The sequence below is a fragment of the Pseudomonas sp. UW4 genome, from assembly GCF_000316175.1.
In the GTDB taxonomy this organism is placed as follows: Bacteria; Pseudomonadota; Gammaproteobacteria; order Pseudomonadales; family Pseudomonadaceae; genus Aquipseudomonas; species Aquipseudomonas laurylsulfatiphila.
Genome location: NC_019670.1, coordinates 5,458,483 through 5,514,509, shown reverse-complemented (window position 1 = coordinate 5,514,509; position 56,027 = coordinate 5,458,483). Strand labels below are relative to the sequence as shown.

Annotated in this window: 51 protein-coding genes (2 of these 51 only partly in view); 28 read left to right on the top strand and 23 right to left on the bottom strand. The window is 60.9% G+C overall.

What is annotated here, in order from left to right; translation table 11 throughout:
• The 4 genes from dxs to PPUTUW4_RS24435 all read right to left on the bottom strand — a co-directional run.
• A protein-coding gene (gene dxs, locus PPUTUW4_RS24450) for a 1-deoxy-D-xylulose-5-phosphate synthase (protein ID WP_015097006.1) crosses the window boundary here: on the bottom strand, nucleotides 1-1,346 show its 5' portion. It extends 553 nt beyond the left edge of the window; 1,346 of the gene's 1,899 nt are visible here — the first part of the coding sequence; it begins with the start codon at nucleotides 1,344-1,346; the stop codon falls past the left edge of the window.
• A 91-nt stretch (nucleotides 1,347-1,437) separates the two neighbouring features.
• Nucleotides 1,438-2,325: a (2E,6E)-farnesyl diphosphate synthase gene (ispA, locus tag PPUTUW4_RS24445; protein WP_015097005.1), complete on the bottom strand. Its 888-nt coding sequence runs from the start codon at nucleotides 2,323-2,325 to the stop codon at nucleotides 1,438-1,440.
• Nucleotides 2,322-2,564 (bottom strand): exodeoxyribonuclease VII small subunit, encoded by a 243-nt coding sequence (locus tag PPUTUW4_RS24440; protein WP_007970180.1) that lies wholly within the window; start codon nucleotides 2,562-2,564, stop codon nucleotides 2,322-2,324. Before PPUTUW4_RS24440 ends, ispA begins: the two co-directional genes overlap by 4 nt.
• Before the next feature lie 90 nt (nucleotides 2,565-2,654).
• The gene (locus PPUTUW4_RS24435; RefSeq protein WP_015097004.1) at nucleotides 2,655-3,806 is read right to left on the bottom strand and encodes a Fic family protein; all 1,152 of its coding nucleotides are present in this window, start codon (nucleotides 3,804-3,806) and stop codon (nucleotides 2,655-2,657) included.
• A 279-nt stretch (nucleotides 3,807-4,085) separates the two neighbouring features.
• On the opposite strand from PPUTUW4_RS24435, the gene PPUTUW4_RS24430 reads away from it, so the two are divergent.
• The 6 genes from PPUTUW4_RS24430 to PPUTUW4_RS24405 are packed head-to-tail and all read left to right on the top strand — an operon-like array spanning nucleotide 4,086 to nucleotide 14,256.
• Entirely contained in the window at nucleotides 4,086-4,877 is a 792-nt protein-coding gene (locus PPUTUW4_RS24430) for a DUF2135 domain-containing protein (RefSeq protein ID WP_015097003.1), read from the top strand.
• A 38-nt stretch (nucleotides 4,878-4,915) separates the two neighbouring features.
• Entirely contained in the window at nucleotides 4,916-6,628 is a 1,713-nt protein-coding gene (locus PPUTUW4_RS24425) for a DUF2138 domain-containing protein (RefSeq protein WP_041474960.1), read from the top strand.
• Nucleotides 6,625-7,263 (top strand): DUF1175 family protein, encoded by a 639-nt coding sequence (locus PPUTUW4_RS24420; RefSeq protein WP_015097001.1) that lies wholly within the window; start codon nucleotides 6,625-6,627, stop codon nucleotides 7,261-7,263. Before PPUTUW4_RS24425 ends, PPUTUW4_RS24420 begins: the two co-directional genes overlap by 4 nt.
• Nucleotides 7,260-11,819 carry an alpha-2-macroglobulin gene (locus PPUTUW4_RS24415; protein ID WP_015097000.1) on the top strand — a complete coding sequence of 1,520 codons (4,560 nt, stop codon included), beginning with the start codon at nucleotides 7,260-7,262 and terminating at the stop codon, nucleotides 11,817-11,819. Before PPUTUW4_RS24420 ends, PPUTUW4_RS24415 begins: the two co-directional genes overlap by 4 nt.
• 1 nt (nucleotide 11,820) lies before the next feature.
• A complete protein-coding gene (locus PPUTUW4_RS24410; protein WP_015096999.1) occupies nucleotides 11,821-13,440 on the top strand; it encodes a DUF2300 domain-containing protein in 1,620 nt (539 codons plus the stop codon).
• A gap of 3 nt (nucleotides 13,441-13,443) precedes the next feature.
• Complete coding sequence (locus tag PPUTUW4_RS24405; protein ID WP_015096998.1) at nucleotides 13,444-14,256, top strand: DUF2135 domain-containing protein; 813 nt, start codon at nucleotides 13,444-13,446, stop codon at nucleotides 14,254-14,256.
• A 340-nt stretch (nucleotides 14,257-14,596) separates the two neighbouring features.
• Here PPUTUW4_RS24405 and PPUTUW4_RS24400 read toward each other — a convergent pair whose 3' ends face one another.
• The 9 genes from PPUTUW4_RS24400 to PPUTUW4_RS24360 form a co-directional block, all read right to left on the bottom strand.
• Nucleotides 14,597-15,343 (bottom strand): S24 family peptidase, encoded by a 747-nt coding sequence (locus PPUTUW4_RS24400; RefSeq protein WP_015096997.1) that lies wholly within the window; start codon nucleotides 15,341-15,343, stop codon nucleotides 14,597-14,599.
• 229 nt (nucleotides 15,344-15,572) lie between these two features.
• A complete protein-coding gene (ppa, locus tag PPUTUW4_RS24395) occupies nucleotides 15,573-16,100 on the bottom strand; it encodes an inorganic diphosphatase (protein WP_007894323.1) in 528 nt (175 codons plus the stop codon).
• Between the two features lie 113 nt (nucleotides 16,101-16,213).
• Nucleotides 16,214-17,026 carry a M90 family metallopeptidase gene (locus PPUTUW4_RS24390; protein WP_015096996.1) on the bottom strand — a complete coding sequence of 271 codons (813 nt, stop codon included), beginning with the start codon at nucleotides 17,024-17,026 and terminating at the stop codon, nucleotides 16,214-16,216.
• 4 nt (nucleotides 17,027-17,030) lie between these two features.
• Nucleotides 17,031-17,687 carry a DedA family protein gene (locus PPUTUW4_RS24385; protein WP_007970195.1) on the bottom strand — a complete coding sequence of 219 codons (657 nt, stop codon included), beginning with the start codon at nucleotides 17,685-17,687 and terminating at the stop codon, nucleotides 17,031-17,033.
• A 233-nt stretch (nucleotides 17,688-17,920) separates the two neighbouring features.
• Entirely contained in the window at nucleotides 17,921-18,382 is a 462-nt protein-coding gene (locus PPUTUW4_RS24380; protein ID WP_015096995.1) for a GNAT family N-acetyltransferase, read from the bottom strand.
• Nucleotides 18,383-18,496: 114 nt separating this feature from the next.
• Entirely contained in the window at nucleotides 18,497-19,321 is an 825-nt protein-coding gene (eutC, locus tag PPUTUW4_RS24375) for an ethanolamine ammonia-lyase subunit EutC (protein ID WP_015096994.1), read from the bottom strand.
• Nucleotides 19,322-19,329: 8 nt separating this feature from the next.
• Nucleotides 19,330-20,724, bottom strand: coding sequence for an ethanolamine ammonia-lyase subunit EutB (locus PPUTUW4_RS24370; protein ID WP_015096993.1), 1,395 nt, complete (start codon nucleotides 20,722-20,724; stop codon nucleotides 19,330-19,332).
• A 102-nt stretch (nucleotides 20,725-20,826) separates the two neighbouring features.
• Entirely contained in the window at nucleotides 20,827-22,200 is a 1,374-nt protein-coding gene (gene eat, locus PPUTUW4_RS24365; RefSeq protein ID WP_015096992.1) for an ethanolamine permease, read from the bottom strand.
• Nucleotides 22,201-22,471: 271 nt separating this feature from the next.
• Nucleotides 22,472-23,992 (bottom strand): aldehyde dehydrogenase family protein, encoded by a 1,521-nt coding sequence (locus tag PPUTUW4_RS24360; protein ID WP_015096991.1) that lies wholly within the window; start codon nucleotides 23,990-23,992, stop codon nucleotides 22,472-22,474.
• A gap of 324 nt (nucleotides 23,993-24,316) precedes the next feature.
• Between PPUTUW4_RS24360 and PPUTUW4_RS24355 the strand changes: the two genes are divergently transcribed.
• The 4 genes from PPUTUW4_RS24355 (at nucleotide 24,317) to PPUTUW4_RS24340 (ending at nucleotide 28,647) form a co-directional block, all read left to right on the top strand.
• The gene (locus PPUTUW4_RS24355; protein WP_015096990.1) at nucleotides 24,317-26,233 is read left to right on the top strand and encodes a sigma-54-dependent Fis family transcriptional regulator; all 1,917 of its coding nucleotides are present in this window, start codon (nucleotides 24,317-24,319) and stop codon (nucleotides 26,231-26,233) included.
• A gap of 158 nt (nucleotides 26,234-26,391) precedes the next feature.
• Complete coding sequence (gene mpl, locus PPUTUW4_RS24350) at nucleotides 26,392-27,741, top strand: UDP-N-acetylmuramate:L-alanyl-gamma-D-glutamyl-meso-diaminopimelate ligase (protein ID WP_015096989.1); 1,350 nt, start codon at nucleotides 26,392-26,394, stop codon at nucleotides 27,739-27,741.
• Nucleotides 27,738-28,370, top strand: a complete 633-nt coding sequence (gene ubiX / locus PPUTUW4_RS24345; RefSeq protein ID WP_015096988.1) for a flavin prenyltransferase UbiX — start codon at nucleotides 27,738-27,740, stop codon at nucleotides 28,368-28,370. Before mpl ends, ubiX begins: the two co-directional genes overlap by 4 nt.
• Nucleotides 28,363-28,647 carry a YceK/YidQ family lipoprotein gene (locus PPUTUW4_RS24340; protein ID WP_015096987.1) on the top strand — a complete coding sequence of 95 codons (285 nt, stop codon included), beginning with the start codon at nucleotides 28,363-28,365 and terminating at the stop codon, nucleotides 28,645-28,647. Before ubiX ends, PPUTUW4_RS24340 begins: the two co-directional genes overlap by 8 nt.
• A gap of 151 nt (nucleotides 28,648-28,798) precedes the next feature.
• On the opposite strand, the gene PPUTUW4_RS24335 is transcribed toward PPUTUW4_RS24340, so the two are convergent.
• From PPUTUW4_RS24335 to PPUTUW4_RS24325, 3 genes are all read right to left on the bottom strand, one after another.
• Nucleotides 28,799-29,440 (bottom strand): oxidoreductase, encoded by a 642-nt coding sequence (locus PPUTUW4_RS24335; RefSeq protein WP_015096986.1) that lies wholly within the window; start codon nucleotides 29,438-29,440, stop codon nucleotides 28,799-28,801.
• A 27-nt stretch (nucleotides 29,441-29,467) separates the two neighbouring features.
• The gene (locus tag PPUTUW4_RS24330; protein ID WP_015096985.1) at nucleotides 29,468-31,186 is read right to left on the bottom strand and encodes a C13 family peptidase; all 1,719 of its coding nucleotides are present in this window, start codon (nucleotides 31,184-31,186) and stop codon (nucleotides 29,468-29,470) included.
• Between the two features lie 114 nt (nucleotides 31,187-31,300).
• Entirely contained in the window at nucleotides 31,301-31,756 is a 456-nt protein-coding gene (locus PPUTUW4_RS24325) for a MaoC family dehydratase (RefSeq protein ID WP_007979717.1), read from the bottom strand.
• A 193-nt stretch (nucleotides 31,757-31,949) separates the two neighbouring features.
• On the opposite strand from PPUTUW4_RS24325, the gene PPUTUW4_RS24320 reads away from it, so the two are divergent.
• From PPUTUW4_RS24320 to PPUTUW4_RS24310, 3 genes are read left to right on the top strand one after another with little or no spacing between them, the layout of a single operon-like run.
• Complete coding sequence (locus PPUTUW4_RS24320; protein WP_015096984.1) at nucleotides 31,950-32,312, top strand: CidA/LrgA family protein; 363 nt, start codon at nucleotides 31,950-31,952, stop codon at nucleotides 32,310-32,312.
• A complete protein-coding gene (locus PPUTUW4_RS24315; RefSeq protein WP_015096983.1) occupies nucleotides 32,309-33,025 on the top strand; it encodes an LrgB family protein in 717 nt (238 codons plus the stop codon). The genes PPUTUW4_RS24320 and PPUTUW4_RS24315 overlap by 4 nt, the downstream gene beginning before the upstream one ends.
• A gap of 10 nt (nucleotides 33,026-33,035) precedes the next feature.
• Nucleotides 33,036-33,626 (top strand): LON peptidase substrate-binding domain-containing protein, encoded by a 591-nt coding sequence (locus PPUTUW4_RS24310; protein WP_007998442.1) that lies wholly within the window; start codon nucleotides 33,036-33,038, stop codon nucleotides 33,624-33,626.
• Nucleotides 33,627-33,754: 128 nt separating this feature from the next.
• Here the strand turns inward: PPUTUW4_RS24310 and PPUTUW4_RS24305 are convergent, their stop codons facing one another.
• Both PPUTUW4_RS24305 and PPUTUW4_RS24300 read right to left on the bottom strand, forming a co-directional pair.
• On the bottom strand, nucleotides 33,755-35,071 hold the full coding sequence (locus PPUTUW4_RS24305) for a bifunctional DedA family/phosphatase PAP2 family protein (protein ID WP_015096982.1): 1,317 nt from the start codon (nucleotides 35,069-35,071) through the stop codon (nucleotides 33,755-33,757).
• 193 nt (nucleotides 35,072-35,264) lie between these two features.
• Nucleotides 35,265-35,975 (bottom strand): DNA-3-methyladenine glycosylase, encoded by a 711-nt coding sequence (locus tag PPUTUW4_RS24300; RefSeq protein WP_177325106.1) that lies wholly within the window; start codon nucleotides 35,973-35,975, stop codon nucleotides 35,265-35,267.
• A gap of 177 nt (nucleotides 35,976-36,152) precedes the next feature.
• Here PPUTUW4_RS24300 and PPUTUW4_RS24295 point away from each other — a divergent pair, with 177 nt between their 5' ends.
• The 13 genes from PPUTUW4_RS24295 (at nucleotide 36,153) to PPUTUW4_RS24235 (ending at nucleotide 48,741) form a co-directional block, all read left to right on the top strand.
• Nucleotides 36,153-37,424 (top strand): glutamate-5-semialdehyde dehydrogenase, encoded by a 1,272-nt coding sequence (locus PPUTUW4_RS24295; RefSeq protein ID WP_015096980.1) that lies wholly within the window; start codon nucleotides 36,153-36,155, stop codon nucleotides 37,422-37,424.
• A 1-nt stretch (nucleotide 37,425) separates the two neighbouring features.
• Nucleotides 37,426-38,115 (top strand): nicotinate-nucleotide adenylyltransferase, encoded by a 690-nt coding sequence (gene nadD / locus PPUTUW4_RS24290; RefSeq protein WP_015096979.1) that lies wholly within the window; start codon nucleotides 37,426-37,428, stop codon nucleotides 38,113-38,115.
• Between the two features lie 73 nt (nucleotides 38,116-38,188).
• Entirely contained in the window at nucleotides 38,189-38,683 is a 495-nt protein-coding gene (rsfS, locus tag PPUTUW4_RS24285) for a ribosome silencing factor (RefSeq protein ID WP_007975896.1), read from the top strand.
• Nucleotides 38,684-38,692: 9 nt separating this feature from the next.
• On the top strand, nucleotides 38,693-39,160 hold the full coding sequence (rlmH, locus tag PPUTUW4_RS24280; RefSeq protein ID WP_007937439.1) for a 23S rRNA (pseudouridine(1915)-N(3))-methyltransferase RlmH: 468 nt from the start codon (nucleotides 38,693-38,695) through the stop codon (nucleotides 39,158-39,160).
• A gap of 12 nt (nucleotides 39,161-39,172) precedes the next feature.
• The gene (gene mrdA / locus PPUTUW4_RS24275) at nucleotides 39,173-41,068 is read left to right on the top strand and encodes a penicillin-binding protein 2 (protein ID WP_015096978.1); all 1,896 of its coding nucleotides are present in this window, start codon (nucleotides 39,173-39,175) and stop codon (nucleotides 41,066-41,068) included.
• A 31-nt stretch (nucleotides 41,069-41,099) separates the two neighbouring features.
• Nucleotides 41,100-42,203: a rod shape-determining protein RodA gene (gene rodA, locus PPUTUW4_RS24270; RefSeq protein ID WP_049810841.1), complete on the top strand. Its 1,104-nt coding sequence runs from the start codon at nucleotides 41,100-41,102 to the stop codon at nucleotides 42,201-42,203.
• 17 nt (nucleotides 42,204-42,220) lie between these two features.
• On the top strand, nucleotides 42,221-43,231 hold the full coding sequence (gene mltB / locus PPUTUW4_RS24265; RefSeq protein ID WP_015096976.1) for a lytic murein transglycosylase B: 1,011 nt from the start codon (nucleotides 42,221-42,223) through the stop codon (nucleotides 43,229-43,231).
• The gene (locus PPUTUW4_RS24260) at nucleotides 43,231-44,241 is read left to right on the top strand and encodes a septal ring lytic transglycosylase RlpA family protein (protein ID WP_015096975.1); all 1,011 of its coding nucleotides are present in this window, start codon (nucleotides 43,231-43,233) and stop codon (nucleotides 44,239-44,241) included. Before mltB ends, PPUTUW4_RS24260 begins: the two co-directional genes overlap by 1 nt.
• A 185-nt stretch (nucleotides 44,242-44,426) precedes the next feature.
• A complete protein-coding gene (locus PPUTUW4_RS24255; RefSeq protein ID WP_015096974.1) occupies nucleotides 44,427-45,584 on the top strand; it encodes a D-alanyl-D-alanine carboxypeptidase family protein in 1,158 nt (385 codons plus the stop codon).
• Nucleotides 45,585-45,667: 83 nt separating this feature from the next.
• A complete protein-coding gene (locus tag PPUTUW4_RS24250) occupies nucleotides 45,668-45,943 on the top strand; it encodes a DUF493 domain-containing protein (protein ID WP_007975882.1) in 276 nt (91 codons plus the stop codon).
• Nucleotides 45,943-46,590 (top strand): lipoyl(octanoyl) transferase LipB, encoded by a 648-nt coding sequence (gene lipB / locus PPUTUW4_RS24245; protein WP_007975880.1) that lies wholly within the window; start codon nucleotides 45,943-45,945, stop codon nucleotides 46,588-46,590. Before PPUTUW4_RS24250 ends, lipB begins: the two co-directional genes overlap by 1 nt.
• Before the next feature lie 25 nt (nucleotides 46,591-46,615).
• Nucleotides 46,616-47,614, top strand: a complete 999-nt coding sequence (gene lipA, locus PPUTUW4_RS24240; RefSeq protein ID WP_162130289.1) for a lipoyl synthase — start codon at nucleotides 46,616-46,618, stop codon at nucleotides 47,612-47,614.
• 176 nt (nucleotides 47,615-47,790) lie between these two features.
• Nucleotides 47,791-48,741 (top strand): LD-carboxypeptidase, encoded by a 951-nt coding sequence (locus PPUTUW4_RS24235; protein ID WP_015096973.1) that lies wholly within the window; start codon nucleotides 47,791-47,793, stop codon nucleotides 48,739-48,741.
• A 122-nt stretch (nucleotides 48,742-48,863) separates the two neighbouring features.
• Here PPUTUW4_RS24235 and PPUTUW4_RS24230 read toward each other — a convergent pair whose 3' ends face one another.
• From PPUTUW4_RS24230 to leuS, 5 genes are all read right to left on the bottom strand, one after another.
• On the bottom strand, nucleotides 48,864-50,186 hold the full coding sequence (locus PPUTUW4_RS24230) for a lytic murein transglycosylase (protein ID WP_015096972.1): 1,323 nt from the start codon (nucleotides 50,184-50,186) through the stop codon (nucleotides 48,864-48,866).
• Nucleotides 50,187-50,247: 61 nt separating this feature from the next.
• The gene (gene arfA / locus PPUTUW4_RS24225; RefSeq protein WP_015096971.1) at nucleotides 50,248-50,412 is read right to left on the bottom strand and encodes an alternative ribosome rescue factor ArfA; all 165 of its coding nucleotides are present in this window, start codon (nucleotides 50,410-50,412) and stop codon (nucleotides 50,248-50,250) included.
• 208 nt (nucleotides 50,413-50,620) lie between these two features.
• Nucleotides 50,621-51,658, bottom strand: coding sequence for a DNA polymerase III subunit delta (gene holA / locus PPUTUW4_RS24220; RefSeq protein WP_015096970.1), 1,038 nt, complete (start codon nucleotides 51,656-51,658; stop codon nucleotides 50,621-50,623).
• Between the two features lie 39 nt (nucleotides 51,659-51,697).
• A complete protein-coding gene (lptE, locus tag PPUTUW4_RS24215) occupies nucleotides 51,698-52,303 on the bottom strand; it encodes an LPS assembly lipoprotein LptE (protein WP_015096969.1) in 606 nt (201 codons plus the stop codon).
• Between the two features lie 87 nt (nucleotides 52,304-52,390).
• The gene (leuS, locus tag PPUTUW4_RS24210) at nucleotides 52,391-54,997 is read right to left on the bottom strand and encodes a leucine--tRNA ligase (protein ID WP_015096968.1); all 2,607 of its coding nucleotides are present in this window, start codon (nucleotides 54,995-54,997) and stop codon (nucleotides 52,391-52,393) included.
• Nucleotides 54,998-55,278: 281 nt separating this feature from the next.
• Between leuS and PPUTUW4_RS24205 the strand changes: the two genes are divergently transcribed.
• On the top strand, nucleotides 55,279-55,599 hold the full coding sequence (locus tag PPUTUW4_RS24205; RefSeq protein ID WP_015096967.1) for a hypothetical protein: 321 nt from the start codon (nucleotides 55,279-55,281) through the stop codon (nucleotides 55,597-55,599).
• A 104-nt stretch (nucleotides 55,600-55,703) separates the two neighbouring features.
• Nucleotides 55,704-56,027: the 5' portion of a YdcF family protein gene (locus PPUTUW4_RS24200; protein WP_015096966.1), read on the top strand. Its footprint extends 456 nt past the window's final position; the window shows 324 of its 780 coding nt (coding positions 1-324); the start codon lies at nucleotides 55,704-55,706; its stop codon lies off the right edge, out of view.

Genomic DNA, 56,027 nt, shown 5'->3' with positions numbered 1-56,027 from the left:
CGCAGGAACGACAAATCGAAGCTGCCAGCGTGGGTTGGACCGTCTTCGCCCACCAGGCCCGCGCGGTCGATGGCGAACAGCACGTCGAGATTCTGCACGGCGACGTCATGCACCAGCTGGTCGTAGCCGCGCTGCAGGAAGGTCGAATAGATGGCCACTACGGGTTTGGCGCCTTCGCAGGCCATGCCGGCCGCGAGGGTCACGGCGTGTTGCTCGGCAATCGCCACGTCGAAATAGCGCAGCGGGAAACGCTCGCTGAACGCGACCAGGTCCGAGCCTTCCTTCATCGCCGGGGTAATCCCGACCAGGCGCGGATCGGCAGCCGCCATGTCGCACAGCCATTCGCCGAACACACCTGAATATTTCGGCCCGCTGGCCTTTTTCGGCGCGGTGGCCGGGGCGTCCAGCGGTTCTAGTTTGGTGATGGCGTGGTAACCGATCGGGTCGACTTCCGCCGGGGCGAAACCTTTACCCTTCTTGGTGACGACGTGCAGGAACTGCGGACCTTTCAGGTCGCGCATGTTGCGCAGGGTGGCGATCAGGGTCGGCAGGTCGTGGCCATCGATCGGGCCGATGTAGTTCCAGCCCAGCTCTTCGAACAGCGTGCCGGGAACCAGCATGCCTTTGGCGTATTCTTCGGTGCGGCGAGCGATTTCCCAGGCACCGGGCAGGCGCGACAGCACTTTTTTGCTGCCTTCGCGCATGCTCGCATAGGTGCGGCTGGAAAGGATCTTCGCCAGATAGTTCGACAAGCCGCCGACGTTGCGCGAGATCGACATGTCGTTGTCGTTGAGGATCACCAGCATGTTGGCGTCAACTTCCGGCGCATGGTTCAGCGCTTCGAACGCCATGCCCGCGGTCAACGCGCCGTCGCCGATCACCGCGATAGCCTTGCGCTCGCTGTTCTGCAGACGGGCGGCAATCGCCATGCCCAGCGCGGCACTGATCGAGGTGCTGGAGTGGCCGACGCCAAAGGTGTCGTACTCGCTCTCGGAGCGGCGCGGGAAGGCAGCGACGCCGTCCTTCTGGCGCAGGGTGCCCATGCGCTCGCGACGACCGGTGAGGATCTTGTGTGGATAAGCCTGATGACCCACGTCCCACACCAGCCGGTCGTCCGGGGTGTCGAAGACGTAATGCAGCGCGATGGTCAGCTCGATCACGCCCAGGCCTGCACCGAAATGCCCACCGGTCTGGCCGACCGTGTAGAGCAATTCCAGGCGCAACTCATCGGCCAGGGTTTCCAGCTCGGCTTCGCCTAACCGGCGCAGGCCGTCCGGCGTGTTCGCGCGGTCGAGCAGGGGCGTGGTCGGGCGCTTGCGGGGAATCTCATGAAACGTCGTGGGCATCAGGCGAATCGTTATAGGTATAAAAGATGCGGCAGTTTACCTGATGCTTCGTCCCATGCCCACGCGTTGGTCTTTTTTGGCGAATTCGCCTTCAACTGCGGCGATCGACGATATACCGGGCCAGATCCCGCAACGGCTCGGCCGCCGCGTCAAACGGTCGCAGGGCGTGCAGGGCCTGGTCGCGCAACTCCAGGGCATAGGCCTTGGCGGCGTCGAGGCCGAGCAGGGCCGGGTAGGTCGGCTTGTCCCGGGCAATGTCCGCGCCCTGGCGTTTGCCGAGGGTGGCGGTATCGCTTTCGACGTCGAGAATGTCGTCCTGGACCTGGAATGCCAGGCCGATGGCCTGTGCATAAGTCTGCAGGGACTTGAGTTCGTCTTTCTCGGCACGACCGCTGGCCAGGGCGCCGAGTTTGACGCTGGCTTCGATCAGCGCACCGGTCTTGTGCCGGTGCATGTATTCCAGGGCTTTCTGGTCAAGCTTCAGGCCGACCGAACCGAGGTCGATGGCCTGACCGCCGACCATGCCTGCCGGGCCCGCCGCCAGTGCCAGGGCGCTGACCATTTGCAGGCGGATTTCGGCATCCGACGTGCTCAGACGCGGGTCTAGCAGGGCGCTGAAGGCCAGGCTCTGCAAGCCGTCGCCGGCGAGGATCGCACAGGCTTCATCGAATTTCTTGTGGGTGGTGGGCTGGCCGCGACGCAGGTCGTCATCGTCCATCGCCGGCAAATCGTCATGCACCAGTGAATAGGCGTGGATCAGCTCCACGGCACAGGCCGCGCCGTTGGCTTGCTCGGCCTTGCCGCCCAACGCTTCGCACGCGGCGTAGGCCAACAGTGGACGCACGCGTTTGCCGCCATTCATCACGCTGTAGCGCATGGCTTCGTACAGCCGCGCCAACTCGGGGCCTGGTGCCGTGAACAGGGTTTCCAGAGCCGCATTGACGCGGGCCTGGCTGGTGGCCGAGTACGCTGCAATCATTCTGGCTGATCCGCGTCGAAGGGTTCCTCGGCCAACTCGCCATCACGCTCGAGCAGTACCTGAACCTTTTGCTCGGCCTGGGCCAGCGCCGCCTGGCAATCGCGGGTCAGACCGATGCCTTGCTCGAAAGCGGCCAACGAGTCCTCCAGCGACAATTCGCCATTCTCCAGACGCTCCACCAGCGTTTGCAGGTCGGCGAGGGACTGTTCGAAATCCAGTGCAGCTTTTTTGCGGGCCATGGCGGCGATTTCCGGTTGACGTTAAACCGGCGCGACACTAGCAGATAGGGGGTTCAGGGGCAAATGAGCGGGGTGTTTGGTGCAAGGGTTTCAGCGCTCAGGATGCGCTTGGTCGGGATATTTGATCTGGTAGCGAGTACTGCGCCCGCCACCCGGCAGGCGTTGCAGGCAATCCTTATCCAGCAGTTCGGCCAGATGCCGGGTCGCGGTCGCTTTGGAGACTTTCGCAACGGCTTGATACTGCGCCGCACTGATCCCGCCTTCGAATCCGCGCTCCCCGCCGTCCAGCAAACGATTCAGTACTTTGGTCTGCTCGGTCGACAGCTCGGACTCCCGGTGCGCCTGCCAGAAGCGCGCTTTGCCCAGCACGGATTCGATCCGTGCCATGGCCTGTTGCAGGCTGCGCAATAGAGTTTGCAGGAACCATTCGAGCCAAACCGTAATGTCCATGTTGGATTTCTGGCAGGTTTCCAGCACCCGATAATAGCCGGATCGATCCTCGAGAATACTCGCCGACATGGCATAAAAACGGATCGCCTGAGCTTCGCCTTGAGCCAATGCAAGGTCGGTGATCGTCCTGGTCAGGCGACCGTTGCCGTTGTCAAACGGGTGGAGTGTGACAAACCAGATGTGTGCGATGCCAGCTCGAAGCAAAGGGTCGGGCCCGAACTGATTTCGGCTGGTTTCAAACCATTCGAGGAAGGCATTGAGTTGGCGCTCAAGGCCCAGGCGAGGCGGTGCTTCGAAGTGCACGGTCGGTCTGTCGAGACGACCGGAAACCACTTGCATTGGATCATCGCCGCGCAAAGCACCTACACGAATGCTTTGCGCGGCCAAGCCGATTTCCTGTTCCGGAAACAGCCACTCATGCCAATCCAGCAATCGTTCAAGTGTCAGCGGCTCGGCGAAATGCCGGGTAGCATCGAGTATTAATTGCGCGAGCCCTTCACTGCGCTTGCTGATGTTGTCGCCATCATTGAGCTCCAACCCCAATCGCCGCGCCAATGAAGAGCGAACTGAACCGACATTCAGCTGTTCTCCTTCAATAGCCGATGAGGTGACGATGTTTTGCAACAACGTATCCAGCTCACTTTGCGCGCTCAGCGAACTGCCCACGGAACTGGCCATGCCCATTAGCCGACCTTGTGCTTGAACGCACTCGCGTAACAAGGGCGCCAGTCGTTCGGCACTCCAGGTGAACCCCGGCCAATCAGGCTGCTGCCATATCCATTGAGGTGTCATGAACTTGATGCTCTATGTAGGGTTGAGCCGATTAGATGGGCTATTCGGCTCATATAGTGAGCCGAATATGGCGCGTATTCGGCTCACCGTCCACCCGTTATCGTGATTCCCACCGCAATTTCGGGGCCATCCGATTGTTAAAAAACACCCGAATGGCTAACCTTCGAGCCCTATACGACCTGGCAGTCACGGGGTCTTTCAGACGAAACGCAGTATTCCCATCTGTAACGCGCCCAGGATCAGGCGCAAGGTTTCGTCATGCATGGCAGGAGGCGTCGCATGCGCTTATTTCTTTTGCTGCTGATCGGGCTGTCTATCGCGCCCTCGATTCTGGCCGCGCCGAATGCCGGGTTGTCGGAACCGGTGGGCGGCTGGCGCTACAACGGTTTGCTGGATCGCACGGAAAACCCGCAAGTCGCCTATCCCACGCCGCCCATCGACCGGGGCGTGCAGCGCAATCGCACGATGATCGAAGGCCAACTCAAGGCCCTCGGCACTCAGCGTGGGCCGCACACGCTGGCGGTCAACGGCAATCCCCTGAATCTGTACACAGACGACCAGGGCCGTTTCGCCCGGCCCTATGCGTTCGGCGCCGGTTCCAACAGCGTCGAAGTGCGTAGCGTTGAAGGCCAGTCGCTCAAGCGCGTTCAATTCTATGAAGCCAACAACCTGCGCACCCCGGCGCGGATTCGTGTGGTGCTGGGCTGGGACGACCCGAAGGCCGAACTCGATTTGCACATCATTACCCCCGACGGCCAGCACGCTTTCTGGGCGCACTCGGCGCTGACCAATGGCGGCGGCCTCGACCCGGACGGTGTCGATGGGCCCGGCCCGGAAATGTTCACCATGACCGCGCCGCTGCACGGCACCTATCTGGTTTACGTGAACTATTGGGGCAACTTCGGCAGCGAAGGCTATAACTTCGATGAGACCGGCAACCAGAACGAGGTGATCACCTCGCAGATCAACCTGGTGCTCAACGAAAACACCGTCGATGAAAAGCGCGAGACCTTCATCGTGCCCCTGCGCGCAATCGGCGACCTGTTGCTGGTCAAGACTTTCAACTATTAGGCATCCCGCTCCACGGATGAACATCGGGTTTTGTGAACATGAGTGATAGCACTGTTACTCCGGCCGCCAGCGCACCCGCGGCCAAACCTTCCCTGCATTGGCCGACGCTGCTGATCGGCATATGCCTGGTCGCTGGCGTAGCCGGTGGGTTGGGATGGCTCATGCACAAACCCAAGGCGCCGGCGCCTGCGTTGGCCAGTGACAAACTGGGTATGGGTCGCCCGGATGGTTTGCTGGAAACCCATTCCTTGAGCCAATTGCCCAAAGACCTGCTCGCGGTGCCCTTCCTCAAGGAAACCCTGACCGAAGATTTCGTCTTCTACTACGAAACCCACGCCGATCGCCTCGGCCTGATCGGCAGTCTGCGGCGGATCATCTACGAGCATGACCTGAAGTTGCAGGACACCCTGATCGAGCAACTGTTCGATCAGCCTGCCGACGTAGCGTTGTGGCGCGGGGCGGACGGGCGGCTCAAGGATTTCCTGCTGGTGATGGATCGCGGCGGCCTGGCCAAGGTGCTGGAACCTATGGCCAAAGTCGCGCTGGACGACTCGCAGCTGAGCAAGGTCGCTGACGTGAAGGTCGGCAATGAAGACGTGCCGCTCTATCAGCTCAGTTACAACGCCAGCAAGGCGCTGTTGTTCGCGTCCCATGGCGACAAACTGGTGGTGCTGTCCAATCCGGCGAAACTCTACGATCCGCAAAGCGGTGCAACAGAGGAACCGGGCAGCGTATCGACCACGGCGGTTGCCGCGCTGCTCAATGGTGAAAAACTGTTTCCCGAAGCCTTCGGTCTGCCGCCTCGTGCGCCGCAGGTGAAACAACGCCTGTCGGTGAATGCCAGCGTGCTGGCCATGGGTTACCAGCGTTTCATTCCGAACTTCGCCGGCCTGCGTTTCGACATGGACGACAAGGGCTGGCACAGCTTCCTGGCCATGGATGAACTGGAGAATCAGCCGGATTTCGATTTCAAACCGATCTGGCAAGCCATGCCCATGGGGGCCAGCGCTTGCGTGGCGTTGCCGCTGGCTGCCGAACAACAGCAACCGCTGCTGGTGAAACTCGGTGCCGAGGAGAAGGTGGCCCAGGCACTGACCGAACACATGGCTGGTGCGGCGGGGCTGTGCTGGTATGCCGATTCGCGGTTGTACACGCCCTTGCTGGTGGCCAGCCTCAATGATGACGAAGGCGGCAAACTCGATGGGGATCTGGGCAAGCTGTTCGGCTCGATGGTCGGTGCGCACGAGAGCAATGTCGAGGACGGTGCCTTCCCGGTGGTGGAAAAACAGGAAGGCCAGAGCCATCAATGGCAACGTCAGGTCAGCTCCAGTTTCGGTCCCTATTCGGCCAAGGAAGCTCAAGATCCCGATGCCATCACCGGCAAGGCGTTCATGAAAGTCAGCCTGGCGCGGCATGGTTCTACGTTGCTGTTTTCCCTCGACGACAAGCTGGTGGACAAGGCCCTCGGCACCCTCGACAAACGCTTCCCGCCGATGGCCGACGTTGTGCCCAAGGATTTGCTGATGCCAGTCTATTTCGGTCCCGATTCCATGGCGCAACTGATGCAGCAGGAAACCCTCGACAGCCTGCCCCAGGACATGGAACCGGTGTTCTACAACGCCGCGCAAACCTTCCTGATTCCGAAACTGCGCACGCTCGGTGGCTATGGCAAATACGCTCTGACCTTACCTGAAGGCAGCGAGCCAGACGGCCACTGGCAGTGGCTGCCGCTGGAGTGGAAAGCGCTGTGACGGCATTGATCCGCAGTCTCGGTCTGCTGGCGTTGTTGCTGAGCGCAGGTGCCCGCGCTGTCGAGACACCATCGCTCGATCCGCAGCAATCCCAGGTGTTTCGTGCCTGGTTCGTGCGCATCGCCCAGGAGCAACTGAGCCAGGGCCCGAGCCCTCGCTGGTATCAGCAGGATTGCGCCGGGCTGGTGCGCTTCGCCGCCAATGAAGCGCTGAAAGTCCATGACGACAAATGGCTGCGCAGCAATGGCCTGTCCAATCGCTACCTGCCGCCGGAGCTGCAATTGAGCGACGCCCAGCGCCGTCTCGCCCAGCAATGGCAGCAGGGCGGCGGCAAGGTCGGGCCGTACGTCAACGCGATCAAATTGATCCAGTTCAACAGCCATCTGGTCAGCCGTGATGTGTCACAGGCACGCCCTGGCGACCTGATGTTTTTCGATCAGGGCGACGACCAGCACCTGATGATCTGGATGGGCCGCTACATCGCCTATCACACCGGCACCACCACACCCACCGACAACGGCATGCGTTCGGCAAGCCTGCAGCAACTCATGACATGGAAGGACACCCGATGGATACCCGACGCAGCCAACCCCAACTTCATCGGCGTCTATCGACTGAATTTTCTCTCCCAATGACCGGTGCCCGCATGCTGCGTTTTCTGTCCCTGATGTTGATGTGGGTGCTGCCACTCTCGGTGGTTAACGCCGATGACTCGGTCCCGGCCAGCGGCTATGCGCCTGTAGCCGGCGAGAGTTTTTTCCTGCTGGCCGACAGCAGTTTCGCCAGCGATGAGCCGGCGATGGTGCGCCTTGAAGCGCCGGGTCGCGACTATCGCCGGTTTCGCATGGAACCCTATGGCGGCGCGGACATTCGGGTGTATCGCATCGACAAGCCGCTGGACTTCCTCAAGCGCCAGAAGAATCTGCATCGGGTGGTCAGCGATGGCCAGTTCAAGGGTGAAGGTCTGTCCAACACCCTTGCGTACCTGTGGGACAACTGGTATCGCAAATCCCGCCGGGTGATGCAGCGGGCGTTTTCCTACGAGTCGCGTAAACAAGTCACCGAGGAAGTGCCGGAACTGAAGATGGGCAATGCGATGGCCACGCCAACGCCCTACGATGCACAGCCGCAATTCGCGTTGATACCGGGTTTGCCGGTGGTCAGCCAGTTCCGTTATCCGTTGTGGCAGGCCAAGCCGATCCAGCCACCGGCGGGGGTGAATCTGGCCGGGTCTTCCAGCGAGTTCGTCAGTGTCGCGCCGGGCAATGTGTACATCCCGCTGGGCACTCTCAAACCGGGTCTTTATCTGGTGGAAGCGCTGATCGGCAAGTACCGCGCGACCACCATGGTGTTCGTCTCCAACACCGTGGCGGTGAGCAAGATTGCCGGTGACGAATTGCTGGTGTGGGCCGCGCGCAAACACGAAGGCAGCTCGGTGCCGAAGGTCAATGTGCTGTGGACCGACGGCCTGGGTGTGATGAGCAGCGGCGCCACGGATAGCGACGGCTTGCTGCGCCTGAAACACGTCAGCCCCGAGCGCTCCTTCGTGATCGGTGAAGACGAAGAGGGCGGGGTGTTCGTCTCCGAGAACTTCTATTACGACAGCGAAATCTACGACACCAAACTCTATGCCTTCACCGACCGGCCGCTGTATCGGCCGGGGGATTGGGTGTCGCTGAAAATCGTCGGACGTGAATTCAAGAGCGCGCGGGACTCGGTGCAGCCAAGCGCTGCCGACGTCAATGTGAGCGTGCTCGATGCCACCGGCACGGCGCTGCAATCCCTCGATCTGAAGCTCGACTCCAGGGCCGGCACCCAGGGCCGCTTCCAGTTGCCGGACAATGCCGTGGCCGGTGGTTATGAACTGCGTTTCAGCTACAAGGACCAGACCTACAGCAGCGCCTTCCGCGTCGCTGAATACATCAAGCCGCACTTCGAGATTTCGCTCAATCTGGCCAAGCAGGATTACCGCACCGGCGAGCCGGTCAAGGGCAACCTGGTGCTGCTGTACCCGGACGGTAAACCGGTGGCCAATGCGAAATTGAGCCTGAGCCTGCGCGCCCAACAGCTGTCGATGGTCGACAACGAACTGCAATACCTCGGGCAATTTCCGGTGGAGCTGACCAGTACCGAACTGAGCACCGACGCCAAGGGTAATGCAACGCTCGACCTGCCCGCCGCCGACAAGCCGAGTCGCTACATGCTGACCGTATTCGCCAGCGACGGCGCGGCGTATCGGGTCAAGACCACCAAGGAAATCCTCATCGACCGTGGCGCGGCGAACTTCCGCTTGAGCGCGCCCCGACGCTTCAGCGCGGTGGGCGACAAGGTTGCGTTCAGCTACACCCGCGAAGGCGAGCAGGCGCAAGCCGTTACACCGGGCAGCTACGGCTGGGTACGTCTGGAAGACCAGAGCACCGGTGAAGGAAAACTCGCGGCAACCGACAAAGGTTTCACCCTGGCCTTTGACCGTCCGGGCACCTACAACCTGACACTCAAGGATGACCACGGTCGCGTGGTCGGCGCCACCGGGCATTCGGTCACCGGCGAAGGTGTCAAGGCCGTACCCGGTACCGTGGAAATCGTCCTCGACAAGCCCGAGTACATCACCGGCGATGAAGCGCTGGCGCTGATCACTTTTCCGGAACCGGTCAACGATGCCTTGTTGTCGCTGGAGCGGGACAAGGTCGAGGCGACCGCGCTGCTGTCCAAAGGCGGTGACTGGCTGAAGACGGAAAAGCTCAGCGATACCCAATACCGCGCGCGCATCCCGGTGAAGGACGGCTTCGCGCCGAACCTGACCTTCTCGGTGCTGTACACCAAGGGCGGGCAGTACAGTTTCCAGAACGCCGGCATCAAGGTAGTAACGCCACAGATCGACGTGGCCATCGCCACCGATAAAGATACCTATCAGCCGGGCGAAACCGTTTCGGTGGACCTGACGACTCAATTTGCCGGTAAGCCGATCCCGGCGCACCTGACAGTCAGCGTGGTCGATGAAATGGTCTACGCGCTGCAACCGGAAGTGGCGCCGAGCATCGACCAGTTCTTCTATCACCCGCGGCGGAACAACGTGCGCACCAGCGCCAGTTTGTCGTTCATCAGTTATGACGTCGCCTTGCCGGGCAGCCCCGGTGCACCGGGCAAAGCCAATCGCAGTGAGCGCGGCGTGAAGGTGCTGGAGCGGCCGCGTCGCGAGGACGTCGACACGGCAGCGTGGCAGCCAGAATTGCTGACCGACGCCAACGGCAAAACCCGCTTCACCTTCAAGATGCCCGACTCACTGACCCGCTGGCGCATCACCGCCAGGGCCATCGCCGATGACGGTCAGGTCGGGCAGAAGAAGCAATTCGTACGCTCGGAAAAACCGCTGTACCTGAAGTGGAGCGGGCCGAGTCGATTCCGTACCGGCGACAAACCGGACCTCGGAGTGTTCGCCTTCAGTCAGGCCGAGAAACCGCTCAAGGCGGAACTGGTGACCCGTTACGCCGGCAACGAACAGCGCGTACCTGTCACCCTGAACAGCGGCATCAACTACATCCCGTTGCCGGCGTTTGAACTGGCCAATGGCGAGTGGAGCGCCGAGTTGGTGCAGGACGGCAAAACCGCTGACGCGTTGACGGTGCACCTGAGCGCGACCGGTGAAGGCTGGCGGGTGACGCAATCCCAGAGTCTCGATGTGAGCAGCGGCGATACACCGCTGACTCTGCCGGCAGACGCGACCGATATTCGCCTGCGCCTGGATGACAGTCCGCAAGCGTTGTTCCGTTCGGCCCTCGACGACCTGTTGAGCTACCCCTACGGTGGCGTCGAGCAGACCGCCAGTCGCCTGTTGCCGTTGAGCATTGCCTACCCGACGCTGGCGGCGAATCCGCAGATCCGCGATCGCTTGCGCCTGATCATGCAAAACAGTCGCCTGCGCCTGGTACAAATGGCCGGTCCTTCGGCGAGCTTCACCTGGTGGGGCATGGACGGCGAGCCGGACGCGTTCCTCACCGCCTACGCCTATTACGCCGACTGGCACGCCAGTCGGGTGCTGGACCTGAGCCTGCCGCCGGAACACTGGCAGCGGGTGCTGGAGGTCTACGCCAAACAGGCGAACAACTCGCCGCTGTTGCAGCGGGCGCTGATCCTGTCGTTCGCCAAACAGATGCAGTTGCCGGTCAATACCTTGCTCAGTGGCTTGATGGATGATCTGGCGAAAGCGGGCGAGGGCAGTGCCGCGAATTTGATGGAAGACGGTGAAGACAGCCTCGTCATGAGCGATCCTGACTCAGCCCTGGGGCTGGCTGCCGCGAGAGTGCTGACGGCCGCGCTGGCCAGGCAGGCGAAGGTCGTTTTGCCGGATGCGTTCAACCGGCAACTGGCCGACGCGCAGCAACGTCTGGCGGCCAGTTCCCAGCCGTTTGCCGAAGCGCTGAACCTGTCGCTGCAACCCTTCGATCAGGCTCACGCACAGGCGTTGCTGCAACGCCTGTTGCCGCAGCAATCGACCCTGGAACGGGCATTGGCGCTCACCTGGCTGCAACGTAGCATCGAGCAGGCATCGCCCACCATTGCATTGGCCCCGGGTGAAGGCTGGAAGAAACGGTACGGGGTTTCTGGTGAGATGTATTGGACGTGGCAGGGGACCGCGCCAGTGCCGGCGGTATTGACGCTGACCGGGGTTCAGGAGCGTCCGCTGCGCGCTGCATTAAGCTATCGCAGCCAGCAGCCGGCAGTCGATCCGATGGCCGTGACCATCACCCGTCGCCTGTCGCGGCTGGTGCCCGGGGATGAAGCGTTTACCTTCAAACTCGAAGCGGTCGGCAACGCACCGCTGTCCAGCGACAACCTCTATCTCGATGAAGTGATCATCACCAGCAAAGCTGCCAGACCGCTGCGCTACGGCCTGCTGGAAGTGCCGCTGCCACCGGGCGCCGATGTCGAGCGCACGACCTGGGGCATCAAGCTCATGGGCAAGGCTGGCAGCGAACCGACATCGCTGGAGAAGGCGCGCTTCGAGCCGGGGCAAATGGCTTATGCCGTTCCGGTCGATGCCTTGAGTGGCGAATTGCGCCTGCGGCATTTGGTGCGTTTCTCGCAGAAGGGGCAGTTCAACTTGCCGCCGGTGCGATTCACCCAGGTGTATGCGCCGCAGCATCAGGCGATGGAACAAAAGGCAGCCCTTGGCCAGGTCACGGTTCACTGACGTGCACAGGCTGCTGATGGGTGGATTGCTGTGTTTGATCACTGCGCTGGCGACAGCACAGGACCAACCGCTGCGCCTGGCCTTCAAGGGCGATTTACTGTCGTTGAGCCGAGCTCAGGTGATCGCCCGCGAGCCACTGCCGCAGACCTTGCAGACGCCACTGGGCAGTGTGTGGAAGTTGTTCGTCTACGCCTGGCTGGTCGATACCGGTGCGCGTGAGCCGGCTTACGAATGTCGCGGCCAGTCGAAGGAAGAAGTCTATTGCTGCACGGCGGGCGGCAGGATCGAGCGCGATCAGGCGTTGGTGAAATCATGCGGTCTGTATTTCGAACCCGCGCGGCTGGGCATCCGCGAGGCCGACTGGCGAGCCTATTGGCAGGCACGGCAGGCACCGCCATGGTTGCTGGATTTGCCTTCGCTGCAAGCGGCTACCCGGGTTTCGGTGGTGGAACTGTTGAAGGTGTTGGCCGTGCTGCCGGCGCAGGATCAAGCCCGACGTGTGTTGCTCGATGTGGTGCTCAATGCCGCTGATGGCCATGTCGTCGGCGAACTTGGCAGCCGTCTACGTGTGAAGACCTGGAGCTGGTTGGCGGATAAGGATGCCACGTCACGCCAGGGTGGGTTTGCCGGCTGGACGGCGGATGGTGTACCGGTCTGGGCCGGGGGGCGGGGCACCAGTCAGCGGGTTCTGCGCGATTACGCCCAGGCGTTGTCTACGGTGATACCTATTTCCTGGCCTGCGGATGCAGGGAAGTGTGTAGAAGTTGAGCTGTTCTCCCGCTATCCACTTCGGCGCGTGCTGTCAGAGGGCCGTGTGGTGTCCTCCGGGGTGTTACAGGGTGAATACCGCGTCGAATTCGCCAACGGCAATGCGCTGGATATCCACAGTGACGGCGAACTCTTTCTGCTGAACGACAAGCTCGTCGCCCGGCTGGATCGCGAAGAGTACGTTGCCCGTGTGCTCCAGCGCGAAGCCACTGCCGAGCCGGTCGAGGCCGCCAAAGCCCTCGCGGTGGTCATCCGCACGTACCTGCTGCAAAACGCCACGCGCAGTGGCGATTGCCTGAGCATCGACGACAGCAGCAGTCGTCAGCGGGTCGCGCCGCGTCCGGCATCGTCCGAGTCACGCGATATCGCCGCATGGACCAGCGACCTGGTCCTGGCCGGCAGCACCGTCACCTATCATTCCGATCAACCCGGCCCGGACAAACTGTCCTGGCAGCAAGCCGTCGAACAGGCCCGTGCCGGCCAGCGCTACGACGCCATCCTGCTGCACGCCTACCCACGCGCCAGTCTCAGTCGCTGGGACAACCCGGTCGCGTCCTGCGAAGCATTGCCTGCCGCGCAAGACTGGCTACAGAAACAGTGGCGCGGCTGGCGTGCGCGGTTGGAAGGCGAGGTCGGCTACAACGAAGTCAGTACCTTCGCCGTATGCCGCCTGGCCTTCGGACGCCCCTATGTCGACCGCGAACGCCAGCGTATCTACGTGCGTGGCGTGCTGACGCTGCAAGACCGCCTCGATCTGACCCACGAATACCTGCACCTGGCCTTCGAGGCACACCCCAACGGCCAGGATGAAACCTACATCGAAGGGCTCGCCCGCCACCTCTTGCTGGAATAGGCCATGAAACTCCGTTATCCACAGGTCTTGCTGTGTCTCTGCTCGCTGCTGGCGTTGCCATCAGTGATGGCGGCAGACAGCGTCAAACTCGACACCCCCGCAGGCGGCTGGCGCACCGGCGCGCCCGAGGGCGAGGGAGAAAGCTTCCGGCAGGTCGTCAACTACCCGGCCTCGTCGGTCAACACCCCGGCAGGGCAGGCCAACACCGCACGCATCAGCGGCCAGATCAAAGCCACAGCGAAATCCACAGAGCCCGGCCGACTGATCGTCAACGGGGTGAGCATGCCGCTGAAAATCGACCCGGCCGGCCGCTTCGATCGCCCGTTCTCATTCCCCAACGGCAGCAACAGCGTCGAAGTTCGCAACCCCGATGGCCAGCAACGTTACCGCACGCAATTCCTCAACAGCAGCGGCGGTGCGACCCCGGCCAAGTTGCGTGTGTTACTGGCATGGGACAGCGACAACACCGACCTCGACCTGCACCTCATCACCCCCGACGGCGCGCACATCTGGTACGGCGACCGCATCGTCCCCAACGGCGCAGTGCTCGACGTCGACGTCACGACCGGCTACGGCCCGGAAATCTTCGCCATGCCCGCGCCGATCAAGGGCCAGTATCTGGTGTATGTGAACTACTTCGGTGGCGGCTACAGCAGTGATGAACAGGGGCAGGAAGACGCGGTGCAAGCGCTGACCACCGCGCAGGTGACGGTGATTACCGAGGAAGGAACGCCGAGTGAAAAGATGGAGACGTTCCTGGTGCCGATGCGGGCGGTGGGGGAGTTGACGTTGGTGAAAGCGTTTAGCTATCCGTGAGGGGGGATAGTAATAGCAGTGCTGCTACAAATTCATGTGCTGAGCAGGTCACTTTCTTTCAGGCATTAAAAAGCCGGCTTGTGGCCGGCTTCTCGGGGACTGGCTTGGATCATTTTTGGTAAACCGCGCCAGCCTTCAAAACGTACACCCGGATCTTGCGTCCGGCTGTGGGACCTGGTGAGAAAGTCATCTGTCAGGTCAGCGCATCTGAGCCGCAGGGCGGGTCGATGCGCAAATGTGGGGCGCAGCATACGCAGGTTTGGCGCAAATTCCCAGCGGGAAGTGCCGTGCAGAGCTGTTCGGCCACCTGGGTGGATGGCCGATGGGCGTTGTGGCGCGTTTAAAGAAAGGGCACGGCCGGCCGCCGTTTGTTCAGGGTCGACCACCAGAACACCCAACCCAGTACCCTGATGTTCTGCTCCTCGATTTGTGCCGCCCGGAAGATTTCATCCGGGTACTCGGCGCGGTTGTGGCTGCGCAGTCGCAGGGAGTTGCCCGGTAGTCGGTGCAGGTACTTGATGCGCAGCATGCCGTCATGTTCGATGGCGTAAATCTCGCCATCGACAATCTGGGTCAGGCCACGGTCAATCGCCAGGGTTGAACCGTCTTCAATTTTTTCCCCCATGCTGTTGCCGCTCATGAAGGCGCAGATGGCGTCGGCGTGGTTGATTTCCAGTGAATCGAGATGGCTGCGGGGCAGGCGGATGGATGTCTCGGGATCTTCTATGACGTGGGTTTTGTTGGATCCCGGGGCGATGACAGCTTCTTTGTAGAAAGGCAGTTCGACGTCGACTGGCTCGATGACCGTATAGATACCGCGGATGGTCTGGGCGTCGAAGGTGTTGCCGGACTCCTCGATCAGACGCAGGTGCCGGGCGTCTTTCGAGCCTTCGCCGGTTTTCAGCCATTCGCTGCTGACGGAGAGTTTTCGGGCGACTTCTTCCATGCAATGGGCAGGCACGCCGCGGGTGTACCAGTTATGTACATTTTGCGGAGCCGTACCCAGAAAGTCGGCAAATCCGGTGGTCGTGATGTTCGCTGCTTCGAGGAGCGCTTTAAAGCGTGGGCCGCTAGTGTTCTTTTTCATGAACGCGAGTCTACTGGCGGCTGGTAGGGGTTTGAATAAACGCCTCGTTCAAATTTCGTGGGTAATTTACGACCGGATGTAAGACGTTCTTGAGGAATTTTAAACAGGCAAAAACCAAGGCCGGACAAGGCTAAACGTCCTGTTTAAAGCCCTTATCAAGTGCCCACAAAAAACCCCGGATATACCGGGGTTTTTCTTGCAGTCTGTCGCTGGAAGCTCGCGGCTTCTCTTAACCTTTATAGGCTGCAACCGACTTGGTGATCGCGTCGCGGGCGGCGTCTGCACCGGCCCAGCCTTCGATCTTCACCCATTTGCCTTTTTCGAGATCTTTGTAGTTCGCGAAGAAGTGCTCGATCTGCTGGATCAGCAGTGCTGGCAGGTCGGTGTATTCCTTGACGTCGACGTACAGCTGGGACAGCTTGTCGTGCGGAACTGCGATGACTTTGGCATCGCCGCCGCCGTCGTCGGTCATGTTCAGGATGCCGACCGGGCGAGCGCGGATCACCGAACCAGGAGCAACCGGGTAAGGGGTCACGACCAGCACGTCGAGGGGATCACCGTCGTCAGCCAGGGTGTTCGGGATGTAACCGTAGTTGGCCGGGTAGAACATTGGGGTGGCCATGAAACGGTCAACGAACAGGCAATCGCTGTCTTTGTCGATTTCGTACTTGATCGGCGCGTGGTTGGCCGGAATCTCGATCGCGACGTAGATGTCGTTCGGCAGGTCTTTGCCAGCCGGAATCTTGCTGTAGCTCATTGGGCGTTGCCCCCGTTAGTTGACCAGAAACACTTGGCCGGATTGACCAAAAAGTGGCGGCGATTATAGGCATATTCCTGTGTCGACGCCATGTACCAGAAGTCGTATGGCGCTCACTGGTGTGCCTGATAGACAGGGTCATGCGCCTGAAGTTGCTTCAACCTCGCCAGCGGGTCCTGGCGATAGAACAGCTTCAGCTGCTGGTACACCCGTGGATAAGCCTCGTGCAGCAAATCCGGGGCGCTGAAGAAGTATTCGCTGGTGACGGCGAAGAACTCGGCAGGGTTTTCGGCGGCGTACGGGTCGATGGCGGTTTCAGCGTCGGGATTGCGTTCCAGTTGCCGATCAAGGTCGTCGTAGGCCTCTTGCATGACCTTGGCCCAGTCGCTGACCCGCATGTCGGGATGCAATGGCGGCAGGCCGTTGGCGTCACCGTTGAGCATGTCGAGTTTGTGCGCCAGTTCGTGGATCACCAGGTTGTAGCCTTCCCAGCCTCCGCTGGCCATGACGCCGGGCCAGGCGAGGATGATCGGGCCTTGCTGCCAGGCTTCACCGCTGTGCTCACCGTCCCATTCATGCTCGACGCCGCTGGCGTCGCGATGGCGTTGGGGGCTGAGGAAGTCATCGGGGTAGAGAATGATTTCGTGGAAGCCCTGATACCAGTTCAGGTCACCGAGGTGAAGCAGCGGCAGTTGCGCCTGGGCAGCGAGCAGCAAGCGTTGCTCCTGATGCAGTTCGACGCCGGGCAGGGCGCTCAGGTGCTTGTCTTCGAGGAACAGTACGCAGGCTTCGCGCAGCCATTGGTCTTCGGCGGCACTGATGCCATCGAGAAAGCTCAGGTGATGGCGCACCCGTTGCCACATGTCATCGGCAATCGGGTGCCTGGCCAGGGTGCGTCGGCGACGCCAGGCGCTCAGGGACCACATCGTGTCAGCGCGATTCGGCTTTGGAGCTCGAGCCGGCAAGGCGGCTACGCACCATGCCGATGATCATCGGCACCAGCGACAACAGGATGATGCCCACAATCAGCAGCGACAGGTTTTTCTTGATGAACGGTACGTTGCCGAAGAAATAACCGAGGGTCACCAGGCCACCGACCCACAGGATGGTGCCCAGCACGCTGAAGGCGAAGAAGCGCGGATAGGGCATTTTCCCCACACCGGCGACGAAGGGGGCAAAGGTACGGATGATGGGCAGGAAGCGCGCCAGGGTCACGGTTTTGCCGCCATGCTTGTCGTAGAAGTCGTGGGTTTGTTGCAGGTAGTCGCGGCGGAAGATTTTCGAGTTCGGATTGCTGAACAGTTTTTCACCCGCCGTTCGTCCGATGATGTAGTTGGTGCTGTCGCCCAGAATCGCCGCCAGCATCAGCAGGCCGCCGAGCAGTACCGGATCCATGCCGCCACCGGCCGCCACGGCGCCGGCGATGAACAGCAGGGAGTCGCCCGGCAGGAAGGGCATGACCACCAGGCCGGTTTCACAAAAGATCACCAGGAACAGAATGGCGTAGATCCATGCCCCGTAGTTGGCTACAAGCATGTCGAGGTAGACGTCGAGATGCAGGACAATGTCGATCGGGTTGAAATCCATGGATAGCACCTGTGGTATTGGCCCGACTCTACAGGCCTGTGCGGATGACTTCGCGTAAGACTACGGATAGGGGTAGTTTTTCTTACAAGCCGGGAATATCGGAATTATACGAGGCGACTGGTGAAAATCGCGTCGAGATTGTACCGGGGAATGTCATGACAGGGCTGATATTTGATAACGAACGGGGGGAGCGAGCCTGCTCGCGATGCCATCGCGAGCAGGGTGCAGGTGATTCAGAGTTCGTCGCTGATCGGCAGCACATAGTTCTTGAATTCGGTGTCTACCTTGAATCCGATGGACTCGTAGGTTTTCTGCGCGATTTCGTTGTTGCTGCTGGTGGAAACGCGCATGCGTACGGCATTGGTTTCCTTGGCCATTTTTTTTGCGGTACGGATCAGGTTGTCGGCCACCAACTGGCGGCGGGCGTCCTCGGCGACATAAATATCGTTGAGGATCCACACGCGTTTGAGTGACAGCGAGGAGAAGCTCGGATAAAGCTGACAGAAGCCCATCAGCTTGTTGCTGTCGTCATCGGACAGCGCCAGGTAGATCACTGACTCCTTGCGACGCAGGCGTTTTTCGAGGAACGCCCGGGACGAGTCCGGATACGGCAGGGAGCCATAAAACTCGCGATATTTGACGAACAACGGGGTCAGCAGGTCCAGGTGTTCGAGGGTCGCTTGAATAATCCGCATGGTAGGTCTCGTCTTCAAGTGGCTGTCTTACGTCTCTGACGGCGATGGGAAACCCTTGGCGGCCGTGCCACGATCCTGCCTTAAACTGGTACGAATGTGCAATGCGGAAGCGGTTCAGGCATTCGGCGGCCCAAGCAGGAAATTATCTTTCATGTCGGCTCCCGCGTCCGACTCCAGGGTCTGAACCTGTGCTTCATCCTTCAGATTGACCCCTGACAACTGCCGTCGGCAGGCTTCGCGCATCAAATACAGCAAACGGTGTGCCGCCATGCCATAACTCAGGCCTTCGAGCCGCACGTTGGAGATGCAATTACGGTAGGCATCGGTAAGGCCGACCTTGGGATTGTAGGTGAAATATAATCCCAGGCTGTCCGGAGAGCTGAGGCCAGGGCGTTCGCCGATGAGGATGACGGTCATTTTCGCACCCAGTAACTCACCGATTTCGTCAGCGACCGCCACGCGCCCCTGTTCGACCAATATCACCGGCGCAACAGTCCAGCCTTCGGCTGCAATCTGTTCTTCGAGGCGTGCCAGAAAGGGCAGGGTGTGGCGATGAACGGCCAGTGCCGACAGGCCGTCGGCGATCACAATCACCAGATCGATCCCGCCAGGATGCGCCGCAGCGTAATCACGCAGGGTCTTTGCCGACGCGTCACTCAGCTTTCGTCCCAGGTCCGGGCGTTGCAGGTAACTGTTGCGGTCGATCGCTGCACTGTGCAGCAAAAGGCTTTGGTGTCCGCGTTCGGCCAGTTGTGAGTTGAGTGTCGCGTGATCGAACGGCAAGTGCACCGCATCCCGTGCCTGAGCGTGAGCGTACTGGAAGTCCAGTTGCGCGCGGGTGGGAATGCTGGTGCCGGTTCGGCCCAGGGCAATTCGCGCCGGTGTCAGGCGTCGCAGTTCCAGCCATGGGTTGTGGGGATCGAAGGGTAGTTTATCCATGTCATTACTCATCCCAATTGCGCCAAGGCCTGCCGAAAGGCCGGCGGCAGGCTGTCACCGAAGAGAATCCTGCCGTCCGATTGAGTGAAGATGCCCATTTTCGCCAGCCACTGCTCGAATTCCGGCGCGGGCTTCAACCCCAGGGTCTGCCTGGCGTAGAGCGCATCGTGGAACGAGGTGGTCTGGTAGTTGAGCATGATGTCGTCGGAACCCGGGATACCCATGATGAAGTTGATCCCGGCGACACCCAGCAGGGTCAGCAGGGTGTCCATATCGTCCTGGTCGGCTTCGGCGTGGTTGGTGTAGCAGATGTCGCACCCCATGGGCACACCGAGCAATTTGCCGCAGAAGTGGTCCTCCAGGCCGGCGCGGATGATCTGTTTGCCGTTGTACAGGTATTCCGGGCCGATAAAGCCGACAACGGTGTTGACCAGAAACGGGTTGAAGTGACGCGCGACGGCATAGGCGCGGGTTTCGCAGGTTTGTTGATCGACGCCATGGTGAGCATTGGCCGACAGCGCGCTGCCCTGGCCGGTTTCGAAATACATCAGGTTCTGGCCCAGGGTGCCGCGATTCAGGCTCAATCCGGCGTCATAGCCTTCTTTCAACACATTCAGGTTGATGCCAAAACTGGCATTGGCCGCTTCGGTGCCAGCGATCGACTGGAACACCAGGTCCAACGGGATGCCGCGATTGACCGCTTCGATCGACGTGGTGACATGGGTCAGCACACAAGCCTGGGTCGGGATTTCGTAGCGCTGGATGATTGCGTCGAGCATTTCCAGCATCGCGCAAATCGAGGCGATGCTGTCGGTGGCCGGGTTGATGCCGATCATCGCGTCGCCATTGCCGTGCAGCAGGCCGTCGAGAATGCTCGCGGCGATGCCGGCCGGTTCGTCGGTGGGGTGGTTCGGTTGCAGTCGCGTGGACAGGCGTCCGCGCAGACCCAGGGTGCCGCGAAACTGCGTGACCACGCGGATTTTTTGTGCCACCAGCACCAGATCCTGCACACGCATGATCTTTGATACGGCGGCGGCCATTTCCGGCGTCAGGCCGGGTGCCAGGGCGCGCAGGACCTGTTCATCGGCGGCATCACTGAGCAGCCAGTCGCGAAAACCGCCGACGGTGAGGTGGCTGACGACCGCGAAGGCCTTTTTGTCGTGGGTGTCGATGATCAGGCGCGTCACTTCATCGGACTCGTAGGGAATCAGTGCTTCCTGCAGAAAGTGGCTTAGCGGAGTGTCGGCCAAAGCCATCTGCGCGGCCACCCGCTCGCCATCGTTGAGCGCGGCGACGCCGGCCAGAAAGTCTCCGGAGCGGGCCGGGCTGGCCTTGGCCATCACGTCCTTGAGGCTGTCGAAGCGGTAAGTCTGGGCGCCGACGGTATGGGCGAATGTGGCCATGGGGCGGTGTCCTCCAATAATTACTGCAATCTGCTCTTTCTGTGGGAGCTGCGTGCACTTCAATCATGCAGGCGCCGGGCAGCGGGCCCGGCACCGGTGCATCTAGATACCTTCGAGCATAGCGTCCGCCGGTGCTTCGGAGCGCTGCCGGGCGGTCAACTGGAAGTACAGGTAACCGGCGATCATGAACCCGAGGAAGATCAGGCCGATCAAGGTGTTGAACCACGCCATCGCCACCAGGCACACCACTGCCAGGAACAGCGCGATCCCCGGTACGATCGGATAGCCTGGCGCACGGAAGGTGCGTTCCAGGTTCGGCTCGGTTTTACGCAGTCTGAACAGGCTCAGCATACTGATGATGTACATCACGATGGCGCCGAATACCGACATGGTGATCATCGCCGCCGTCAGGGTCATGCCTTGCAGATTGACCAGGCCATCGCTGTAGATGGCCGCAATGCCGATCACGCCACCGGCCAGAATGGCCCGGTGCGGCGTCTGGAAGCGCGAGAGTTTGGCCAGGCCTTTGGGCAAGTAGCCGGCGCGAGCCAGGGCGAAGAACTGGCGTGAATAGCCAAGAATGATCCCGTGGAAACTCGCCACCAGGCCGAACAGCCCGATCCACACCAACATGTGCATCCAGGTCGAATTATTGCCAACCACGGCCTTCATTGCCTGGGGCAGCGGATCGTTGATGTTCGACAGTTGGCGCCAGTCGCCGACGCCGCCCGCCATCACCATCACACCAATGGCCAGGAACACCAGGGTCAGAATGCCGCTGACGTAGGCCCTGGGGATGGTGCGTTTCGGGTCCTTGGCTTCCTCGGCGGCCATGGCTGCGCCTTCGATAGCGAGAAAGAACCAGATCGCGAAGGGAATGGCGGCGAAGATGCCAGGAATCGAGCCCATCGTGAACTCATTGGCACCCGACCAGCCGTTCAGTACGAAATTGCTGAAACTGAAGCCCGGGGCGACCACGCCCATGAACACCAGCAATTCAGCGACGGCCAGCACGGTGACCACAAGTTCGAAGGTGGCCGCGATGCTGACGCCGAGGATATTGAGGCCCATGAACACGAAATAGGCGCCAACGGCGGCGATCTTCGGGTCCAGTTCCGGGTATTGCACGTTGAGGTAGGCACCGATGGCCATGGCGATGGCCGGTGGGGCAAAGACGAACTCGATCAGGGTAGCGATGCCGGCGATCAACCCGCCTTTTTCACCAAAGGCCCGGCGACTATAGGCAAATGGCCCGCCGGCGTGGGGAATCGCCGTCGTCAGTTCGGTGAAGCTGAAAATGAAGCAGGTGTACATCGTCGCCACCATCAATGCGGTGACGAGAAAACCCAGGGTGCCTGCGGTGCCCCAGCCGTAACTCCAGCCGAAGTACTCGCCGGAAATCACCAGGCCGACGGCAATGCCCCATAGATGCAGGGTGCCGAGTGTGGGTTTGAGCTGTGTGGAAGAAGTAGTCATAAGTCCTCTCTATTTTTTATTGTTCGATCTTTTGGACTTTCGGGTGTAACGGGTTGGGTGAAACGCTGAATTACGGGTACGCAAGGCCCGTGCCAGAGCGGCCAGGCTTTGTGTGTTGGGTCATCACGGACGCCTTCGCGAGCAAGCCCGCTCCCACATTGGACTTGTGTCGGTTACCTGATGCGGGTTTACACAAAACCCCTGTGGGAGCGGGCTTGCTCGCGAAAGCGGTGGAAAGGGCGCCACAAAAACACCTGTAGCGCCCCGGTTTTTAGAAGAAGCCCAACGGATTGATGTCGTAGCTCACCAGCAGGTTTTTGGTCTGCTGATAGTGGTCAAGCATCATCTTGTGGGTTTCACGGCCGACGCCGGACTTCTTGTAACCGCCGAACGCGGCGTGCGCCGGGTACAGGTGATAGCAGTTGGTCCACACACGACCGGCCTTGATGGCGCGACCCATGCGGTAGGCGCGGTTGATGTCGCGGGTCCAGAGGCCGGCACCGAGGCCGAACTCGGTATCGTTGGCGATGGCCAGGGCTTCGGCTTCGTCCTTGAAGGTGGTGATGCTCACCACCGGGCCGAAGATTTCTTCCTGGAACACACGCATCTTGTTGGTGCCCTTGAGCAGCGTCGGCTGGATGTAATACCCGCTCGCCAGGTTGCCCTCGAGTTTTTCCACCTTGCCGCCGGTCAGCAACTCGGCACCTTCGCCCTTGGCGATTTCCAGGTACGAAAGGATCTTGTCGAACTGCTGCTCGGACGCCTGGGCGCCGACCATGGTCTCGGTGTCCAGCGGGTCGCCGCGTTTGATTTGCAGGACCTTCTTCATCACGACGGCCATGAACTCGTCGTAGATCGACTCTTGCACCAGAGCGCGGGAAGGGCAGGTGCAGACTTCGCCCTGGTTGAAGAATGCCAGCACCAGGCCTTCAGCGGCTTTCTCGATGAAGGACGGTTCGGCCTTCATGATGTCTTCGAAGAAGATGTTCGGCGATTTGCCGCCCAGCTCCACGGTGGACGGAATGATGTTTTCCGCCGCGCATTTCATGATGTGCGAACCGACCGGGGTCGAGCCGGTGAAGGCGATCTTGGCGATGCGTTTGCTGGTGGCCAGGGCTTCGCCGGCTTCTTTGCCGAAGCCTTGCACGATGTTCAGCACGCCCGGTGGCAGCAAGTCGCCGATCAGTTCGACCAGTACGGTGATGCCCAGCGGGGTTTGCTCGGCGGGTTTGAGTACCACGCAGTTGCCAGCAGCCAGCGCCGGGGCGAGTTTCCACGCGGCCATCAGGATCGGGAAGTTCCACGGGATGATCTGGCCGACCACGCCGAGGGGTTCATGGATGTGATAGGCCACGGTGTTGCCGTCGATTTCGGCAGCGCTGCCTTCCTGGGCGCGGATGCAGCCGGCGAAGTAGCGGAAATGGTCGGCGGCCAGCGGGATGTCGGCGTTGAGGGTTTCGCGCACGGCCTTGCCGTTGTCCCAGGATTCGGTGATTGCCAGCAGTTCCAGGTTCTGTTCGATGCGGTCGGCGATTTTCAGCAGCACCAACGAGCGCGCCTGGGCGGACGTGGCACCCCAGGCATCGGCGGCGGCGTGGGCAGCATCCAGGGCCTTGTCGATGTCTTCGGCCGTGGAGCGGGGGAATTCGGCAATCGGTTGGCCATTCACTGGCGAGGTATTGGTGAAGTACTGACCTTTGACAGGCGCGACGAACTCGCCGCCGATGTAGTTACCGTATTTGGCTTTGAACGAAACGATAGCGCCTTCAGTACCGGGGTGAGCGTAACGCATGGTGGTCTCTCCTTGCTTTTGTGCTTATAGGGAGTCGCGCATGTGCGCTTGCTATAAGCGTAGAGCAAGGGGCGGGCCAGTGCGTTGCAGCTCAGGCAAATCAAGGCCTTGCGCGTTTTTTGTCGGACGGATGGAGTGCGGCTGTGACGCTTTCGGTACAGCTGGAGTGACACTTTGTACCGATTCTGACACGACCTGTGACCGAGCGGTCTTGCCAGCATTGCAATGCAGGCCCGGCTGGAGGATGCTCGGGCAATCACAAGGACTGACGCGGCAGCTCCTACAGGGAGCGTGTACACCTTTCGGGGGGGAGAATAATAAGAAATGCACGACAACCATTTGAGTCGCCATGCACAACAAGTTCTGACCGTTACTCAGGGCAAGGCCCACCTGCATGGCCCTGGCAGTGATCCGTCCATCGCCCGCTCCTGGTTGCGCTGCCTTGAGGACTATCACCTCGACCCGGCGCTGAGCATCGCACCGACGGTGCTGGAACACGGTCGTGTCCTTGAAAGTCGAGAACGCTTGCAGCAAGTGCTGCACATCGCTGGCAATGAAATGACCAGCCTGCACCAGCAACTCTCCGGTGCCGGCCATGCAGTGCTGCTGACCGACGCCCGCGGCGTGATCCTCAATTGCGTCACCGCGCCTGCCGAACGACAGATTTTCGAGCGTGCCGGGCTCTGGCTCGGCGCTGACTGGAGCGAGGCCTGCGAAGGCACAAACGGTATCGGCACCTGCCTGGTGGAGCGTCAGTCGCTGACCATCCATCAGGACGAACACTTTCGCGGCCGCCACACCGGCCTGACCTGCTCGGCGAGCCCGGTCTTCGATCCCCATGGCGAATTGCTGGCGGTGCTCGACGTGTCGTCGGCGCGCCGCGATGTGTCGCGGCAAAGTCAGTTCCACACCATGGCGCTGGTCAATCTGTCGGCGAAGATGATCGAGAGCTGCTACTTCCTGCGCTGCTTCGACAACCAATGGCTGCTGCGTTTTCACTTGCAGGCCGAGTCCGTCGGTTTGTTCAGCGAAGGTCTGCTGGCGTTCGACGGAGAAGGGCGCATCTGCGCAGTCAATCAGAGTGCCCTGAACCTGCTGGGACATATCCGCGGCGGCTTGCTGGGTAAACCGGTGGAGGCGTTTTTCGATTGCTCGCTCGATGAGTTGCTGGGGCGGGCGAGTATCAGTGCCGCAGCCAGTTGGCCATTGCGTACCCGTGATGGTCGCAAGCTGTTCGCGGTATTGCGCGGCGCGGCGCGGCGGTCGCTGCCGATTCCAATGGAGCCTGCTCCCAAGGCTGCACCGGCACCGCGCCTGTCCGGCATTTGCCTGGATGATGTGACCTTGCAGGCGGACTTTCGCAAGGCCTTGCGCGTCTACGAGCGCGACGTGCCGTTGCTGATCAACGGCGAAACCGGGTCCGGCAAGGAGGCCTTCGCCAAAGCGCTGCACCACGCCAGCCAGCGGACGGAAAAAGCCTTCGTCGCCCTCAATTGCGCGGCCATTCCCGAGAGTCTGATCGAAAGCGAGCTGTTCGGTTACCGTGGCGGCAGCTTCACCGGTGCACGCAAGGAAGGTATGCGCGGCAAGTTGCAACAGGCCGACGGCGGGACCTTGTTCCTCGATGAAATCGGTGACATGCCACTGGCCCTGCAGACGCGATTGCTCAGGGTGCTGGAGGACCGGCAGGTGGTGCCGATCGGTGGCGAGCCGGAAGCGGTAAACGTGCGGATTATCAGTGCCACCCACCGTAATTTGCTGGATCGCGTGCAGGACGGCAGCTTCCGCGAGGATTTGTATTACCGCCTCAACGGACTGGAAGTCGCGCTGCCGGCTTTGCGTGATCGCAGTGATAAATCGCAGTTGCTCGACTTTTTACTGGCCGAAGAGGCGCACGCAGAAGCGGTGTTGATTGACGGGCCGGCACGCGAGGCTTTGTTGGGATTTGCCTGGCCGGGCAACGTACGCCAGCTGAGAAATGTGCTGCGTACGCTGGCAGCCCTGTGTGAGGACGGACGGATCGGTCTGGAAGATTTGCCGGCCATGATTCGTTCGGCCAGGCCGGCGATGGCGCAGGCTGTCGAGGAGCCATCGGAGCATCCGCTGGAGGATGCCGAGCGGCTGGCGTTACTCAGTGCGCTGGAGCAGACGCGCTGGCATATGACGCATACGGCGCAGCAGTTGGGGGTCAGTCGAAATACCCTCTACCGGAAGCTGCGTAAACACGGTATCGCCCGGTAAACCGTGTCGCGGCCATTCGCGAGCAAGCCCGCTCCCACAGGGTCTATGGGGTCTTTGTGGGAGCGAGCCTGCTCGCGAAGGCGTCTTCGGATCTGAAACATCAGGTGCGATTTTCCCCTCCCTAAGCTAACCTGCGACCAAGTTTTACGAGGTCGACTATGCACATTCATATTCTTGGTATCTGCGGCACTTTCATGGGGTCAATGGCGGTTCTGGCCAAAGAACTGGGCCATCACGTGACGGGCTCCGATGCCAACGTCTATCCGCCGATGAGCACTCAGCTGCAAGCCCAGGGCATCGAGTTGACACAAGGCTATGACCCGGCGCAACTCGATCCGGCCCCCGATCTGGTGGTGATCGGCAACGCCATGTCCCGGGGCAACCCGGCGGTGGAGTACGTGCTGAACAAAGGCCTGCCGTACGTTTCCGGCCCGCAATGGCTGGCGGATCACGTGCTGCAAGGTCGTTGGGTGCTGGCCGTTGCCGGTACGCACGGCAAGACCACCACCAGCAGCATGCTGGCCTGGGTGCTGGAGCATGCAGGCATGGCCCCGGGCTTCCTGATCGGCGGCGTACCGCAAAACTTCTCGGTGTCGGCACGCCTGGGTGATACACCCTTCTTCGTCATCGAAGCCGACGAATACGACAGTGCGTTCTTCGACAAGCGCTCCAAGTTCGTACATTACCGCCCACGCACCGCAATCCTGAACAACCTTGAGTTCGATCACGCGGACATCTTCCCGGACCTGCCGGCCATCGAGCGGCAGTTCCATCACCTGGTGCGGACCATCCCGAGCGAAGGCCTGGTGATTCATCCGACTACTGAACCGGCGTTGCAGCGCGTTATCGAGATGGGCTGCTGGACTCCGGTGCAAACCACGGGTGCTGGCGGTCAGTGGCAGGTCAGGTTGCTCAGTGAAGATGGCTCCAGGTTCGAAGTGATGTTCGAAGGCATTGTCCAGGGCGTGGTCGAATGGGACATGACTGGCCAGCACAACGTCGCCAATGCATTGGCCACTTTGGCCGCCGCGCGCCACGTCGGCGTGGTGCCATCCATGGGCATTGCCGCATTGAGCGCGTTCAAAAGCGTGAAGCGCCGGATGGAGAAAGTCGCGGAAGTCCGTGGCATCACCATCTATGACGACTTCGCTCACCACCCGACCGCCATCGCCACCACGCTGGACGGCCTGCGCAAGCGCATCGCCGATGCACCGTTGATCGCGATCATCGAGCCACGTTCCAACTCCATGAAACTTGGCGCGCACCGTGACGGACTGCCGGAAAGCGTGGTCGATGCCGATCAGGTGATCTGGTACGCACCCGCCAACCTCGGCTGGGACCTGGCGGGCACTGCGGCGCTGTGCACTGTGCCGTCGATTGTCAGCGATTCCCTTGAGGGCATCATCGATCGTGTGAAGAGCCAGGCCCAACCCGGCACTCACGTGGTCATCATGAGCAACGGCGGCTTCGGCGGCCTTCACGGCAAGTTGGCCGAGGCACTCAAATGAACAACGGCCCGGACCGCATCACCCTGGCGATGACCGGTGCTTCAGGCGCCCAGTACGGTTTACGCCTGCTCGACTGCCTGGTGCGGGAAGATCGTGAAGTGCACTTCCTGATTTCCAGGGCGGCGCAGTTGGTGATGGCGACCGAAACCGACGTCACGCTGCCGTCCAAACCGCAGATGATGCAGGCATTCCTCACCGAATACACGGGGGCCGTCGCCGGGCAGATTCGGGTGTATGGCAGGGAAGACTGGATGTCGCCGGTGGCCTCGGGTTCCGGCGCGCCAGCGGCGATGGTGGTGGTGCCGTGCTCCACTGGCACGTTGTCGGCGATCGCTAGCGGCGCCTGCAACAACCTGATCGAGCGTGCCGCCGATGTGACGCTCAAAGAGCGTCGCCAACTGATTCTTGTGCCTCGCGAGGCGCCGTATTCGAGCATTCACCTGGAGCACATGCTCAAGTTGTCGAACATGGGCGTGACAATCCTGCCGGCATCACCGGGCTTTTATCATCAGCCGCAAACCATCGACGACCTGATCGATTTCGTCGTGGCGCGGATCCTTAATCTGTTGAATATTCCTCAGGACATGCTGCCGCGATGGGGCGAGCATCATCTGACCAGCGATGAATAAGCTGCTGGTGATGGTGCTGGCGCTGCAATTGGCCGGGTGCGCCACGATGCGTACCCTCGATGCGGCCAAGCCGGGTGCGCCGGTGGTATACGCCGGGACGCGTCTGGATTTGTATGCGATGAATGGCGGTTGTTGCGCGATGGACCGATTCGGCGCGCAAGCGCCGAGCTATCCGGGCGTTGATCTGCCGGCCAGTGCGTTGCTCGACACACTGCTGTTGCCGCTGTCGTTGCTGACGGTGATCGGGGTGAGTTTTCAGGCAACGGGTGGGTTGTAAGGGCGCGTTGTGGCGAGGGGGCTTGCCCCCGTTGGGCTGCGGAGCAGCCCCAAAACCGGCCATCTCCTTTTTTCTGATAAACCGCGAGTTCCATATTTACGACTGCTACGCAGTCGAACGGGGGCAAGCCCCCTCGCCACAGGTCCGCGGATTATTTTCCGAGTTTGCGCAACTCATCCGACTCGACAATCCGCACACCGTCCTGCTCTTCGAGTGCAAGACGCCACATGGCGCGGGCCAATTGGCAGGCTTCGATGCCGTGGTATTTGCCGGGGATCAGGCGTGACAAGGGGCCGGCGACTTTCTCGGCCAGGCGCGGCTCAGCGCGATCACCCAGTAACAACGAAGGGCGGCAAATAGTCAGCTGCGGCCAGTCCTGCGCGCGCAATGCGTACTCCATTTCGCCTTTGACCCGGTTGTAGAAAATCGAGGATCTGCGATCGGCCCCCAGAGCACTGATTACGATCAGGTGTCGTGCGCCCATCTCCCGTGCGCGTTTGGCGAATGCCACCACCATGTCCAGGTCCACTGCGCGAAACGCCTGTTCCGAGCCTGCCTGCTTGATCGTGGTACCCAGGCAGCAATAGGCTATATCGACCCGCCCGTTCAGTTGTGGCAGGAACGCCGTCGGGTCGCCGACCGGGTTTTCCAGGTGCGGGTGTTCGGCCAGTGGCCGGCGTGAGGGGGCCAATACCCGGGTGATCGTTGGCTCGCTGAGCAAGCGATCGAGCAGATGTTCACCCGTCAAACCGGTGGCTCCGGCGAGCAGCACGTGCTGAGGCGTCAAGTACATAGTGTTTCTCCCTTGATACTGTTCAGCTTAGTTGCTGTTTGCATCCTTGCTTTGCATGGTTGCACTTTGCAGTGCTTTTCGTGCCTGTTGTTTGCGCAATAGTTGCCAGTGCGAGAGGACGGTTTTTGGTGCCCAGATCTGTGGTTCGGATGCTTCGAAGCCGTCCGCCAGCTCACGCTCGGCGACAGTGGCCTTGGCCCGTTTGAAGGCTTGTTCCAGATCATCGGTCTGGTTCAGGGCCTGGACGAACAGGGCATCGCCGAAGTAGGTGAAGTTGGCTTCCTCCGAGCAGCCGAAGGAGACTCGGTCGGCCCGCGAGGCTGTCATGATCAGGGTTCGTTCATCCTTGAGAGCGGGGATGAAACCGCCGGAGTAACAGGACGAAATCACGATGATCTTGTCGCGGTTTTTCAGCGGGGCGAGAACAGCGGCCAATTCGTCGGCTGGCAGATCGGCCAGTTCCATGCGCGGCTGGTCCAGTACCAGCTCGTGTTCGCTGGTGCCATGGCTGGTCAGGTAGATGAAAATCAGGTCTTCCGGACCGCTGCGTTCGGCCAGCGCCAGGGCGGCGCGACGCAGGTTCTCCCGGGTAGCCATCGGGCGGTCGGCGAGGTGGTCACGATGGTTCACCAGGCGGATCTGGCCGAAGGCGCCGAAACGGGTGGAGAGCATATTGGCGACGTAGTCGGACTCGCGCAGAAACACGCTTTGCTTGCCATCACCGCCCAGGGTCAACGAATACAGCTCCACCGCCGGGGTCGAGGGCGGAATGTTGGCCAGTGCTGCGTCGAGTAAGCGCCCCTGTGCCAGCAGGCCGAGCTCGAGTGTGTCCGGCAACAGTTTGCCCTCGGCGTCGCGCACGCGCTGGCCATTGATCCAGGTGCCGCTGAGCACAGTGCCATCGGTCAGCACCAGCGTGCCACGGCCCTGGTAACTGTCGTTGTCGAACTGGCCGGTGTAAAAGCTGCCGTCGGCGAGGTTCAGCCGGCCCTGACCGGAAAAGCGCCAGTCGTTGAAGTGGCCGATGTAGTGGCTGCCGTCAGTGCCGATCAACTCGCCCTTGCCGTTCAGCGAACCTTCCTTGAACTGGCCCAGCCACACATCGCCGTCGGCGTTTTCGTAGCGGCCTTTGCCGTGCAGTTGATTGTTCTTGAAACCGCCGACATAGATGTCGCCATCGGCGCTGTTGAACGTGCCGTTGCCTTCCAGTTGGCCGTCGACAAAGTGCCCGGTGAACTGATTGCCGTTGCCGTCACCGCGCTGGCCTTCGCCGTTGGGTTTGCCGTGGGCGAACTGGCCCTGATAGGAGCTGCCGTCTTCGAGTTCGAGGCGACCCAGGCCGGAGTATTGATCGGCCTTGAATTCGCCGCGGTAACTCATGCCGTTTTCTTTGAGCGTGCCTTCGCCGTCACGGCGGCCAGCCTTGAAGCCGCCGCTGTAGCTGTTGGCGTTGGTGGTCAGTGCTCCCTGGCCGTCGAACAGTCCCTGATTGAACTGCCCGCGATAGACTTCGCCATTGCTGCCATGCCATTCGCCCTGGCCCTGCCATTGGCCTTTGTCGAATTCGCCGGCGTACCAGCTGCCGTTCGGGTAGTCGATGCGACCTTTGCCTTGCAGCAAGCCATTGACCAGGTCACCGCGATAGCGTCCGCCGTCTGGCAGGCGTGCGTCGGGGGGCAAAGGAGATTCGCCGTCGCCGCAAGCGGTGAGCATCAGGGTCAAGGCAAGGAGTGCAAGTGGGCGCATAGCGGATTCCGGGCAATTAGGCGAGGGAGTATGCCGCAGCCATGGGTCCTTATACAGGGCGAGGTACCGCAAGAGGGCGCGAAACAGCAGGCGCTGCTTCGCATCCCGGAAGGTTTACACGAAGCACAGGGACAGGGGTTCGGCGATATACGCCGGCTTGTCCGAACCTTCGATTTCCAGGGTGGTGGTGGCCTTGAGCAGCCATTGGCCGGGTTTCTTCTCGATGACTTCGGTCAAATCGACCTTCAGCCGTACCCGCGAATTGACCTTGACCGGCTGGATGAAGCGCACGCTGTCGAGGCCGTAGTTGACCACCATCTTCAAGCCTTGTGGCATGACGAGGATGTCTTCCATCAATTTCGGAATCAGCGACAACGACAGAAAGCCGTGAGCGATAGTGCTGCCAAATGGCGTTTGCGCGGCCTTGACCGGGTCGACGTGGATGAACTGAAAATCCCCTGTGGCTTCGGCGAACAGGTTGATGCGGTCCTGATCGATGGTGAGCCATTCGGAACGTCCAAGTTCCTTGCCGACATAATCTTTGAGCTCTGCAACTGGAACATAGGGCATTGAGACTCTCCTTGGGTTCATCGGTTTTATAGTTTTGAGTTGGGGGGATTTGACCTCCCGGCTTACCACTTTAGATCAACATGGCTGAACGTTGCGGTCAACTGGCCATGCTTTTGGCGAATGCCGGTCTATAGCGTGAGCATGCTTATAATGCCAAGCCAATGCGGGTGACGGATTTTGCGGGAGATCTTTGATGTTGTTACGGGGCCTGACGTGGCTGGTGCTGTTCCAATTGCTCGGCACGGCGATCAATCATTTGTTTCTGCCTGTGTTGCCGGGGCCGATTGTGGGGTTGCTGCTGTTGCTGGTTTACCTCATCTGCCGCGGACAGGTCGGCGAGCCACTGAACCTGGCGGCCGGCAGCCTGCTGCGCTACCTGCCGCTGTTGCTGGTGCCGCCGGCCGTGGGCGTGATGGTGTATGCCGCTGACATCGCGGCGGACTTCTGGGCCATCGTCGGTGCGCTGGTGTTGTCGCTGTTGCTTTCGATGGCCTTCGCCGGGGTGCTGATGCAGCGCATGGTCAAGCGTCACGCGCACTCCGAGGACAACCAATGATCTTCGACTGGCACGGCGCCTGGGCCTCGGTGATTCACCATCCATTATTCGGCATCGGTATCACCCTCGGTGCCTATCAACTCGTCCTTGCGGCATTCGAGAAAACCCGCTGGATCTTTTTGCAGCCGGTGCTGGTCTCCATGTTGCTGGTAATCGGCGTGCTGGCGGGTTGCGGCCTGACTTACGCCGAGTACCGCAAGAGCACCGAGATCCTGAGCATCCTGCTCGGTCCGGCCACTGTCGCGCTGGCGGTGCCGCTTTATCTCAACCTGCGACGGATTCGGCAGTTGTTCTGGCCGATATTTACTACGCTGGTGATAGGCGGGGTGGTGGCCACGGGGATGGGCGTGTTGCTGGGCTGGTGGTTCGGGGCCGAGCACATGATCCTGATGACCATGGCGCCGAAGTCGGTGACGTCGCCGATTGCGATGCTGGTGGCTGAACAGATCGGTGGGGTCGCGGCGCTGGCAGCGGTGTTCGTCCTGATTACCGGTGTGATCGGGGCGATTTTCGGCCCGGCCCTGTTGACTCGCCTCGGCGTGCACAGCCCGGAAGCCAGGGGCATGGCACTGGGCATGACGGCCCATGCGGTCGGCACGTCGGTGGCGTTGCAGGAAAGTGAAGAGTGCGGCGCCTTCGCGGCGCTGGCGATGAGCCTGATGGGTGTGGCCACGGCGGTTTTCTTGCCGCTGGCGGTGTCGATGGTCGTGTAAGGAAATATCTATGAGTCTGCCGCTTTTTCCGTTGAACACAGTGCTGTTCCCAGGTTGCATCCTCGACTTGCAGATCTTCGAAGCGCGCTATCTGGACATGATCGGCCGCTGCATGAAGCAGGGTGGCGGGTTCGGCGTGGTGTGCATCCTCGATGGCGAAGAAGTCGGAATCGCCCCGGCCGGCTACGCGCTGGTGGGTTGTGAAGCGCTGATCACAGATTTCAAACAGCAGGACAACGGCCTGCTGGGGATTCGGGTGCAGGGCGGGCGGCGCTTTCACGTTTTGCGTACCGAAGTGCAACGGGATCAGTTGACCGTCGCCGAGGTCGAGTGGCTGGAAGACGAGCCGGAGCAACCGCTGCAGGACGAGGATGCCGATCTGGTGGCGTTGCTCAAGGCCCTGGCTGAACACCCGATGGTCGAAGCCTTGAACATGGGCACGGAGGCGACTGGGCAGCAATCGCTGGCTAATCAGTTGGCGTACCTGCTCCCTTTCGCCGAGCTGGACAAGATCGACCTGTTGCAACTTGATGATCCGCAACAGCGACTGGATGCGATTCAGGCGTTGCTGGATGAATTGCAAGGAGAGTTGTTTGCTTAATTGTTTTGTTCTCGGTGGGTCGCTTCAAAGGTTAAAATCAAATGCCTGCTTGTAAAATAATCCCGGTCAGTGCGATCGGGATTGTTTTTTGGGGGGGGGTAAGTTGGTGTGCAGCGTAAGTAACGCGCTTAATAAGCATATCTCAACATCGTATGCGGCAAATGCCGCAACACGAAGAACCCGAACAATGCCACCAAGGCTGGGAGCACCAGCCACCAGACCTTGGGCGGCAAGGCGTTGAGCGGTTCCTTGCGCTGGATCAGCCACAGGCTGGCCCCGCAGACACACGCCGCCAGCATTGCGCCGGCCAATACATCCGTCGGCCAATGCGCACCGAGGTAGACGCGCGAAAGTGAAATCGCCAGTGCGGGCAGGCATCCCACCAATAACCAGGTCAGGCGCATCCGGGGTGGTTGCCCGCGGCCGGCCAGAACGGCGAGGGTGAGGAACAGCGCGAAAGACCCTGAAGCATGGCCGCTGGGCATGCTGTAGCTGGTGAGCGGATCGCTCAACACTTCGGGGCGCAAGCGGGCGAAAAAGTACTTGGTCGCGGTATTGGCCAGTGCCGTGAAGAGCAGTGTGCTGCCCGCGAAAATCGCGTGCCGCCATTGCCGCATCAGCAGTAGCAAACCGGTCAGCAGCGCACTGAACAACAACATGTTGCGGAATTCGCCGATCAGCGTGAAGACTACCGCCACTTCATCCAGCAACGGTTTACGATGTTCCTGCACCAGTGTCATCACGCCTTGATCGAGTGCGGACAGGTGCGAATATCCGATAAACAGCCCCGTCAGAATCAGAAGACTCATCCCTGTAATGAACAGCGTCGCGCGGCGATGTCGGCGCAGGCTACTGGTCGCGCTCAAGCCGACCATCAGAGCAATGCTGCCGGCAACAACCCCGGCCTGGAGCCAGAAGCCTTCGGGCAACGGCAAGCGGATTGCCGCGCCCGTGGCCCAGCCAGGCATCAGATAAGCCACCGACCAGCCTGCGCCGGCCAACAGGCTGACGGCGAAGAAGCGCGGGAAAGGCATGTCGCACATTCCGGCCACCATCGGCAGCATTGGCCGCAGGGGGCCGATAAAGCGCCCAACCAGCAGGCTGGCGATGCCGTAGCGCTGGAAATATGACTCTGCCCCGGCGATCCATTCCGGATGATGGCGCAAGCCCGGCAGGCGCCGGATGTTCTGATGGAAGTGCCGCCCCAGAAAATACGAAACGACGTCACCCAGCACCCCGGCGACGAAACCCAGCAAGAGCGTCTCACTGAGCGTCAGCGCGCCACTGCCTGCCAGTACCGCCACGGCGAACAACAACACCGTGCCGGGAACGATCAGCCCGGCAATCGCCAGGCATTCCACAAAGGCTACGATGAATACCGCTGCTGCCAGCCATTGCGGGTTGAGCGCCAACCATCCGGTCACGCTATCGAGCCATGGGCCCATAAAAACCACTCCATCAAATGTTCAATTGCTTCCAGGGGATAAGTGCAACGTTGAATACGCCACTGACCCCTGTGGGAGCGGGCTTGCCCGCGAATGGGACCTTTCGGTCGATATTGACGTTGCCTGACACTCCGCCTTCGCGGGCAAGCCCGCTCCCACAGGAGGTTCCGTTTGCATCAAGTCTGAGTCAATTTCAGGACAGCACAAAATAATCGCGACCTTCGACTTGCCCCCGACGCAGCGGGTTCCGTGTGCAGTAAGCCGCGTAGGTTCCGTCGACGAAGCGGTACATCAGGTGTTCATCGCGTCCGTGGGGGATGCCCAGGCGCGTGGTCTGGATGATGTGGGAGGGCGTCTGGCCGACATGCTCCACCAGCAGCACTTCATGGTCGAAGCGTTTGGCGTCCCACACCGGCACTTTCAGACCCAGCGCCTTGCAGAGCAGGGTTTGCCCGGCGCAGAGCTTTTGTGACGGGCGAGGGTGACCCTGGGCGTCGGGATTGTTCAGCAGCATCTGTGCCAGGCTGGCCGGCCCGCTCAGTTCATCGACCCACGGATAGGCGGACTTGATCAGCACGGCGTTGCCGGGCCCCTGGGCGCTGAAATTAAGGGAATCGCCGCCCCGGGCGTAATACATATAGATGTGGCCGCCATCCAGAAACAAAGCCTTACGCTTTTCTGTGTAGCCGAGGGACGCGTGGCTGCCTTTTTCCGCGCAGTAATAGGCTTCTGTCTCGATGATCCGGGCGCTGAGCCACAGGTCGCCCACTCGATGGCGAATGATTTTGCCCAGTAAGTCCCGGGCCAGAGTTTGCGCGTCACGGTCGAAAAACGCGTCCGGGAGGCCCGTGGGCAGGCTCACGGTGGACGCTCGAGCAGTCAGGTTGGACATGATGACCGGCATTTGTCAGGGCTGAGTGAGTCGTGATGATAACAATTTGAAGCTTAATCCCGGCTGAACGTCGGCAAATACCCCTCCATTTCGACCATCCGCCCGTCACCGCTGTTAGTCCCGGGACGCGACAGCTATAATCTGCCGCTTTACTCTTTACCAAGACCTTATCAAAGACCACGCCAGACCATGACTGAGTCCGTTCTTGATTACATGACCCGCCTGGGTTGCGCTGCCCGCGAAGCTTCCCGCGTGATCGGCCGCGCCAGCACCGCGCAGAAAAACCGCGCCCTGCAGGCCGCTGCCAATGCGCTGGACGCTGCCCGCACCGAGCTGACGGCGGCCAATGAGCTGGATCTGGCTGCCGGTCGCGCCAATGGTCTGGAACCGGCCCTCCTTGAACGTCTGGCGCTGACACCTGCGCGTATTGACGGCATGATCGTCGGCCTGCGCCAGGTGGCGGCCCTGCCGGACCCGGTCGGCGCGATCCGCGACATGAGTTTCCGTCCGTCGGGTATTCAGGTCGGCAAGATGCGCGTGCCACTGGGCGTGATTGGAATCATCTACGAGTCGCGGCCGAATGTGACCATCGATGCCGCCAGTCTGTGCCTGAAGTCCGGCAACGCGACCATCCTGCGTGGCGGTTCAGAGGCTATTCATTCCAATCGGGCCATCGCCGCCTGCATCCAGCGCGGCCTGGCCGAAGCCGGTCTGCCCGCCGCTGTGGTGCAAGTGGTCGAAACCACGGACCGCGCTGCCGTCGGCGCGTTGATCTCCATGCCTGAATACGTCGATGTCATCGTGCCCCGTGGCGGCCGAGGCCTGATCGAACGGGTCAGTCGTGATGCCCGCGTGCCGGTGATCAAGCACCTGGACGGCATTTGCCACGTTTACGTGAGTGAGCACGCCGACCTGGCCAAGGCCCGGCGCATCGCGTTCAACGCCAAGACGTATCGTTATGGCATCTGCGGTGCCATGGAAACGCTGCTGGTGGATCAATCCGTCGCCAAGGATTTCCTGCCCGCGATGGCCGCCCAGTTCCGCGAAAAAGGTGTCGAGCTGCGCGGTTGCGAGCGTACCCGGGCGATCATCGATGCCGTGCCGGCCACCGAGGAAGACTGGAGCACCGAATACCTGGCGCCGATTCTGTCGATCCGCGTGGTCGACGGTCTGGAACAGGCCATCGAGCACATCAATCATTACGGCTCTCACCACACCGATTCGATTGTCAGCGAACACCAGGGCGACACCCGGCGTTTCGTGGCTGAAGTCGACTCGTCGTCGGTGATGATCAACACCCCGACATGCTTCGCCGATGGCTTCGAATACGGATTGGGTGCCGAGATCGGCATTTCTACTGATAAGCTGCACGCCCGTGGCCCGGTGGGCCTCGAAGGACTGACCTGCGAGAAGTACATCGTGGTTGGCGACGGGCAGCTGCGCGGACAGGAGCCGGTCTGACTTGGGCGACATCGACCCGTCAGCCCCGGTCATCGTCAGCGAGCCAGCCCCTCGCCGCATTGGCGTGCTGGGCGGAACGTTCGACCCGGTGCACATCGGCCATTTGCGCGGTGCACTGGAAGTCGCCGAAACCCTGGCGCTCGATGAGCTGCGTCTGACACCCAGTGCCAGGCCGCCCCATCGGGACAAGCCGCAGGTGTCGGCAAAAGACCGTCTGGCGATGGTCGAGTGCGCGGTGGCCGGTGTGGCGCCGTTGGTGGTGGACGCCCGCGAATTGCAGCGGGACAAACCGTCCTACACCATAGATACCCTGGAACTGATGCGCGCCGAACTGGCCGTATCCGACCAGGTTTTTCTGCTTTTGGGCTGGGACGCTTTTTGCGGCCTGCCCACTTGGCATCGCTGGGAAGAGTTGCTCCAGCATTGCCATATCCTGGTGTTGCAACGCCCGGATGCCGACAGCGAACCGCCGGATGCCTTGCGCAACCTGCTGGCAGCGCGCTCGGTGAGCGACCCGCTGGCCCTCAAAGGGCCGAGCGGACAGATTGCATTCGTCTGGCAGACACCGCTTGCGGTATCCGCCACCCAGATCCGTCAACTGCTGGCCAGCGGTAAGTCGGTACGTTTCCTGGTGCCCGACGCGGTCCTGGCCTACATCGATGCGCACGGGCTCTACCGTGCGTCGAACTGAATAGGAGTGCCTCAAGGCACGTGGCAACAACGTGTATTGAAGCGCCCGAACAAACGAGCAAAACGAGTTTTATATGACGAGCAACAACGAAAGCAAAGTAAAACGCAAAGGCACATTCAAGAGCGCCCCGCTGCCGGAAAAGGTCCTCGCCGCCGAGCCGCCTAAGGGCGACGAGCTGGTCAAGATTGCCGTAGCCGCCCTGGAAGACGTCAAGGCCCAGGACGTGCTGGTGATCGATGTTCGCGACAAGCAGAGCATCACTGACTACATGATCATCGCCACCGGTACCTCCAACCGCCAGATCGGCGCGATGCTGGACAAGGTTCGCGAGGCCGTCAAAGCCCTGGGCATCAAGCCGCTGGGTGAAGAAGGCAAGGGCGACAGCGACTGGGTGCTGTTGGACATGGACGACGTGATCGTTCACATGATGACTTCCAACGCCCGTCAGTTCTACGACCTGGAGCGCCTCTGGAAAGGTGCCGAGCAGAGCCGTGCGGCCGATGGCAAGCACCACAGCCCTGAAGTTGGTCACGAGCACTTCAACAAGCTCAACAAAGACCAGGAATAAGGGACCGCTGTGCGACTGCGACTGATCGCCGTCGGTTCACGCATGCCCAAGTGGGTGGAAGAAGGCTGGCATGAATATGCCAAGCGTCTTCCGTCCGAACTGGCGCTGGAACTGGTGGAAATACCGCTCAATACCCGTGGCAAGAATGCCGACGTGGCCCGCTTCATCCGTCAGGAAGGCGAAGCCATGCTGGCCAAGGTCGGGCCGAACGAGCGCGTTGTCACCCTCGAAGTCCATGGCAAGCCCTGGAGCACCGAGCAACTGGCGGTCGAGCTCGATCGCTGGCGGCTGGACTCGCGCACCGTCAACTTCATGGTCGGCGGCCCCGAAGGGCTGGCGCCGGAAGTCTGTGCCCGGGCTGACCAGCGCTGGTCGTTGTCGCCGCTGACCTTGCCGCACCCGCTGGTGCGGATTCTGATCGGCGAACAGTTGTACCGTGCCTGGACCGTGCTGTCCGGTCACCCTTACCACAAGTAGTTCTGCCCTCTCATGACCCAGCCGATCCGCATCAAGGACCACGAAAAAGACGCCCGTCTGGTGCGTGGCCGCGTCGTGTTCGGGGCCATTGCAGTGGTGGCGCTGATTGGCGTGTTGATTGCGCGCCTGTATTTTCTGCAGGTGATCCAGTACGAGTACCACTCGACCCTGTCGGAAAACAACCGCGTCCATGTGCAGCCGATTCCGCCGACCCGCGGCTTGATCTTCGACCGCAATGGCGTGGTGATCGCCGATAACCGGCCCAGCTTCAGCCTGAGCATGACCCGCGAGCGGTCCGGCGACTGGCGGCAAGTGCTCGACGTGATCGTCGAAGTGCTGGAGCTGACGCCCGAGGATCGGGTGATCTTCGAGAAGCGCATGCGTCAGGGGCGCCGACCGTTCGAGCCAGTGCCGATCCTGTTCGAGCTGACCGAAGAGCAGATCGCCCGGATTGCCGTGAACCAGTTCCGCCTGCCTGGTGTGGAAGTAGTCGCGCAACTGGTTCGTCACTACCCGCAGGGCGCGCACTTTGCGCACTCGGTGGGTTACATGGGGCGGATCAACGAGAAAGAACTCAAGTCGCTGGACCCGGTCAACTACAGCGGCACCCACCACATCGGCAAAACCGGGATTGAGCGCTTCTACGAGCCCGAGCTGCACGGCCAGGTGGGTTACGAGGAAGTCGAGACCAACGCCCGGGGCCGCGTGCTGCGCGTGCTCAAGCGTACCGATCCGATTCCCGGCAAAGACATCGTCCTGAGCCTAGACATCAAATTGCAGGAGGCCGCCGAGGCTGCGCTGGGTGGTCGCCGTGGCGCGGTGGTCGCGTTGGACCCGAAAACCGGCGAAGTGCTGGCGATGGTCAGCCAACCGAGTTTCGACCCGAACCTGTTCGTCACCGGCATCAGTTTCAAGGCCTATTCCGAGCTGCGCGATTCCATCGATCGGCCGCTGTTCAACCGCGTGCTGCGTGGCCTGTACCCGCCGGGTTCGACCATCAAGCCCGCGGTGGCGATTGCCGGTCTGGATGCTGGCGTGGTGACAGCGTCGAGCCGAGTGTTCGACCCTGGTTACTACATGCTGCCCAACTACGATCACAAATACCGTAACTGGAACCGTACCGGCGACGGCTTTGTCGACCTCGACACAGCGATCATGCGTTCCAACGACACCTACTTCTATGATCTGGCGCACAAGCTGGGGATCGACCGGTTGTCGGCGTATATGACCAAGTTCGGCATTGGCCAGAAAGTCTCTCTGGACATGTTCGAAGAGTCGCCGGGGTTGATGCCGTCCCGCGAATGGAAACGTGCGACCCGTCGCCAGGCATGGTTCCCGGGCGAGACGCTGATTCTGGGGATCGGCCAGGGCTATATGCAGTCGACTCCGTTGCAGTTGGCCCAGGCCACCGCACTGGTGGCCAACAAAGGCATCTGGAATCGTCCGCACCTGGCCAAGACCATCGAGGGTGTGAAACCGGTGGATGAGAATCCGATGCCGGACATCATCCTGCGCGACCCGTCGGACTGGACCAAGGTCAACCACGGCATGCAGCAGGTTATGCATGGTGCCCGTGGTACGGCGCGCAAAGCCTCGATCGGCGCGCAATACCGAATCGCCGGCAAGTCGGGTACGGCCCAGGTGGTCGCGATCAAACAGGGTGAGAAGTATGACCGTTCCAAGGTTCAGGAGCGCCATCGCGACCACGCCTTGTTCGTCGGCTTTGCGCCGGCCGACGATCCGAAAATCGTGGTGTCGGTGATGGTCGAGAACGGCGAGTCCGGTTCCGGTGTCGCTGCGCCAGTGGTGCGTCAAGTCATGGATGCCTGGCTCCTGGACCAGGACGGTCGGTTGAAGCCCGAATACGCCAGCCCTATCAGTGCAGAGGCTACCGCCCGTGATGAATAACTTCGATCGCATGCTCTCCAGTGAGGATGTGATGCGTCGCCGTGCGACGCTGCTGCAACGCCTGCACATCGACGGCCCGCTGCTGATCCTGCTGCTGACCCTCGCCGCCGGTAGCCTGTTCGTGCTGTATTCGGCCAGCGGCAAGAGCTGGGATCTGCTGGGCAAGCAGGCCACTTCGTTCGGCATCGGCCTGGTGTCGATGATCGTCATCGCCCAGTTCGAGCCGCGCTTCATGGCGCGCTGGGTGCCGCTGGGCTACGTGGTCGGGGTGATGCTGTTGCTGGTGGTGGACATCATGGGGCACAACGCCATGGGCGCTACCCGCTGGATCAACATTCCCGGGGTGATCCGCTTCCAGCCCTCGGAGTTCATGAAGATCCTGATGCCGGCGACTATTGCCTGGTATTTGTCCAAGCGCACCTTGCCGCCCCAGCTCAAGCACGTGGGCGTCAGTCTGATGTTGATCGGCGTGCCGTTCATTCTGATCGTGCGGCAACCGGACCTTGGCACCTCGCTGCTGATCCTGGCCGGCGGCGCTTTCGTGCTGTTCATGGGGGGCTTGCGCTGGCGCTGGATCCTCACCGTGCTGGCTGCCGCCGTTCCCGTGGCGATTGCCATGTGGTTCTTCATCATGCACGACTACCAGAAGCAGCGAATCCTGACATTCCTCGACCCGGAGAGCGATCCGCTCGGTACGGGCTGGAACATCATCCAGTCCAAGGCCGCCATCGGCTCCGGTGGTGTGTTCGGCAAGGGGTGGTTGCTGGGCACCCAGTCGCACCTGGACTTCCTGCCGGAAAGCCATACCGATTTCATCATTGCCGTACTGGGTGAAGAGTTCGGCCTGGTGGGGATCTGTGCGTTGCTGCTGATCTACCTGCTGTTGATCGGGCGTGGCCTGGTGATTACCGCCCAGGCGCAGACATTGTTCGGCAAGTTGCTTGCGGGCAGCCTGACCATGACGTTTTTTGTTTATGTTTTCGTCAACATCGGTATGGTCAGTGGCCTGTTGCCGGTGGTGGGGGTGCCGTTGCCGTTCATTAGCTACGGAGGAACTTCGCTGGTGACGCTGCTGTCAGCGTTTGGGGTTTTGATGTCGATCCATACCCATCGCAAGTGGATCGCGCAGGTTTGAATAAGGTGAAATTTTCAATGCAAGTAATGCGTGGCTGGGTGACTCGATATGCGCCATGGGTCATCCTGGTAAGCATCCTTGGCAGCGGGCAGGAAGCGTTGGCCGGCGACTACGAAGGCTCACCCCAGGTGGCCGAATTCGTCGGTGAAATGACCCGCGACTACGGTTTCGCCGGTGAACAATTGATGGGCGTGTTCCGCGAAGCCGAGCGCAAGCAGTCGATTCTGGACGCCATCTCGAAACCTGCCGAACGGGTCAAGCAGTGGAGCGAGTATCGCCCGATGTTCATCACTGATGCGCGCATAGCCCGCGGGGTGGACTTCTGGCGTCAGCACGAAGCGGTGCTGGCGCGTGCCGAGCAGGAGTACGGCGTGCCGGCCCAGGTGATTGTCTCGATCATCGGCGTTGAAACCTTTTTCGGCCGTAATACCGGAAATTTCCGGGTGATCGATGCCTTGTCGACACTGGGTTTCGACTATCCTCCCCGTGCCGAGTTTTTCCGCAAGGAATTGCGTGAGTTCCTGCTGCTGGCCCGCGAAGAGCAGGTCGATCCGTTGACGCTCAAAGGCTCATACGCTGGCGCAATGGGCTTGCCGCAATTCATGCCGAGCAGTTTCCGCGCTTATGCGGTGGATTTCGACGGTGATGGCCATATCAACATCTGGACCAACCCGGACGATGCCATTGGCAGTGTCGCCAGTTACTTCAAGCGTCATGGCTGGGTCGCTGGCGAACCGGTGGTCAGTCGCGCCGATGTCCGTGGCGATCAGGTTGACGAAGGTTTGACCGCAGGCATCGAACCGACGAAAACCGTCGGGGAGTTGCGAGCCCTGGGGTGGTCAAGTCATGATGCGCTGCGCGATGATATGCCGGTTACTGCTTTCCGCCTGGAAGGCGACAATGGCCCCGAGTACTGGATGGGCCTGAAGAATTTTTACGCGATCACGCGTTATAACCGCAGCGTGATGTACGCCATGGCCGTACATCAACTGTCTGAACAGCTGGTCCAAGCACGGGGCGTCAAGTAATGCGGGCATTGCCTATCAATAAACCCCTGAAGCTGATGGCATGCGCCGCGCTGGCAGTGCTGGTCGCCAGTTGTTCGACCAGCCGCGCGCCGGCCCCGAAGTCCACCACCGCCGTACGCGCGACGCCGGGGCTGGACATCAACCGTGCCCACAAGGATGGCGCGCCGTGGTGGGACGTCGATGTGTCGCGTATCCCGGACGCCACGCCGACCCTGCACACCGGCCCATACAAGGCCGCCCCGTACTCGGTACTGGGCAAAACCTACTTTCCGCTGCAAGAGTCCAAGACCTACGTGCAGTCGGGTACGGCGTCCTGGTACGGCACCAAATTCCATGGCCAGAACACCGCCAATGGCGAAGTCTATGACCTGTACGGCATGAGTGCCGCTCACAAGACGTTGCCGCTGCCAAGTTACGTTCGGGTGACCAACCTGGACAACAACAAGACCGTGATCCTGCGGGTCAACGACCGTGGGCCGTTCTACTCCGACCGGATCATCGACTTGTCGTACGCGGCCGCCAAGAAGCTCGGCTACGCTGAAACCGGCACCGCACGGGTCAAGGTCGAAGGCATCGATCCGCAGCAATGGTGGGCCGCCAAGGGCCGTCCGGCACCATTAATGCTCAACGAACCGAAAGTCGCGCAGAATAGCGCCCCGGTGATCACGGCTTCGGCCGGCACCGTCGAGCAATGGACACCTCCGCCGCAGCAACACGCCGCCGCCGTCGTCCCTGTTCAACTTGCCGACGCAAAAAAAAACGCTTCTGCACCAGCCTCTGGCCAGTATCTGCAGGTGGGCGCGTTCGCCAACCCGGACGCTGCAGAACTGCTGAGGTCGAAGCTCAGCGGGATGGTGAGCGCCCCGGTGTTCATCAGCTCGATCGTGCGCAATCAGCAGACCCTGCATCGGGTGCGCATGGGACCGATCGGTTCGCCGGGTGAAATTGCCCAGGTACAGAACAGCGTGCGCCTGGCCAACCTTGGTTCGCCAAGTGTGGTCACGGAGTAAGCAACACGTAGAACTTGATTGACGATTCACCAGCGATTGGGGGGTGAATCAGGTTGTTGGCTCGTTGAAGAACAAAAGCCCGGCAAGGGTTACAGAGTGAGCAACTGAACACGCGATGACTCGTTAGAAAGTCATCTGATTAGTTTTGCCCTCGGGCAGTTTCCATTAGCGATTTCGAGAGACGGATGAACATCACCACCTTTGCCAAACGCCTGTTCCTGTTAGTCCCGCTGCTTCTCTCACCCGCCGCTTTTGCGGCCGAGATGATGCCTTCGCCACCACAATTGGCTGCCAAGGCCTACGTGCTCATGGATGCCAGCAGCGGCAACGTGCTGGTCGAGAACAATGGTGACCAGCGTCTGCCACCGGCCAGCTTGACCAAGCTGATGACCGCGTACATTGCGACCCTGGAAATCCGTCGTGGCCAGATCGGTGAAAACGACCCGGTGACCGTCAGCGAAAACGCCTGGCGCACCGGTGGTTCGCGGATGTTCATCAAGGTCGGCTCGCAGGTGACTGTCAGCGACCTGCTGCATGGCATCATCATCCAGTCGGGCAACGACGCCAGCGTTGCGCTCTCCGAGCACATCGCCGGCAGCGAAGACGCCTTCGCCGACATGATGAACAAGACCGTGGCTGACCTGGGCATGACCAACAGCCACTTCATGAACCCGACCGGTCTGCCGAATCCTGAGCACTATTCGTCGGCTCACGACATGGCTGTTCTGGCCCGCGCGATCATTCACGAAGACCCGGCTCACTACGCGATCTACTCGCAGAAAGAGTTCTTCTGGAACGGCATCAAGCAACCCAACCGTAACCTGCTGCTGTGGCGCGACAAGACTGTCGACGGCCTGAAGACCGGTCACACCGATGAAGCCGGCTACTGCATGGTGTCTTCGGCCGTACGTGACGGCATGCGTCTGATCGCCGTGGTGTTCGGCACCAACAGCGAAGTGGCCCGTGCCGCCGAAACCCAGAAGCTGCTGACCTACGGTTTCCGTTTCTTCGAAACCCAGACCTTCTATCAGAAGGGCACCGAACTGGCCCAGGCTCCGGTCTGGAAAGGCGCCACCAACCAGGTCAAGGCCGGTCTGGCTGAAGACCTGACCATGACCCTGCCAAAAGGCCAGCTGAAAAAGCTCGCCGCCAGCATGACCATGAACCCGCAACTGATTGCGCCAATCGCCAAGGGCGACGTGATCGGTAAAGTCGAAGTCAAACTGGAAGACAAGGTGGTGCACAGCGCCGACTTGATCGCTCTGGATGGCGTCGAAGAGGGTGGTATCTTCCGTCGCATGTGGGATAGCATCCGTCTATTCTTCTACGGCTTGTTCAACTGATAGTGTGCTCCTGCAAAACCCCGTGCTGATCCGGCGCGGGGCTTTGCCGTCGCCACGGCTTACGCTTACGAGGCCGTTACGCCATGACCGATACCGAAGTAAAGGCGCCAAAGATCGAATTCCCTGCCACTGATTATCCAGTCAAGGTGATCAGCGACACCGGCGTGGGCAACAAGGACAGAATCATCGACATCGTCAGCAAGCACGCCAAGATCAACGACGAGCGTATTGACGAGCGCCAGAGCAGCAACGGCAAATACACCACCATTCAGTTGCACATCGTCGCGACCGACCAGGATCAGCTGTACAACATCAACAGCGAACTGCGGGCCACCGGTTTCGTGCACATGGTGTTGTGATGTCCGGCACGCTGGGCTTTCGCGAGCTCGGCCAGATGGCTTACGAGCCGGTCTGGCATGCCATGCAACGCTTTACCAACGAACGCGGCACCGATGTTGCCGACGAGGTCTGGCTGGTGGAGCACCCGGCGGTGTTCACCCAGGGCCAGGCCGGCAAGGCCGAACACCTGCTGCTTCCCGGTGACATTCCGGTGGTGCAGGTCGACCGTGGGGGGCAGGTGACCTACCACGGCCCTGGCCAGTTGGTGGCTTATCTGCTGCTGGACGTACGCAGGCTCGGGTTTGGCGTGCGCGATCTGGTCAGCCGGATGGAGCAATGCCTGATCGAGCTGCTGGCCAGTTATGGTGTCACCGCCGCGGCCAAGCCCGATGCACCAGGTGTCTATGTCGACGGGGCGAAAATCGCCTCCCTGGGTCTGCGGATCCGCCATGGCTGTTCCTTTCATGGCCTGGCCTTGAACGTGGACATGAACCTGGAACCGTTTCGACGGATTAATCCCTGCGGCTACGCCGGGCTGGCGATGACCCAGCTGAGCGATCACGCAGGATCGATTGAATTTGCCGAGGTAAGTGCCCGGCTGCGCGCGCAGCTCGTCAAACACCTCGACTATGCTGAGCAGACGACCCTCACGGGCGGAATCGACTGATATGACTACTGATGCAGTGCAAACCATGATCCCGACGCTCGATGTCACCGAGCGCCCGGCCCCGCGTCCCAAGGTTGAAGCCGGCGTCAAGCTGCGCGGCGCCGAAAAGGTTGCACGCATCCCGGTGAAGATCATTCCGACCACCGAACTGCCGAAGAAGCCGGACTGGATTCGTGTGCGCATCCCGGTTTCGCCGGAAGTCGACCGCATCAAGGCCTTGCTGCGCAAGCACAAGCTGCACAGCGTGTGCGAAGAGGCTTCCTGCCCGAACCTGGGCGAGTGCTTCTCGGGCGGCACTGCGACCTTCATGATCATGGGTGACATCTGCACCCGTCGTTGCCCGTTCTGCGACGTCGGCCACGGCCGTCCGAAGCCACTGGACGTCAACGAACCGGAAAGCCTGGCCATCGCCATTGCCGACCTGCGCCTGAAGTACGTGGTGATCACCTCGGTGGACCGCGACGACCTGCGCGACGGTGGCGCCCAGCACTTTGCCGACTGCATCCGCGAAATCCGCAAGCTGTCGCCGAACGTGCAGCTCGAAACTCTGGTTCCGGACTACCGTGGCCGCATGGACATCGCCCTGGAAATCACTGCCGCCGAGCCGCCGGATGTGTTCAACCACAACCTGGAAACCGTGCCGCGCCTGTACAAGGCTGCGCGTCCGGGTTCGGACTACCAGTGGTCGTTGACCCTGCTGCAACGCTTCAAGCAGATGATGCCGCACATTCCAACCAAGTCCGGGCTGATGCTGGGCCTGGGCGAGACCGACGAAGAAGTCATCGAAGTCATGAAGCGCATGCGCGAGCACGACATCGACATGCTGACCCTGGGCCAGTACCTGCAACCGTCCCGCAGCCACTTGCCGGTGCAACGCTTCGTGCACCCGGACACCTTCGCCTGGTTCGCCGAGGAAGGCTACAAGATGGGCTTCAAGAACGTTGCCTCGGGTCCGTTGGTACGCTCCTCGTATCACGCCGACGAGCAGGCCAAGCTGGTCAAGGCCGAGCTGATGTCGTCCTGATCTGCGCACGCAAATGAAAAACGCCCGCAACGGTATTCAGCCTTGCGGGCGTTTTTTTTGCCTGAACTACGGCGCTGGCCGCTTTTTCCTGCAACCTGGGGGGCGATTGACCCTCTTCAGTTTGTCCCCGTTCCTGACTACTGTGTGCTGACGTGTTCACACAGGGAGATTCACGAATGACCGCTCGACCGATCCACACCCTTTGCCCTCATGCTCCCGTCCCGGCACTGCCGTCGGAAGGCATGATCGGCGTTATCGCACCCGCCGGTCCCGCGACGCTGGACACCGACAAGGCGGTGCAATGGATGTGTGCCCGAGGTTACTCACTGAAAGTGTTTCCCGGGGTCTACGAGAAAGACGGCTACCTGGCCGGCAGCGACGACGTGCGGCTCAATGACCTGCACGCTGCGTTCGCGGATCGTGAAGTCGATGCCATCATCTGCCTGCGCGGAGGTTACGGCACGCCCCGGCTGCTTGATCGCATCGATTTCCAATTGCTGCGCGACAATGCCAAGCCATTCATCGGTTACAGCGACATCACTGCCGTGCATTTGGCGATCAGTCGTTATGCCGGTTTCGTGACATTTCATGGTCCATTGCTCAATGCCGACCTGCTGGGTGGCAAGCAAATACCAACGGAGTCTTCCTTTTTCAACATGCTGCGCGGGCAGGTGAGGGCGGGCTCGGTGCTGGCGCATCCGGTGGCCTACCCGCTGACCACGATCGAGCCGGGCGTGGCTCATGGGCGCTTGCTCGGAGGCAATCTGGCCATGATCGCCGCGACCATGGGCACGCCCTACGAGATTGATGCCGAGGGCGTCATTCTGTTGATCGAGGACATCAACGAGCCGCTGTATCGCATCGACCGGTTGCTGACCCAACTGCGACTGGCGGGTACGTTGCACAAGCTGTGCGGTGTGTTGGTCGGGGATGTGGCGGGAGTGGAGGTGGCCGCGCTGGACAGGTTGCTCAAGCAGACCTTCGCGCCATTGAAGATTCCGGTGTTGTCCGGGTGGCGAAGCGGGCATTGCGACCCGAATCTGACGCTGCCCATGGGGGCGTTGGTGCGCTTGGATGCCGGGAACAAGGAGTTGATGCTGGAGCAGGATGTGGTGACCAAACGTTAGATGTTCGTTGCCTGGTACTCAGTCTTCGCGAGCAAGCCCGCTCCCACATTTGATCTGTGAGCGCCACAAAATCAATGTGGGAGCGGGCTTGCTCGCGAAAGCGGTTCCAGCCATACGACAAACTATCGGTTACGCAACCCTTCCAGCAACTTGTGCGTCGGATAGCCATCCGCTGGCCAGCCAAACGACTGCTGGGCGCTGCGAATCGCCTTGCGGGTGTTGGCGCCAATGATCCCGTCGGCGGTGCCAGCGTCGTAGTTTTGCGCGCTCAGCAGGTTTTGCAGCTCGATCCGCTCGGTACGGCTCAGTGGCAGGTCATCCTTTGGCCACGTGCCACTGATCAAGCCTGCACCATTGAAGCGTTCGGACAACAGGCTCACCCCCAGGGCGTAGGACGACGAGTTGTTGTACTTGAGGATCGCCCGGAAGTTATCGAGTACCAGGAACGCCGGGCCACGGTAACCGGCCGGCAGCAGCAGGGCTGCGGACAATTGCTCGGAGCCGGCCGGGACCTGGCCACCGTTGGGCAGGGTAATGCCCAGTTGCCGCCATTCGGCGACGCTCTTGCGAATCGTGCCGTCGGCCAGCAGGTAGTTGAACCCGCTCGGCAGCTGGACTTCAAAGCCCCATGGCTGGCCTCTCTGCCAGCCAGAACTCTGCAGGTAGTGCGCGGTAGAAGCCAGGGCGTCGGCCGAACTGCTCCAGATATCGCGCCGCCCGTCACCATCGAAGTCCACGGCATGGGTGTTGTAGGTGGTCGGGATGAACTGGGTCTGGCCCATGGCGCCGGCCCAGGATCCCAGCATCTTCTCGGGCTCGATATCGCCTTGTTGCAGGATTTGCAGGGCGGCAATCAATTGTGCGTGGGCGAAACCTGGGCGACGGCCTTCATAGGCCAGGGTCGCCAGTGAGTTGATCACCGACTTGCTGCCCTGGAACTGGCCAAAATTGCTTTCCATGCCCCACACAGCCACCAGCGCCTGACGATCAACGCCATAACGCTGCTCGATGCTTTGCAGGATGTCCGCGTACTGGTTGACCAGCGACTGGCCTTTACGTACCCGCAGCGGCGACAGGGCGCCATCGAGGTATTCCCACACCGGCTTTGCGAATTCCGGTTGGCTGCGGTCGGCACGAATCACACTGGGGTCGAAGCTGACATTGGCGAAAGCGCGATCAAACAGATCGGCGCGGATACCCGCGGCCAGGGCATCCTTGCGGAAACCCGCCTGCCATTCGGCGAAGGTCTGGGTTGGCTGGATGTCGAGGTTCTCACCCGTCGGAACCACAGGCGGAACAACCGCCGGGGCGGTGGCGACAGGAAGCGTCTGAAGCGGCTGAGCGTCGGCTGCGGTCGGTTTTTCCGCACAGGCGACAAGCAAAACAAGGCTGGAGGCAGCGATCAGTTGGCGTAGGTGCCAACGACGGGGAAGACAAAAGGGCATGCACGGGTCCAGGGAGTACGAATCAGGTACAGACCTTAACATGTTGAAGGGGTGTTCTGCTTTACGCAGCCAGAAAGTAAGAAGCCTCCCAGTTGTCAGACTGGAAGGCTTCGCGGCGATAACTGCCTTTGCCCTTGGCGGGACGTTCCTGGCGGCTGCGGAACAATGGCTGGGCGATGATGGATTTGGCCTTGTTGGGGCCATGCGTTGATGGCTTTTTGCTCATGATGATTTCTCGCAAGTGAGTGGATTTTGCGGGGCAAATCATCGGCCGAAGTCGGGGTTCTGTCTATAGGGCGAGTCGTCAGAAAATACGCCGCACCCTGTAGGAGCGAGCTTGATCGCGAAGCGTCTAAGGGCGCAACGCCAAATCAGACAGTCTGCGTTATCGTTAACGACCATCGCGAGCAAGCTCGCTCCTACAAAGGGCGGTGTTACTCGGCAGGCAGGGTTAGACGCTGACCGGCCATCAACAACGTCAACCGGCTCAAGCTCATCCACGGCGAACCCGCCGCCTGGCCCTTGATCTGCGCGTCGATGCGTTGCGCTTCCAGCAGCAGTTGCGCCCAGCGTTGTGCCGAGTAGCGTTGCAGGGCTTTGCTCATCAGCGGTTTACGTTTGTCCCAGACTGGCGGTTTGGCTTGGCTGAAGGCCTTGTCCAGCGGTGTCCCCTGGCTGTATTGCAGGGAAATATTGGCCAGCAGGCGAAGCTCCCGGGCCAGGGCCCAGAGAATCACCGGCGGCTCGACGCCTTCGCCGCGCAAGCCTTCGAGCATGCGCAGCGCATGGGCCGCTTCACCATTGAGCACCGCATCGGTCAGGCCAAAGACGTCGAAGCGCGCACTATCGGCCACCGCCGCCTGCACCGTTTCAACGGTGATCTGACCCCCTTCGGCCATCAGTTTGAGCTTTTCGATTTCCTGGGCAGCGGCCAGCAGGTTGCCCTCGACCCGTGCTGCAATCAGCTCAACAGCGTCCTGGCTGGCAGATAGCCCGGCCTGGGACAGACGTTGGCGGATCCAGCTGGGTAACTGGGCGACATCGACTGGCCAGATCTGCACGAACTGGGTCTGCTGTCCTTCGACCAGCGCTTTGCCCCACTTGGTTTTCTGTGCGCTGCCATCGAGTTTCGGCAAGCTGATCAGCAGCACGGTGTCGTCCGCCGGGCGCGAGCAATACTCGATAAGCGCGGCGGCACCTTTGTCGCCGGGTTTGCCGGAAGGCAGGCGCAGTTCCAGCAGGCGCTTTTCGGCGAATAACGACATGCTGGCACCGGCTTGCAGCAAGGTCCCCCAGTCGAAATTGGCGTCGGCGGCAAATACCTGGCGTTCATCGAATCCCTGCTGACGGGCAGCGGTGCGGATGGCGTCGGCCGCTTCCTGGCACAGCAGCGGGTCATCGCCGCTGATGATGTAGACGGGCGCAAGTACGCCTTGCAGGTGTTTGGCGAGTTGGGCGGGGGCGAGCTTCATAAGAGAGGGCGAACGGGGCGCCAGAGCGCCCCGTAAGTCTTACTGCTGCGGCAGTTCGACAGGCGACTGGCGCGGGGTTTGCGCTTCAGCCTTTTGTGCCGCTTCCAGTGCCGCGGCGTCAGCCTTGGCCTTGGCTTCGGCAGTCTGCTGCAACTGGTCCAGTTGGCCCGGGGTCAGTTGTTCCAGACGCAGCATCATGCGTTGAACCATCTCCCGGCGGCCTTCTGCACGGGCTGTTGCGGCTTCCTGGTCGGACCCCACCAGATTGCTGCCGTCGTGCATAAAGACTTTCTGCACTTCAAGCTTGTCGCTCAACAATGGCAGATCACCGCGACCACGGATGTCGTAGTTCAGCACGGTGGTGAGCTGGTACTCGCCCGTACTACTGGCGCCTGCGTAGCTGAGGATGCGCTGGCTTTCCTGCTCATTGGTCAGCACCAGTTTGTACGGTGCGCCGGTATAGACCTTGACGCCGCTGCCTTCCAGTACCTGACGCAGTTGGGTCACGGTTGGACCGTAGGCGTTACGGGCGCTCAGGTCGAGTTCCTTGATCGCCAGTTCGTTGGTGCCGGTGCCGCGCAGCTGGAAACCGCAGGCGCTCAGCAGAACCGCGAGGCCCATCACCAGCAGATTGCGTTTGATCATCTTGTTGCTCCCCTTGAAACCATGTGGGCCGATCAAGCGGCCCGAAAGGTTTTACTCGGCGCCAGGCTTACCTGGCGCCTGATCCAATTAGCTGGCGACGATATTGACCAGTTTCCCGGGCACTACGATCACTTTACGAATGGTCAGACCGTCGACGAAACGCAGTACGTTCTCGTTGGCACGGGCGGCGGCTTCGACTTCTTCACGGCTGGCACTGGCCGGCATTTCGATCTGGCCACGCAGCTTGCCGTTGACCTGAATTACCAGTTGCAGGCTGTCCTGTACCAAAGCGCTGTCATCCACCACCGGCCAACCGGCGTCGATCACAGGATCAGCGTGGCCCAGTCGATGCCACAGCTCGTGGCTGATGTGCGGCGTGATAGGGGCGAGCAGCAGGGTCACGGTTTCCAGGCCTTCCTGAACCAGCGCGCGATCCTGTTCGGTGCCTTGTGCGGCTTTCTCCAGCACGTTCATCAGCGTCATCACCTGGGCGATGGCAGTGTTGAATTTGTGGTTCTGGCCGACGTCCTGGCTGGCCTGCTTGATGGCCAGGTGGATCGAGCGACGAACGGCTTTCTGCTCGTCATTCAGGCTGGCGACGTCCAGTTTGCCTGGCAGTCCCTGAGTGACGTGCGCTTGAGCCAGACGCCAGACGCGCTTGAGGAATCGGTGCGAGCCCTCTACGCCGGAGTCGGACCATTCCGCGCTCATGTCAGGTGGCGAGGCGAACATCATGAACAGGCGGCAGGTGTCTGCACCGAACTGGTCAATCATCGACTGTGGGTCGACGCCGTTGTTCTTCGACTTGGCCATCTTCTCGGTGCCGCCGATTTCCACTGGCAGGCCGTCAGCTTTCAATTTGGCGCTGATAACCTTGGCCTTGCTGTCACGCTCGAGCTCGACGTCCGCCGGGTTGAACCAGGTGTAGGCGCCATTGGCTTCGCGGCGATAGTAAGTCTCGGCGATCACCATGCCCTGGGTCAGCAGGTTCTTGAACGGCTCGTTGGAGCTCACCAGGCCTTCGTCGCGCATCAGCTTGTGAAAGAAGCGCGCGTACAACAGGTGAAGAATCGCGTGTTCGATACCGCCGATGTACTGGTCAACCGGCAGCCAGTGGTCGGCCGCCGATTTTTCCACCAGGCCGCCTTCGAAGTGTGGCGAGGCGTAGCGGGCGTAGTACCACGAGGACTCGACGAAGGTGTCCATGGTGTCGGTTTCACGCTTGGCAGGTGCGCCGCATTTAGGGCAGGTGCACTCGTAGAACTCGGGCATGCGCGCCAGTGGCGAACCGGCGCCATCCGGCACCACGTCTTCGGGCAGCACGACCGGCAGTTGATCTTCAGGTACCGGCACGTCACCGCAGGTGGTGCAGTGGATGATCGGGATCGGGCAGCCCCAGTAGCGCTGACGGCTGATGCCCCAGTCGCGCAGGCGGAACTGGGTACGCGAGGCGCCCAGTTCTTTCTTGATCAGCGCGACTTCGATGGCGTCGAAGGCGCCCGCGAAGTCGAGGCCGTCGAACTCGCCGGAATTGATCAGCGTGCCGTGCTCGCCGTAGGCGTCTTGCCATGGCGCGGGGTTGGTGTCACCGGAGCTGGTGCGCACAACCGATTTGACCGGCAGGTTGTATTTGTGGGCGAATTCGAAATCGCGCTCGTCGTGGGCCGGAACCGCCATCACCGCGCCGTCACCGTAATGCATCAGCACATAGTTGGCGACCCATACCGGCAGCTTTTCGCCGGTCAGCGGATGCTCGACGAACAGGCCGGTCGGCAGGCCTTTTTTCTCCTGGGTGGCGACGTCGGCTTCAGCCACGCTGCCGCCTTTGCATTCAGCGATGAACGCTTGCAGCTCGGGATTGTTCTGTGCCGCGAGGGTGGCCAGGTGGTGTTCGGCGGCTACGGCGACGTAAGTCGCTCCCATTAAAGTGTCCGGACGGGTGGTGAAGACTTTCAGTGCACCGGTTTCGCCGATGGAGTCGACGTTGTACGGGAATTGCACTTCCATGCCGCGGGATTTGCCGATCCAGTTGCGCTGCATGGTCTTGACCTGTTCAGGCCAGCCAGTCAGTTCGTCGAGGCTTTCCAGCAGTTCATCCGCGTAGGCAGTGATCTTGAAGTAGTACATCGGAATTTCGCGCTTCTCGATCAGCGCACCGGAACGCCAGCCGCGACCGTCGATCACCTGTTCGTTGGCCAGGACGGTCTGGTCGACCGGGTCCCAGTTCACGGTGCCGCTTTTCTTGTAGATCACACCTTTTTCGAACAGGCGGGTGAACAGCCATTGTTCCCAGCGGTAGTAATCGGGCTTGCAGGTGGTCACTTCGCGCGACCAGTCCACCGCCAGGCCCAGGCTGCGCAGCTGGCTTTTCATGTAGGCGATGTTTTCGTAGGTCCACTTGGCGGGCGCTACGTTGTTCTTCATCGCGGCGTTTTCCGCCGGCATGCCGAAGGCGTCCCAACCCATCGGTTGCAGAACGTTCTTGCCCTGCATGCGCTGGTAGCGGGAGATCACGTCGCCGATGGTGTAGTTGCGCACATGCCCCATGTGTAGCTTGCCGCTGGGGTAAGGGAACATCGACAGGCAGTAGTAGGTCTCCTTGCCTGGCTGTTCACTGACTTCAAAGGACTTTTGCTCGTCCCAGAACGACTGGGCGGCGGCTTCGATTTCACGGGGCTGATATTGTTCGTGCATGGCTACTTTTGAACTGAATAGGGGTGGCCTAATCCTCTTCAATGCAACGCTGGACGTTGAAGCCGCCTCATTGGCGTTTTCGCTGGCCAGCCGAGCTGGAAGTGGAGTTACAGGAAGCGCCGTAGCATACATGACCGCGCTCTACCGAGGGAAACCCTGATTGCTGCCACACGTCCTGCGAAAACCGCTGCGAGGGCCGTTGGTCGCGGCGTTCAGCCGGTTTGTTCATGGAAGCTAAGCTCTAACTGGGGAGTAGGTCATATCTTCCAATGAGGTGAGGGATGGTTGAGTCACAGCAAAAAGCTACAAAACCGGAGCTATACGAAAGGCTGATCGATCGTTTGGCCTTGGCCCTGGAAGCGGCAAGGACCGCTGGCCGGTTGCGCGACGAACGCCCTCTGGAGCTGGAACTGCGAGGCCTGAGCCCCGCAGAGTTTGCACTGGTCAAGGCGTATCTGGATCGCAGTGAACGTGAGACGCACGGATGCTTGTCAGAAGCGGTAAAGCAACTCGACGCACCACGTTCAGCCAAGATCATCTGGCTCAAGGACAAGGTTCCCGGCAGAGACGCGGTAAAGGTCCGGTCTTTGCAGTTCAAATAGGACACGGTGCCATGCTCCATGTATTTTTGAAGCATAGTCCTTCCATATTGATTGTCGCATTGCGCCAACCCACTTAGGCTTCGGGCATCTCAAGGAGATGCTCGATGCCGTTCCGTTATTTCGTAAAACAACTTCTATTGCCACCCGGCATTCTATTGCTGCTGCTTTTGCTTGCCTGGTGGTTGCGCCGCTCAAGGCCGAGGCTTGCCGGTGCGTGCTTTGCTCTGGGCCTGGGCGGTTTCTGGCTGATGAGCCTGCCGGTGGTTGTGCAGTGGGGTGCCGGCCTGCTCGAGCGGGAGCCGCCGCTTGCCCGCAGTGAATGGGCAGTCCTGGGGCAACGCGCTGACGCGATCGTGGTCCTTGGCTCGGGGCGCGAGCGCGGTGACGTGGCCTGGGGCGCCGACCAGCCCACGGGCATCGGTCTGGAG

What these genes read in the sequence shown, in the direction of transcription:
- ispA (WP_015097005.1), bottom strand. Translation starts at nt 2,325, where the DNA reads ATGATTGCAGCGTACTCGGCCACCAGCCAGGCCCGCGTCAATGCGGCT.
- PPUTUW4_RS24440 (WP_007970180.1), bottom strand. Translation starts at nt 2,564, where the DNA reads ATGGCCCGCAAAAAAGCTGCACTGGATTTCGAACAGTCCCTCGCCGAC.
- PPUTUW4_RS24435 (WP_015097004.1), bottom strand. Translation starts at nt 3,806, where the DNA reads ATGACACCTCAATGGATATGGCAGCAGCCTGATTGGCCGGGGTTCACC.
- PPUTUW4_RS24430 (WP_015097003.1), top strand. Translation starts at nt 4,086, where the DNA reads ATGCGCTTATTTCTTTTGCTGCTGATCGGGCTGTCTATCGCGCCCTCG.
- PPUTUW4_RS24425 (WP_041474960.1), top strand. Translation starts at nt 4,916, where the DNA reads ATGAGTGATAGCACTGTTACTCCGGCCGCCAGCGCACCCGCGGCCAAA.
- PPUTUW4_RS24415 (WP_015097000.1), top strand. Translation starts at nt 7,260, where the DNA reads ATGACCGGTGCCCGCATGCTGCGTTTTCTGTCCCTGATGTTGATGTGG.
- PPUTUW4_RS24405 (WP_015096998.1), top strand. Translation starts at nt 13,444, where the DNA reads ATGAAACTCCGTTATCCACAGGTCTTGCTGTGTCTCTGCTCGCTGCTG.
- PPUTUW4_RS24400 (WP_015096997.1), bottom strand. Translation starts at nt 15,343, where the DNA reads ATGAAAAAGAACACTAGCGGCCCACGCTTTAAAGCGCTCCTCGAAGCA.
- ppa (WP_007894323.1), bottom strand. Translation starts at nt 16,100, where the DNA reads ATGAGCTACAGCAAGATTCCGGCTGGCAAAGACCTGCCGAACGACATC.
- PPUTUW4_RS24390 (WP_015096996.1), bottom strand. Translation starts at nt 17,026, where the DNA reads ATGTGGTCCCTGAGCGCCTGGCGTCGCCGACGCACCCTGGCCAGGCAC.
- PPUTUW4_RS24385 (WP_007970195.1), bottom strand. Translation starts at nt 17,687, where the DNA reads ATGGATTTCAACCCGATCGACATTGTCCTGCATCTCGACGTCTACCTC.
- PPUTUW4_RS24380 (WP_015096995.1), bottom strand. Translation starts at nt 18,382, where the DNA reads ATGCGGATTATTCAAGCGACCCTCGAACACCTGGACCTGCTGACCCCG.
- eutC (WP_015096994.1), bottom strand. Translation starts at nt 19,321, where the DNA reads ATGGATAAACTACCCTTCGATCCCCACAACCCATGGCTGGAACTGCGA.
- PPUTUW4_RS24370 (WP_015096993.1), bottom strand. Translation starts at nt 20,724, where the DNA reads ATGGCCACATTCGCCCATACCGTCGGCGCCCAGACTTACCGCTTCGAC.
- eat (WP_015096992.1), bottom strand. Translation starts at nt 22,200, where the DNA reads ATGACTACTTCTTCCACACAGCTCAAACCCACACTCGGCACCCTGCAT.
- PPUTUW4_RS24360 (WP_015096991.1), bottom strand. Translation starts at nt 23,992, where the DNA reads ATGCGTTACGCTCACCCCGGTACTGAAGGCGCTATCGTTTCGTTCAAA.
- PPUTUW4_RS24355 (WP_015096990.1), top strand. Translation starts at nt 24,317, where the DNA reads ATGCACGACAACCATTTGAGTCGCCATGCACAACAAGTTCTGACCGTT.
- mpl (WP_015096989.1), top strand. Translation starts at nt 26,392, where the DNA reads ATGCACATTCATATTCTTGGTATCTGCGGCACTTTCATGGGGTCAATG.
- ubiX (WP_015096988.1), top strand. Translation starts at nt 27,738, where the DNA reads ATGAACAACGGCCCGGACCGCATCACCCTGGCGATGACCGGTGCTTCA.
- PPUTUW4_RS24340 (WP_015096987.1), top strand. Translation starts at nt 28,363, where the DNA reads ATGAATAAGCTGCTGGTGATGGTGCTGGCGCTGCAATTGGCCGGGTGC.
- PPUTUW4_RS24335 (WP_015096986.1), bottom strand. Translation starts at nt 29,440, where the DNA reads ATGTACTTGACGCCTCAGCACGTGCTGCTCGCCGGAGCCACCGGTTTG.
- PPUTUW4_RS24330 (WP_015096985.1), bottom strand. Translation starts at nt 31,186, where the DNA reads ATGCGCCCACTTGCACTCCTTGCCTTGACCCTGATGCTCACCGCTTGC.
- PPUTUW4_RS24325 (WP_007979717.1), bottom strand. Translation starts at nt 31,756, where the DNA reads ATGCCCTATGTTCCAGTTGCAGAGCTCAAAGATTATGTCGGCAAGGAA.
- PPUTUW4_RS24320 (WP_015096984.1), top strand. Translation starts at nt 31,950, where the DNA reads ATGTTGTTACGGGGCCTGACGTGGCTGGTGCTGTTCCAATTGCTCGGC.
- PPUTUW4_RS24315 (WP_015096983.1), top strand. Translation starts at nt 32,309, where the DNA reads ATGATCTTCGACTGGCACGGCGCCTGGGCCTCGGTGATTCACCATCCA.
- PPUTUW4_RS24310 (WP_007998442.1), top strand. Translation starts at nt 33,036, where the DNA reads ATGAGTCTGCCGCTTTTTCCGTTGAACACAGTGCTGTTCCCAGGTTGC.
- PPUTUW4_RS24305 (WP_015096982.1), bottom strand. Translation starts at nt 35,071, where the DNA reads ATGGGCCCATGGCTCGATAGCGTGACCGGATGGTTGGCGCTCAACCCG.
- PPUTUW4_RS24300 (WP_177325106.1), bottom strand. Translation starts at nt 35,975, where the DNA reads ATGCCGGTCATCATGTCCAACCTGACTGCTCGAGCGTCCACCGTGAGC.
- PPUTUW4_RS24295 (WP_015096980.1), top strand. Translation starts at nt 36,153, where the DNA reads ATGACTGAGTCCGTTCTTGATTACATGACCCGCCTGGGTTGCGCTGCC.
- rsfS (WP_007975896.1), top strand. Translation starts at nt 38,189, where the DNA reads ATGACGAGCAACAACGAAAGCAAAGTAAAACGCAAAGGCACATTCAAG.
- mrdA (WP_015096978.1), top strand. Translation starts at nt 39,173, where the DNA reads ATGACCCAGCCGATCCGCATCAAGGACCACGAAAAAGACGCCCGTCTG.
- rodA (WP_049810841.1), top strand. Translation starts at nt 41,100, where the DNA reads ATGCGTCGCCGTGCGACGCTGCTGCAACGCCTGCACATCGACGGCCCG.
- mltB (WP_015096976.1), top strand. Translation starts at nt 42,221, where the DNA reads ATGCAAGTAATGCGTGGCTGGGTGACTCGATATGCGCCATGGGTCATC.
- PPUTUW4_RS24260 (WP_015096975.1), top strand. Translation starts at nt 43,231, where the DNA reads ATGCGGGCATTGCCTATCAATAAACCCCTGAAGCTGATGGCATGCGCC.
- PPUTUW4_RS24255 (WP_015096974.1), top strand. Translation starts at nt 44,427, where the DNA reads ATGAACATCACCACCTTTGCCAAACGCCTGTTCCTGTTAGTCCCGCTG.
- PPUTUW4_RS24250 (WP_007975882.1), top strand. Translation starts at nt 45,668, where the DNA reads ATGACCGATACCGAAGTAAAGGCGCCAAAGATCGAATTCCCTGCCACT.
- lipB (WP_007975880.1), top strand. Translation starts at nt 45,943, where the DNA reads ATGTCCGGCACGCTGGGCTTTCGCGAGCTCGGCCAGATGGCTTACGAG.
- lipA (WP_162130289.1), top strand. Translation starts at nt 46,616, where the DNA reads ATGATCCCGACGCTCGATGTCACCGAGCGCCCGGCCCCGCGTCCCAAG.
- PPUTUW4_RS24235 (WP_015096973.1), top strand. Translation starts at nt 47,791, where the DNA reads ATGACCGCTCGACCGATCCACACCCTTTGCCCTCATGCTCCCGTCCCG.
- PPUTUW4_RS24230 (WP_015096972.1), bottom strand. Translation starts at nt 50,186, where the DNA reads ATGCCCTTTTGTCTTCCCCGTCGTTGGCACCTACGCCAACTGATCGCT.
- arfA (WP_015096971.1), bottom strand. Translation starts at nt 50,412, where the DNA reads ATGAGCAAAAAGCCATCAACGCATGGCCCCAACAAGGCCAAATCCATC.
- holA (WP_015096970.1), bottom strand. Translation starts at nt 51,658, where the DNA reads ATGAAGCTCGCCCCCGCCCAACTCGCCAAACACCTGCAAGGCGTACTT.
- lptE (WP_015096969.1), bottom strand. Translation starts at nt 52,303, where the DNA reads ATGATCAAACGCAATCTGCTGGTGATGGGCCTCGCGGTTCTGCTGAGC.
- leuS (WP_015096968.1), bottom strand. Translation starts at nt 54,997, where the DNA reads ATGCACGAACAATATCAGCCCCGTGAAATCGAAGCCGCCGCCCAGTCG.
- PPUTUW4_RS24205 (WP_015096967.1), top strand. Translation starts at nt 55,279, where the DNA reads ATGGTTGAGTCACAGCAAAAAGCTACAAAACCGGAGCTATACGAAAGG.